Genomic DNA, 52,711 nt, shown 5'->3' with positions numbered 1-52,711 from the left:
TCCGGAGTCTAAATTTATAATGCGTTTGTTAGTAGTGGTTTCCATAAGAAAAAGAGAAAATGTCTTTCTCCCCGGTTTTTTAGAGCAACAAATATGTGAACAAATTATCTGAAAAAAAAACGTTTGCCTACTTGAAATTTAACAAAAATTTTAGCATACTTCGTTCACTGTGAAAGTACAAAACCGAATCAAATAATTCATTAAAAAAATCATGAAAAGCCACTTCACCTATGTTAAAGTTCGATATGCAGAGACAGACCAAATGGGGGTCGTGTACCACGGCAACTATGCACAATATCTTGAAATTGCACGTATTGACTGGCTTGCTGCTCTGGGGATCTCATATCGTAAAATGGAAGAAGGAGGAGTGATGCTGCCTGTTTATGAATTGAACCTGAAATTTAAAAAATCGGCGAAATTCGATGATGATCTTAAGATCATTACACGCCTGAAAAAGAAACCGGGAGTTCGGATAGAATTTGAATACGAGATATTCAATCAAAACGATGAATTATTAACCGAAGCTGAAACCACCTTAATATTTATGGATATGGAAAAGAACAAACCCATCAGGTGTCCGCAGCCCATTCTTGAAAAGCTAGGGTTTTAAACATCCAGCTCTTTAATGCCTACCTTATATGTAGCATCAAATTTTTCGTAGATCCTTTCGGCTTCACTTTTTCTAACTGTAATAATAATTTTACAATCCAATTCTAGTATTTGATCAACTACATTTAAGTTATTTTCCTTGATCACCCGCATCACTTTGTTCATCTCTGGATAATCAAAAGAGATCTCAAATTTAAGGTCGATGGTGCGGGTAACGATGTTAGATTCCTCCAGCGCCATTTGGGCCGCAGTTTTGTAGGCGTTGATCAAACCACCAACCCCCAGTTTTATTCCTCCAAAATAGCGCACCACCACAATGAGAATGTTTGTAACTTCAAACGACTGAATTTGCCCGTAAATAGGCATTCCTGCCGAGTTTGAAGGTTCGCCGTCATCATTGGCCCGGTAGTGAAAATCACTTTTTCCCAATTGCCAGGCATAGCACCAGTGCCGCGCAGAGTGGTGCTTCTTTTTAAGCTCTTCAAGCAGTTCCTTTACTTCTTCTTCGGAAGTTACAGGAAAAGCATATCCGAAAAACTTGCTGTTCTTATCTTTAAAAAGAACTTCAGCCGAAGGTTTCGAAATGGTTTTATAAGTGTCTTTTACATCCATTCTTCAGAAGTTGCGATTAAAATAATACTCGCTACCGCCAGTAATATCCCAATCCAGTTCTTTGGTAACATCCTTTCCTTAAATAACAGAATTCCGAGGAAGGTAGAGATCATTACAATGGCCACATTGTTTATTGGAAAAATTGTAGAACTTTCCATGCCCTCAGTGCGCAGGGCGAGCACCAGGAAATAGATCGAACCAAAGTTAGGGATTCCCAAAGCCACGCCGCCAATGACATTTTTGAAGCTGAAGTTTAAATTCCCCCTCAATTTCTGAAAGAGCAGGATGAAAACTCCTATAGTTCCTGCAATGGCAAAAATAGTGGATGAGAAAAGGGCTACATCGGCTTCGGCCACATATGAAGTTTCCAGAAATTTAAGGGTGGTATCAATAATTCCGCTGCCAAAGAACACCAGGAGCGGAAAGATCAGGTTCCTCTTTTTGATCTTAATGCCCTCTTTCTTTTTAATGGAAGTTAGATACACCGCTACAAGAGCCAGGATGATCCCTGTAACTTTTATCCAACCCGTACTTTCATTATAAAGGATGATCCCGAAAAGTACAGGAATGGCCACCGACATTTTGGTAGCGACAGAGACTACCGATAATCCGCTTTTTTGGGTGGTAAGGGCTGCGAGGTAGAAAACCGAAATAAACATAAACCCAAGAATAAAAGTTCCCAAAAACCAGGCTTCCGAAAGCACTTTTAGCGGATCTAATGGTTGCGCATCAACGAACATTCCCGCCGAAAACGCGAAAAAATAGTTGAAAATAATGGCCTGTAGCGTATTGATCTTAAAGCGCTCAAAAAGTTTGAAGATCACAAAGATCACACTTGAAGAAAGTACACTTAACAGCAGGTAGATCAAAACAATTCGCTTTTAATGGTGAAAAGTTGGGTCACATCCTGGGTAACGGGATCAATATTCCAGGTGTGAATGCCCAGTTTTGCAGCCGCTTCGGTATTTTCCCGGGTGTCATCAATAAAAAGCGTTTCCTCCGGATTTAAATCGTGTTGTTGCAGTACAAAGTGGTAAATTTCAGGATCAGGTTTGCGAAGGTTGATCTCCTGCGAAAGGTAAAATGCATCAAAACAATTTTTAAACTCCTCAAAAAAGGGGATATTCTGCTTCACCCAATCAATATGAATGTGGTTGGTGTTGCTCAGCAAGATGAGTTTGTATTTCCTCTCTTTTTTTAATTGCTGAAGAAATTCCAGCCGGTGCGCCGGAAAATCGATTAAAATGGAATTCCACGAATTTATAAATGCTTCGGAAGTCAACTTCGGAAAAGATTTGCAATACCCTGAAATGAATGCTTCCGAAGAAATCAATCCTTTTTCATAGGCCATATTCTGCTGCAGCATTTCCCCTGAAAAACGGGATATTTCGAACTTCTTTAGTTCCCGTGCAGTGGCCGGTTTATCGAGGTTGAGAAACACATCTCCAAAATCAAAGATGATGGTTTTAATCATTGAAAATAACTTTTAAGTGGTCCTGGTCTACTTTGGTTTCAGAAATAAGCCTGCCGGTAACTTCGGGAGCTTTAATTCCTGCTCTAAAATGAGGTTTTCCGGTGAAAATCCGGGCTTCGTCCCACAAACCTGCATCAATAAAGGTTTGCAGGGTTTGCCGGCCGCCTTCAATGATCACCGACTGAATTTCGTGGTGGAAAAGCACCTCACAAACCTGTTGCGCCAGGTCTCCTTCAAAATCAAGGCTCTCAAAAATGACATTTTTGGAGCTCCTTTCTTCCGAAGCTTTTTCAGTGAGAACAATGGTCTTCACCGATCCGTCAAAAAGATGAGAATCTGCCGGAATTCTCAGAGTTTTGTCCAGCACAAGCCTAACCGGGTCATTTCCCTGCCACAGCCTGGTGTTGAGTTGAGGGTTATCGGCTACGGCAGTGTTCGTGCCCACCATGATCGCCTGTTCTTCGGCGCGCCATTTGTGAACCAGCTGTTTTGAATATTTTCCGGTGATCCAAACCGGCTTTCTTTCGGCATTTTTGGCAGATAAGGGCGCTAAAAATCCGTCGCTGCTCCGGGCCCATTTCAGAATAACATAAGGGCGTTTTTTTGTGTGAAAGGTAAAAAAGCGTTTGTTGAGTTCGCGGCATTCCTGTTCCAGAACGCCCACTCTTACCTCGCAACCGGCATCCATAAGTTTCTTAATTCCCTTGCCGGCAACTTCCGAAAATGGATCTACAGTACCAATAACAACTTTTTTGATTCCGATGTCAATGATCAGGTTGCTGCAGGGAGGGGTTTTTCCGTAGTGGCTGCAGGGCTCCAGGCTCACATATATGGTGGATTTTGGTAGCAGGCTTTTATCCTTTACCGAATTCACGGCATTTACTTCGGCATGGGGTTCCCCGGCTTTTTGGTGCCAGCCTTCGCCAATAATCACCTCATTATGAACAATAACACTGCCCACCACAGGGTTGGGATAGGTCCTTCCAAGCCCGTTTTGCGCCAGCTGAATACAGCGGTTTATGTATTTTTCATGTATCTTCACCGTCACAAAAATAGCATTTAATAGAGAGAATGAGCAGTTATGTAATACGGGAAATTAAACCCGAAGACAATGAGCAGGTTAAAGAGTTAATAAGGAGCGTGCTGGTGGAAATGGGCGTTCCAAAAGTGGGGACAGCTTATGAAGATGCCGCCCTTGATGATATGCATGCCGAATATAATACGCCAAAAAAAGAATATTTTGTTGTTGAAGATAAAGGCAGGATCATTGGAGGCGCGGGGATTGCACCTTTAGCCAACTTTGAAGGAGCTGTTTGTGAGCTTCAGAAAATGTATTTCCTGCCCGAAGTAAGGGGAAAAGGTGTGGGCACCCAAATGATGACTACCTGCCTGGAATTTGCCAAAAAGCAGGGGTTCCAAAAATGCTATATTGAAACCCTGCCTTATATGAAACAGGCGCAGAAGCTTTATATGAGGTCCGGATTTGAGTCTTTGGAAAAACCCTTGGGTGACACGGGACATTACAACTGTACGGTGTGGTTGATAAAGGATCTTTGATCTAAAATTCCAATATTTTAAGCACCAAATTCCAAGTATAAATTCCAAATTCCAAATACCAAGCACCAAGCACCACGTATAAATTCCAAATTCTAAATTCCAAATTCCAAAGATGAGTTGAAGATTTGGGAATTTGAAGATTTGGAAATTAAAGACCTGCGGATATCTGCACAGATCTGCGAAATCTGCGGGAAATACTTTTTTGTAAAATCATTGCGCCCTCTGCGAGAAAACAGACCAGTTAAAAAAGAATGAAAATAACAGCCTTTAAAAATACCTTTTTTGACACCCTGGAAGGAGAGTACCCTAAGGAGGAAATTGGTTCTTTCTTTAATATCCTGCTTCAGGAGTTTACCGGGTTAACCAGGTTGGATCTTGCACTCGATCTGCAGCGGGAACTTCCGGAAGAAGCTGAGGGGAAGCTGAGGGCTGCATTACAAAGGCTTCGGCAGCACGAACCCCTTCAGTATATTACCGGGACAACAGAATTCTTCGGAATAAATTTTCAGGTGAATTCGAACGTGCTGATTCCTAGGCCGGAGACCGAGGAGCTGGTGCAATGGGTGCTCAACGACCTTAATGCTTCCGAAGAAATTAGAATTTTAGACATTGGCACCGGCAGTGGCTGTATTGCGATTTCGCTCGCTAAACATTTACCCAAAGCTGAAATCACAGCCATAGATATTTCTGAAAAAGCCCTTGAAACAGCAAAACGCAATGCCGATTTAAATAAAGTAGCAGTGAACTTCATTCAAAAAGATATTCTTGCGGCTGAAAAGCTGCCTGCAAAGTTTGATGTGATAGTTTCCAATCCGCCTTATGTGCGGGAGCTCGAAAAAAAAGAGATGCAGCGCAATGTGCTCGAGCACGAACCTGAAACAGCACTTTACGTAAAAGACCACGATCCGTTGATCTTCTACCGGAAAATCACAGAGCTGGCAGCCGATAACCTGGAACCGGGCGGAAAACTTTATTTTGAGATCAACCAGTACCTGGGGAAAGAAACGGAAGCACTTTTAGCTGAAAAAAATTTCGCAACCAGCTTAAAAAAGGATATTTTCGGAGTAGACCGCATGCTAAGAGGAATTAAATTATGAGAATCGAATTTCTGAAGCTTTATACTCCGAATGTCAGGGCGCAGTTTCGCTTTTATAGCGAAGTGTTGAGGCTGCCGGTGGAAAAGCTTTCAGAAGAAAAATTTAGGGTGAAAGCAGGTTTTTCGATCCTCGAATTTGAAGAGGACAAAAATGCAACTCCTTATCATATAGCTTTTCACATTCCGGCGAACCAGGAGGGAAAAGCCCTTCAGTGGCTAAAAGAGCGGGTGAAAATCCTGCCCGATGATGGCAAGGAGATCATTGATTTCCCAGCGTGGCAGGCGAGATCGGTTTATTTTTATGACGAAGATTCGAATATCCTCGAATTTATTTCCCGCCGACATATGTATGAATCTGCTTCCGAAGAATTTTCTTCAGCAAACATCAAAGGGATCAGTGAAATTGGCCTTGCCACCTCAAATGTGGAAGAGCAGTTTAATTTTCTGAATTCTGAATTTGGCCTCACAAAGGTCACCGGAGATTACGAGCATTTTTGTGCCACCGGTGACGACGAAGGGCTTTTCATTATCATAAACAAAGAACAAAAAGACTGGATACCCGTTGGGGACAAAGCCTATCCATCTCCTTTTGAAATAAAAATATCACTCCAAAATGCCATTTTTGGAGCCTCATTTAAGCACGAAAGACTAAGTCTTCTATGAAACCTGAAGAAAAAATCCAACAGCTGCGGGAAGAACTTCACCGCCACAACTACCTGTATTACGTACTCGATAAGCCGGAAATTTCCGACTATGATTTTGACCAGAAACTGAAAGAATTACAGGAGCTGGAGCAAAAACATCCGGAATTTTATGATGAGAACTCCCCAACTTTAAGAGTTGGTGGGGCTGTGACAAAGAATTTCGCGACCGTGGTGCATGAGCACAGGATGTATTCTCTCGATAATTCTTATTCAAAGGAAGACCTGGAAAACTGGGAGAAAAGAATAGAGAAACAGGTGGATGGAGAGGTGAATTTTACCTGTGAATTGAAGTATGACGGGGTGTCAATTAGCCTTACCTATGAAAAAGGGGAATTTAAGCAGGCCGTGACCCGGGGCGACGGGATTCAGGGCGATGATGTCACTAAGAACGTGCGTACCATAAGGTCTGTTCCTCTTAGACTGAAAGGCGATTATCCCGAAAAGTTTGAAATTCGGGGGGAAATTGTGCTTCCGTACGAAGGTTTTGCGCAGCTCAATGCTGCCCGCGTGGAGGCAGGAGAAGAGCCTTATGCGAACCCGCGGAACACAGCTTCGGGAAGCCTGAAGCTGCAGGACAGTGCCGAAGTTGCCCGCCGGCCATTAGATTGTCTATTGTTCAGCTTAACGGGGAACCTTCCGGGCATAAAATCGCAGTACGAAGGCCTGCAAAAAGCGAGGGAATGGGGCTTTAAAATTCCTGCGGAAGCTAAACTGGCCAAAAACCTGAAAGAGGTGATGGAGTTTGTAAATTACTGGGATGTGCACCGGCACGATTTGCCTTATGAGACCGATGGCGTGGTGGTGAAGGTAAACAGCCTGCAGCAGCAGGAAGAACTGGGATACACCGCAAAAGCCCCGCGTTGGGCCATGGCATATAAATTCAAGGCCGAGCAGGTTTCCACGAAATTGAACAAGATCAGCTACCAGGTAGGCCGCACGGGGGCGATAACTCCGGTGGCAAACCTGGAACCCGTACAACTTGGAGGTACAACGGTAAAAAGAGCTTCTCTTCACAACGCCGATCAAATTGAAAAACTCGACGTTCGGGAAGGGGACGAGGTTTATGTGGAAAAAGGAGGAGAGATCATTCCGAAGATCGTGGGAGTAGATTTCACTAAAAGAGATCCGGATTCCAATCCTACTCAATATATCACCAATTGCCCAGAGTGTGATACACCATTGGTGAGAAATGAAGGCGAGGCACAGCATTATTGTCCTAACTTCAATGGTTGTCCGCCACAGATCATTGGCAGGATTCAGCATTTTATCTCCCGGAAAGCCATGGATATTGAAGGCCTGGGAGGGGAAACGGTGGCACTTCTGGTAAATGAAGGCCTCATTGGAAACTACGCCGATCTCTATGAATTGAAGAAGGAGCAGATATTACCACTGGAACGTATGGCTGAGAAATCGGCTGAAAACCTGATCAATGGCATAGAAAAGTCAAAGCAAATTCCTTTTGAAAGGGTACTTTTTGCTTTGGGAATCCGCTATGTAGGGGAAACTGTAGCCAAAAAACTGGCGAAGGAGTTTAAAAATATTGATGCTTTGAAAAAAGCCAATCAGCAGGAACTGGAAAAAGTTGACGAAATAGGCCAGAGAATTGCCGAGAGTGTGGTGGAGTTCTTTGCAGATGAAGAGAACGTAAAAAATGTGGAACGGCTGAAGGATTACGGTTTGCAGTTAGAAATTTCTGCCGAGAAACTTGCCGGACAAACCAATAAACTGGAAGGCCAGACCTTTGTGGTTTCTGGAGTATTTGAAATGTCACGCAATGACCTGAAGAAGCTTATTGAAGACAATGGCGGAAAAATTTCAGGATCCATTTCATCCAAAACCAGTTATGTGGTCGCAGGTGAAAATATGGGCCCCAGCAAACTTGCAAAGGCTGAAAGTCTTCAGATCCCAATCATTGAGGAGAAGAAATTCCTCAAGATGATCGAATAGTTAGGCGCTGAAAGAAAGTATGGCGCTTAATATTACCGAAAGAATCACAAAGATGGTGAGCATCGATCTCTCCTGGAAATCGAAGTGGTCATAGCTTTTTTGAATTATTCTTTTAATCATGGCAGTTTTTTTATTACAATGTCATTTTCAACTAAATAAGAGTGGGCAAATTTAAATTTTTATTCAGTTGCAGCTGCTCCAAAAACATATTTTAACCCAAATTTGATGTTACTTTAATTCGGGCTTCCCTATCAGAAATAAAATACCCGGACTTATGTATTTAATTGTCAATAAGTTTGGTTTCTTTTGGCCTGCAAAATTACTGCAATGCCTATGTATATTTTATGATCCTGCTCACCTCATTATTCCAAAAAATTCACTAAAATTAAGTCTGTTTTTACCGGGTAATTTGTCATGGGCGAATGTTTGTCGGGAAGTGATGAGGAGCTGAAGGTGGTGAAAATCAATGTGTAGGATTAAAGTTAAAATTTAAGCCGCTGATAGTCTACTTTTAAAAAAAGTATATTTTCGTTTTGAATTGCAGGTTGCCGATAAAAAATCATTTCATCGATTATGTTTGAAAGGGTCGTGAATAATTTTGTTCTTTTTTCTTCTTCAGAAAGTCTTTCTGCAGAAGTTGCCCGGCTGATAGGAAGGGGGAATATACTGGTGTTTTCAGTAAAAGAAGAGCTTTTAAAGGCTGTTCATTCCCTAAATGAGGGCAGCGCCAGATTAGTCATTGCCGAATACCAGGAGAAGTTTGATGATGTGTACCCAGATCTTATTAAAAATCTGCACATTCCCCTTATTCTCATTATAGGCCCTGAAAATGAAGAAAAAGCGCTGCGCCTTCTTGAAGCCGGGGCATACGAATACATTTTTAATGACAGGCTAAAGAGACTTCCTCTGATTATAGATAAAATTAAGCTGCGGAATCAAAACGCTGCGGATAAATCCAAAATGGCCTATCAGTCAATTTTTGAGAATAGTATAGATGCAGTCCTTTTTACTGTGCCCGGGGGCAGGATTTTAGCAGCAAATCCTTCAGCCTACAGGATGTTTCAAAGAACATCTCAAGAATTATCAGAGCTTGGCCTTAATGGAATTATAGATGATTATGCTGTAATTCCGAAGGGACTTCTGGAGCCCAAAAGCTCTGAAGCGGGTTTTGTGGGGGAGATGATCCTGAAAAGAAAAGACGGCTCCAGCTTTCCTGCAGATGTATTTTCCGCAGTATCATTCCACGAAACAGAGAATGCCAGAACCGCAATAGTCATCATCCGCGATATTTCGAGAAGAAAGACAGCAGAGGAAGAGTTACTGCTGTCAAAGAAGAATTATGAACATTTGTTTGAATTCAATCCGCTTCCAAACTGGATATTTGATCTTGAAACCCTCGAAATCCTGGCAGTTAACCGGGCCGCAGTGAATTATTATGGCTATACAAAAGAAGAGTTTTTAAACTTCTATCTCAGTGATCTCCGGCCTCAGGAAGAAATTCCGGTTCTTACTGCCAATTTGCAGCGTATAAAGGATGAAAAGGGATTGCTTAATATAGGTAATTTCATTCATAGGAAAAAAGATGGCTCTTTAATTACTGTTGAAGTGCACGGGTACAGTATTCTCTTTAAAGGCAGGAGCTGCCGACTGGTAACCGCTATTGATATCACCGAGAGAGAGAGGATCATACAAAAGCTTGAAGATAAGAGCAAAAAACTTCTTTGGGCCGAAGAATTGGCGAAATTCGGGTACTGGCAGATAGGAGTGACAGGTAATGATTTTTTCTGGAGTGATGAGGTTTACAGGATATGGGGGCGAAAAAAAGAGGATTACAACCTAGATTTTGAAGGTTTCCTGCAAACCATACATCCCGATGATCTCGAGACTTTTCTGCAGGAGCGCGGTGCCGCCCTTTCCGGAAGTAAGGACATGGATTTTGAACACCGGATCATCCTGCCCGATGGTAGTATCAAATGGGTGCATGAAAAAGGAAAACTGGTTAAAAATAGCAGGGGGGAACCTGTAAAGCTGGAAGGCTCCATACAGGACGTGACAGATTATAAAGACGCTATGCTGAAGTTAAAGCAGAGTGAAAGCAGGCAGCGTGCCATTCTCAAGTCCCAGACCAACTACCTCACCAGGATAGATCTTAAAGGGAACTATTCTTATGTGAATGATAAATTTATCAGTGATTTTAGCTGGATCTTCCCCGATGGAGTTTTAGAAGGTAAAAATGCTGCTGAAAGCGTGCTGGAATACGACCGGGAAAAATTTACCGGAACTTTGAAAAAATGCCTAGACCACCCCAATCTGGTTCAGCAGATAGAAGTTGATAAATTGCAGAAGAACGGAAAGGCAAAACCTACTTTGTGGGATTTTATATGCCTTACAGATGCCAAAGGAAAGCCGGTGGAGTTCCAGGGCGTGGGAATTGATATTACAGACAGGGTAGAGGCAGTGCGCTCTCTCAAGGAAACCAATGCCCGTTACGAACTGGTTTCCAAAGCTACTTCTGATGCTATTTACGACTGGGATATTCAAAGGGATCGGCTTTTTTGGGGAGACGCCTTTTATGTCTTGTTTGGTTATTCCCCCGAAGAATTTTCTCCGTCACTGGATTCCTGGGTAAATTGCATACATCCCGAAGAAAGGTCGTTGATGCACGAGAGCCTGTCCCGTACCATTAAAGGCACTGAGAATCATTGGGAAGCCGAGTACAGGTTTCAAAATGCCAACGGGAAATACTCTTTTGTGGTAGAAAAAGGTTTTATTCTTAGGGATGAGACTGGAAAAGCCCTTAGAATGGTTGGGGCGATACAGGATGTGACCGAAAGGAAAAAACTGGAGGAGCTGCTTGATGAAGCTTCCAAACTTTCACGCATAGGGAGTTTTGAATTCGATTTTGTTCAGGACACCGTGTACTGGTCTCCGGTTACCAAAGAGATCCATGAAGTGGCGCCAGATTTTAAACCCGATCATGAAAAAGGGATCCTCTTTTGTAAGGAAGGTGAAAACCAGGAGCGAATGAAAACGGCACTTAAAAACGCTGTAGATAATAATGTGCCTTACGATCTTGAGGTGCAGATTCTCACTGCAAAAGGAAATGAATGCTGGGTGAGAAAGATAGGCCGTCCAACCTTTGTAGATGGTAAATGTGTTAGGATAAACGGAAGCGTGCAGGACATTTCGCATATCAAAAACTCGGAGTTAAAGGCTTTAAAAGCTTCCGAAGAAAAGCAGACCATTCTTGAAAGTATTGGCGATGCGTTCTTTACCGTTGATAATGACTGGGTGGTGACCTACTGGAACCAACATGCCGAAAAATTACTCGAAAGCCATAAAGACCGCATTCTTGGAAAGAACTTTTGGGAAGTTTTTCCCGATGCCGTTGGTACTAAATTCCACACCTGCTATTACAAGGCTTCAAAAGAGCAGAACATTGTTGATTTTGAGGAATATTTTGAGAGGGTGAACAAATGGTTCGATGTGACTGCATATCCTTCTAAGGGCGGACTTTCAGTATATTTCAGGGATGTGACCGAAAGAAAAGAATCGGAGTTGAAGATCATCGAGCTCAACAAAAACCTGAAAGCCTATACCGAAGAACTTGTTTCGGCGAACAAAGGCCTGGAGCAGTATTCTTACATCATTTCCCACAACTTGCGGGCTCCTGTAGCAAACATTATGGGGCTGGGCGAACTCCTCAAAGAAGAGTATCCTGTAGAAGTTAAAACCAGGTTTCAGGAAGAGCTGCTTGCTAACGTCAAACGGCTTGATGTCATTATCAAAGACCTGAACAACATCCTGCAGGTGAAGGTAGATATGAGTGAAAAAAAGGAGCCTGTCATGTTACAGGGGCTGGTTGAAAATGTAAAATCGGGGATTGGCCAGGTAATTCAGAAGGAAAATGTTCAGATAATCACCAATTTTTCTGAAGTGCCTTCCGTAAATTCCATAAAAACCTATCTGCACAGCATTTTTTACAACCTTATCTTTAACAGTATAAAATATCGCAGGCCCCATGTTCCTCCCGTAATAGAGATTACTTCCGAAGAAAAAGCGGGTAATGTGATTCTCACTTTTAAAGATAACGGGTTGGGAATTGACCTTTCAAAAAAGGGGGATCAGATCTTTGGTTTGTACAAACGTTTTCATCACCACGTAGAGGGGAAAGGGATGGGGCTTTTTATGGTGAAGACCCAGGTAGAGCTTTTGGGCGGAAAAATTGAGGTGAGCAGTGAAGAAAACCAGGGAACTCGATTTACAATCGAATTTAAACCGGAGAACGGGATAAAGAAACTAGAAGATGAAGAACCCGAAGCAGTATATAATAGTTGATGATGACCGCACCAATAACCTGATATGTGAATATGCGGTTAGGGCTTATGATCCCGGTGCCGTGGTGATGAGTTTTACAGATCCTTACTTGGCCCTAGCACATCTAAAGCGAGAACTGGAGGCTCAAGAGCAGGTGCCAAGGGTATTGTTTGTTGATGTGAACATGCCCGTTATGTCTGGCTGGGAATTTTTGGCAGAACTAGAAAAGCTGGACAAAGGAATCACTGAAAAATTCAGTATCAATATTTTATCTTCTTCTACTGAAGACTTCAATGAAGAGCGGGAACAGTTTCCGTATGTGCATGATTTTCTTTCAAAACCCCTCTCAAAATCGGCCCTGGAAGAGCTGCAGCCATAACCTTCCAAAAATGGCATTTTTGAAAGCTCTTTATACCGACTTCCATACTTCGGAAGGCCAGGCTGTAAAGTGTCAAAAATGGCATTTGGCTCAAGTTTTCTAGACAGGTTCTTTTCTGAAACCTCCTGGAATAGGTTCTTCAGCTAAACAACTATAGCTGCGCCCTCGCCGTTCTTTTTTCCTGAAGCATCCAGGTAAAAATCGATTCTTCCCAGGTTAACACCGGCCCAGCCCACCTGATTGATCAATACTTTTTCTCCAATTGCATTGAGTACCACCGATGGTTTTGGAAGAAAGGTATGTGTATGCCCGCCAATGATCAAATCTATATCTTTAGTGGTAGCGGCAAGTTTCTGGTCACTTATTTTATCGCCCTGGTATTCGTAACCCAGGTGGGAAAGGCAAATTACCAGTTCGCATTTTTCCTCGTCCTTTAACTGCTTCACAATGGTTTTGGTAGTGTCTACCGGGTCGAGATATTCTGTTTCTTTATAATGCTTTTTTGCCACCAGGCCTTTAAGTTCAATGCCCAGTCCAAACACGCCAATCTTTATTCCGTCTTTTAAAAAGATCCTGTAGGGTTTGATCTGCCCTTCCAGTACAGTATTCTCAAAATTGTAATTGGTATTCACAAAAGGGAACCGGGCGTGAGGCAGTTGAGCCAGCAAACCATCAATGCCATTGTCAAAGTCGTGGTTGCCAATGGTGGCGGCATCATAGCCCATTTTGCTCATCAGCTTAAATTCGAGTTCGCCGCCATAGTAGTTGAAATAAGGCGTTCCCTGAAAAATATCTCCCGCATCGAATAACAGCGTATTGGGATTTTCCTGCCTTATTTGCTTTATGAGCGTGTACCGGCGGGCAGCACCACCCATGCCGGGATATTGTGCGTGCGCCCGGGCAAAAGGTTCTATGTGGCTATGCACGTCATTGGTGTGCAAGATGGTGATATGCTTAAGCTTTTTAGGGGGTGTGAAAGATAAAAGGCTTAGGCTGCCCAGGCCTGCCAGGGTTCCGGCAGCGGCTGTGTTCTTTATAAACTTGCGTCTTTCCATTATTCTGCTTTAATAAAACGTTGATCTCTCACCGGCCTCAAAGTATCTTTGGCTTTAAAATAATCTATTAAAAGGTTCCTGATCTTGTAATCAAGGCTGGTCGTTTCCAGGGCTTCTAAAAAGAACGTCATGTTGTCTCCGCCTTCGAGCAAGTAATCGTTGGTGGCTACATAATAAATTGCCGAATCTTCTAAAGGCTTCCCCTGGATCAGGACTTTTTTGATGCTGTTGTCTTTATCGAGCTGTAGTTCGATCCCGGCTACAGGATGGGCAGTTCCCGAATCTATAAGGTATCTTATCATTTCCCTTATAGCCTCTCCTTTTAATGCTGCAACCACCACTTCATTTTCAAAAGGCATCACCTGGAAAGCAGTTCGGGTGGTCACGTTTCCCTTCGCGATTGATGATCTTATTCCGCCGTGGTTCAGCAATACCATATCGATATTCTTTCCGGTACGGGCATTAAAAAGAGGGTTTGAGAGCTCCATCAAGGCATCGGCCAACAGGTTGCCTATTGCCGTGTTGTAGCTTCCGTCAGATTTGCTGAGGTTATAAGGTACATAGGCCAAAACCTCTGCCATCTCTTTGTTGATGTGCTCTTTGTATGGTGTGATGAATTTTTCCAGGGAGTCATTAGCCGGTATGTCGGGCGTTATTTGGATCTGTCTTCCTTCAATGCGGGCTGGGGTGTAGGTGTCGTTAAATTTACATGCCCCGGTTGACAGCAGCAATATGAGTAGGTAGCGTTTCATTTTTAAATTGTAAAAAGACAAAAATATAGGTTTTAGAAAAAGGAAAGCAGAATAAGATGATTTTTTGCAAAAGAAGCAAATATTCTATTTTTTGTAAATTGTTGACAGTCTTAGACAAAATTGTACTATTTTTCTGCTAAATTGATTAAACCTGCTTAAAATTTCTAATCGCAAAGAGTGAAGACAAGTAAACTAGTGCTTTTGCTGTTCCTGGTTCTGGGGGTACTTTTTGTGGTTGGCTATATACTTGGCCTTGAGGTTCTTGTTTACCCTGTAACGGTACTTTTAATTCCGGTGCTTATTTTGTACTACAGGTACAAGGTGAAAGAATGGTTCCTGCCCATGGTTGTCGCCCTGCTTTTATTTTACGTGCGGGATTTGCTGATGCTCGATGGTCTTGCTGAACACCTCATACCAATTTTGTGGTGCCTGGGAGCCGCCCTGTTCATCCTTTACCTGTTTGCGCTGATTGGGTTCAGGATTGCAAAAATTCACCTGGTGGAATTCATCTCCCTCCTTATCATGTATGTTTTTCTGGGATTCCTGTACTACACCATGAGCCAGCTTTTGCCCCAGGTGCTTCCGTCCAGGCAAATGGAAGCTTCTGTCTATATCCTGGTACTTATTGTTTTCCTGGCGGTAACCTTCACCCAGTATATTCTTAAATCTCATTACGCTTCTTTATGGCTTATGCTGGCAGCAGCTTCTTTGGTGCTTTCTGAACTGTCCCTCTTCTTCAAATTGTTCATTATATCAGATATCAGCGTGACCATTTTTTATCCTTTATTCCACGTGCTTGCCTTTTATGCGATGGTGCAGCATGCAGTTCATCGACGAAAAAGCACCTTTCCTCCGGGGTTTTGATAAAATATTCTCTTCTGAAGTGCTTTTTTGATTCGTTTTTCTTAAAATTTATGACAATAAAATTTATTGTTGACAAAATTCCTATATTGCAGACAATTTTCCTGATGAATGAAAAAAAAGGTTATTCTTTCTCTCCTGGCGGTCTCTGCTATGTGCGTTAACCTTACAGGTATTTTTAAAGACGATTTTTTTCTCAGAAAGTTAGGAGAAATCCTTTTCTTTTTCCCGCTAATCCTTTACTACCTGCGGAAGATCCCTTTTAAGAACTTCAATTTTCTGATGTTTCTTAGCATGGCAATGGGCGCAACCCTTTTTTCGTGGGGTGGCAGCATGTGGTATTTTGAACATATTAAGTTGGGAATGTGGCTGATTGGTTATATCTTTTTGGCCAGGGAGGCCATTAAACACACTGAATATGAAAGGGGCAACCGCTTTACCACCCTATATTTTATTGGCGTAATAGCCATTTATGTATATCTGTTATGGGTGCATATCATTGAGATTGAACGCAACCTTGGGCATGAGCTCGCCTTCTGGATCTATGTGCTCTACTACCTCAATATTCTCTTTGTTGCCATTACCGCACTTGTATATTATTTAAATTCTTTTTCAAAAAAGTCCGTTTTCTATATCTGTTTTGCTCTTTCCTTTATTTTTTCAGACATTTTGCGCGATATGGAGGTTTTCTACTTTAGAGATCTGAGTGTAGAGATCGTGGCGTCGCTTATAAAATTTGCCGCGATCAAACTCGTTTTTCTCTTTTTTGTGACCCCCGAAAAAAAACTCAGGCTTTTGCACCTGGTATAGCCTAAAATAGGCAGGTGCGCTTGCATTTGGTAATAAGAATATCGCTAATTTTGCCCGGTGAAAATTCAGGAAATAAGGTTCGCTTTAGCGCGTAAAAAATGGCAGTCTCAGGCAGGTAATTTTGCTGGAAAAAACAGGTTTCAACTCGGCCTTATTCTTGATGCCGAAGATGAGCATGCAGTTTTGCCATTTTTGAAGCTACAGGATGATCTTTCCCTTCAAAAGCAGCAGGTCTCTTTTGTTTTTTGCCGAGAAAAAGCTCTTAAAAATGACATTTTTGAGTACCCCGTGATCTCCAATGCCGATTTTGGATGGAATGGCAGGATTTCTGAAGCTGCTTCAGCATTTTTAAACGCTCAATATGATGTGCTGATTTCTTTTACCGCCCCGGAAAATAAACTGGCCCACTTTCTCGTTTCGGTTTCCCGGGCAGGCTTGAAAGTGGGAAGAAAAATGGATGGCCAAAATGCCATTTTTGACCTGAATATTTCCGTAGAAATTGATGAAGCTGAAGTTTTTATAAGTGAACTAAAAAAATATCTCAAAATATTAAATACAACAACTAATGAATAAATTTATTGGTACGGGGGTCGCCCTTATCACCCCGTTTAAAGATGATCTTTCTGTTGACGAGGAAGCACTTAGGAAACTGGTGAATTTCCAGATTGACAATGGCATAGATTATATGGTGGTTCTGGGAACTACCGGCGAGAGTGCAACGCTTACCGCCGATGAAAAACAACTTGTTATTGATACTGTGGTTTCAGAAAATAACGGCCGCATTCCCCTGGTGCTCGGCATTGGCGGGAATAATACGGCTAAGGTTTGCGAAGAGGTTTCAGGTACAAGCCTGGCCGGTTTTGACGCTGTACTTTCGGTTTCTCCATATTACAACAAACCTTCGCAGGAAGGGATTTTTCAGCATTATAAGGCAGTGGCGGCCGCTTCGCCAAAACCTGTGATTATGTATAATGTGCCCGGGAGAACGGGATCAAACATGCTGCCCGAAACCGTAAAAAGGCTTTCCCAGGTAGAAAATATCATAGGGATCAAGGAAGCTGCAGGGGATATTGTGCAGGCAATGAGGATTATTGATGCGGTTCCTGACAGTTTTTTGGTGATTTCGGGAGATGATATGGTGACATTGCCTATGGTGCTTGCCGGTGGTCATGGTGTAATATCGGTAATTGGGCAGGGCTTTCCGTCCGAATTTTCCAAAATGCTGCGCCTGGGGCTCGAAAAAAAAGTGGATGAAGCTTACCAGTTACACTATAAGGTAGCACCGGCTATAGATCTTATTTTTGCTGAAGGTAATCCCGTGGGGATAAAGTCCCTGCTTAAGATGCGGGGTATTGGAGAGAATAAGCTGAGGTTGCCGCTGGTTCCTTCCACCGAAAACCTGGACCGGAAACTTGAAAGCTTTCTGAAAAATTTCTAATTCATAAATCGGCAGAAATCCTTCGGTTTAAGCCGAATTTCTGCTGAAACTAAAGTTTTTATAATAAAGCAGAAAAGAGTATTTTTGCCAGATGTTAAAATTCAGGATGAAAAAAGTAATCTTATTATTAGGGGTAATTTTTCTCTTTACCTCTTGTGGTGAATATCAAAAGGTTTTGAAGAGTGAAGATACAGGGCTTAAATATTCAACTGCAGAGAACCTGTACAACGAAGCCAAGGCAGGCGAGGGGAACAGCCGAAGAAAATTCAGGAAAGCACTCAGGCTTTTTGAGCAGCTGGTGCCCGAATTCAGAGGGAAGCCCCAGGGGCAGAAACTGACCTTTATGTTCGCAGATACCTATTATGAGTTGAACGATTACTTTCTTGCAGGCTACCAGTTTGAGCGTTTTGTAGAGAGTTATCCTGATAGTGAAAAGCTGGAAGAGGCTGCATTTAAAGGAGCCAAGAGTTATTACTTTCTTTCGCCGCCCTACTACCTAGATCAAACTGAAACCATTAAAGGAATTGGAAAACTTCAGGAGTTCATCAACCGTTTCCCCGAAAATGAGCAAATGGACGAGGCGAACCAGCTGGTTACAGAGCTTAGGGTGAAACTGGAGCGAAAAGCTTACGAAATTGCCAAGCAGTACCACCACACCGAAAGTTACATTGCAGCCATGGCGGCATTCGACAATTTTATAGCCGAGTATCCTGGTTCCCCTTTCAGGGAAAAGGCATTGTACTACAGGTTTGAATCGGCTTATCTTTACGCCATCAACAGCTACGCTTACGCAATGCCCGAAAGGCTGGCGAAGGCAAGGGAATATTATGAAGATTATGAGCGCTATTACCCCAACGGGGAATTTATCGCCCTGGCAAATACTGCTTTAAAAGACATTGAAAACAAAGAACAACAATTAAAAATCTGAGACTGGAAAATGATAGATCTAAAGAGAACAGATGCTCCGCTAAACACTACGACGCTTGATAAGAACAAGATCGACGCTTCTACAAATAACATTTATGAAGCGATCTCTATTATCTCAAAGAGGGCAACGCAAATAAATTCTGAGATCAAGAAAGAACTTCTTGAGAAACTGGATGAATTTGCCACTTACAACGATAGTCTTGACGAGATCTTTGAGAACAAAGAGCAGATAGAGGTTTCTAAATTCTACGAGAAATTGCCTAAGCCACATGCGCTTGCAGTTCAGGAATGGCTTGAAGAAAAAATCTACTATCGCAATACCAAGAGCGAAGAATAATACGCTATGTCTGTAATAAGCGGCAAAAAAGTACTTCTCGGCGTTACCGCGGGTATAGCCGCTTATAAAACAGCATTTTTGGTGCGGCTGTTTATAAAAGCCGGGGCGCAGGTGAAGGTGATCATGACCCCTGCAGCCAAAGAATTCGTTACCCCGCTTACCTTATCCACGCTTTCCAAGAACGAGGTGATCTCTTCTTTTACCAAAGAAGAAGATGATAACGATCAATGGAACAATCACGTGGAACTTGGCCTTTGGGCCGATCTTATGCTTATCGCACCTGCTACTGCCAATACCCTTTCAAAAATGGCACAGGGGCACAGCGATAACTTCTTACTTGCTACCTATCTTTCAGCCAGGTGCCCTGTGTATTTTGCGCCGGCAATGGACCTTGATATGTACAAGCACCCCTCTACATTAAAGAATTTTGAAAGTCTCAGGTCGTTTGGCGATATTATGATCCCTGCAGCATCTGGAGAACTGGCCAGCGGGTTATCTGGGGAAGGCCGTATGGCCGAGCCCGAAGATATTGTGCAATTCATAGAAGATCAGCTCGCTGAAAACCTTCCGCTTCGGAATAAAAAAGTACTCATAACCGCAGGGCCTACATACGAAGCTATAGATCCCGTTCGTTTTATAGGAAACCATTCCAGCGGAAAAATGGGGTTTGAACTCGCCGCAGCAGCTCATGCTGCCGGGGCCGAAGTTACTTTGATTTCGGGGCCTACCCATCTGGAGAAGCCTGCTGAAGGTATTAAACTGGTTAGGGTGCAAAGCGCTGTGGAAATGTTTGAAGCCGCGACTGCAAGTTTTCCTGAAGTTGATGTTGCCATCGCATCGGCTGCAGTATCTGATTATCGTCCGAAGATCTCTGCCACCCAGAAGATTAAGAAATCGGCAGAGACTATGGAGCTCCAGCTGGTAAAGAACCCCGATATTTTGGCTTCGCTGGGAGAATCGAAACAGCATCAAATCCTCATTGGTTTTGCATTGGAAACCGAAAATGAAGAAGAGAACGCTCTTGGGAAATTGAGAAGGAAAAACCTCGATTTTATCGTACTCAATTCCCTGAATGATGCCGGTGCCGGATTTAAAGCGGAAACCAATAAAGTCAAACTGCTGTTTAAGGATGAGAAAGTAAAAGCTTTTTCGCTGAAGTCAAAAAAAGAAGTAGCTCAGGATATCCTGAACGAAATAATCCTGTTGATCAATGAATAGAGCAATTCTTTTCCTGTTTGCCTTTTGCTTTAGCCTGGCCCTGGGGGCGCAGGAGTTAAACTGCCAGGTAGTGGTGAATTCTGAACAGACAGGGCAGGCCAATGCGGCGGTTTTTAAAACCCTGCAAAACGCTCTGGGTGAATTTGTGAACCAAACCCGCTGGACCGACAAGGAGTTTCTTCCTCAGGAGCGTATCAATTGCAGCATGTTCATCAATATTACGAGCTATGACGGCAATAATTTTTCCGGGAGCATTCAAATTCAGTCTTCCCGTCCGGTCTTTGGCTCCACTATGGTTACGCCTGTTTTTAATTTTAACGATGAGCAGCTGGCTTTTGAATATTCGGAATACGAGCCGCTAGAGTTTAGTCCAAATCAGTTTAATTCAAACCTGGTTTCGGTAATTGGGTTTTATGTTTACACGATCCTGGGGCTTGATGCCGATACTTTTAATGAGGAGGGTGGAACGCCTTACTTCCAGGTTGCCAACCAGGTAGTGGGTACCGCCCAGCAGAGCTCTTACAGTGGCTGGAAAGGTACAGACGGCAACAGGTCTCGTTTTCAGCTTAACGCCAACCTGCTTTCCAACTATTCGGGTTATAGGCAGGCGATGTACAACTATCACCGCCACGGGCTTGATGTGATGCACATGGCGCCACAGGAAGGCAAGGAAGCTGTGGCCGAAGCAATAATGAATTTGCGGCAAATGAACAGCCGGCGCCCCAATTCCCTTTTGCTCCGTACCTTTTTTGATGCCAAGGCCGACGAAGTGGAACAGATCTTTAGCGGCGGACCATCCGTAAACACCCGCGAAGTAGTGGAAGCCCTCAACAATCTCGCCCCTACTTTTTCTGAAAAATGGTCTAATATTGTGTATTAGTAGTTTCGGCACAGATTGTAAATCTGCACCAAGAGAAGTTGTATTTGATAATTAAAATCAGCGACAACAATGGCTGTTCAAAAATGCCATTTTTGAAAGGGACCAGGTTTTTCAGCAGTAACATTTCAAAAGTTTCAGGTACGAGTTTCTTCTGCGGAAATTAGTCGGCGGAATTTTGGTGCCGGCCATTAGATTCTTTTAAATTTGCGCCCTGTTAATTGCTTACTGCCCATAAAATTTTGCCTTATCTTTAACCAAAATTTTTATTCTCTTGCTTACAAGCCTTTCTATAAAAAATTACGCGCTTATTGAAGATATCCAGATGGACCTTCAAAGCGGTTTTACGATTATTACAGGAGAAACCGGTGCGGGAAAATCTATTATGCTGGGCGCTCTTTCGCTGCTCTTGGGAAAGCGTGCCGATTACAGCGCCATAAGGGATAAAGAAAAGAAATGTGTTATTGAAGGCAGCTTCAATATTTCTTCATACCACCTGCAGGATCTTTTTGCCGAAGAAGACCTTGATTTTGAGGCGCAAACCATTATAAGGAGGGAGATCCTGCCTTCGGGGAAGAGCAGGGCGTTCATAAATGATACTCCGGCAAACCTTTCTTCCCTTCAGGTACTGGGGGAAAGGCTACTGGATATCCACAGTCAGCATGAAACGTTAAGCCTGGGCGATAACGATTACCAGTTCCTGGTTATCGATTCCCTTGCGGCAAATGCTTCCAGGCTCAAGCAGTACCAGGCAGAGATGCAGCAGCTAAAAGGGCTGCAGAAACAACTGCAGCAGTTGAGGGAAGAGCAGGCGCAGGCCACCAAAGAATACGATTACAACCTTTTTCTGCTCACCGAGCTGCAGCAGGCAAAGCTGGTAACCGGCATGCAGGAAGAACTTGAAGAACGCTACGAAGAGCTGAGCAATGTAGAGCAGCTTACAGATCAACTGGGGAGTGCCGTGAACCACATTCAGCAGGAAGAGATAGGGGCTGCGGCCGCTTTGAGGGAAGCAAAGAACAATTTACAGCGCATTTCGGGCATTTCAGGTAATTATCAGCAACTTTTTGAGCGGCTGCAGAGCGTGAATATTGAGCTGGATGATATTGCCCTGGAACTCGAATCGGCTCTAGATAAGGTAGAAGCCAACCCGGCAGAGCTGGAGCAGGTGAACGCCAGGCTTCAGGTGTTGTACAACCTTCAGAAGAAGCACGCTGTGGCTACCGTAGAAGAGCTAATACAAATCGAGGAAGAGCTGGTAAAAAAAGTAGCGGTTTCAGAAAATGCCGAAGAAGAAATAACACGTTCAGAAAAAGCCATTTCAGAAAAGAAAGAAGCGCTGCGTAAGATAGCAACCAATCTTCATGCCGCCCGAAAAAGTGTGATCCCTAAGTTTGTAAAAGAGATAGAGAGTATACTTGCCGATCTTGGGATGCCAAACGCTACTCTAAAAATTGAGCTGGAGCAGCAAAAAGACTTTTTTCACAACGGGCATGATAAGCTCAACTGGTTGCTTGCCGCCAATAAAGGCGGAAGCTATAACGACATCAAAAAAGCTGCTTCGGGTGGTGAATTGTCGAGAATAATGCTGGCGGTAAAAAGTATCCTGGCCACTTACAGCAAGCTGCCCACCATTATTTTTGACGAGATAGACACGGGGGTATCGGGCGATATTGCTCAAAAAATGGCCGGTATCCTTCAAAAAATGGGTAAAAACATGCAGGTTCTTGCCATTACCCACCTTCCGCAAATTGCCGGAAAAGGGGACAGGCACTTCAAAATTTATAAAGAAGATGCCGTGCACAGCACCATCACAAATATTAAGGAACTTAAAGGAGAAGAGCGGGTTGAGGAGCTGGCCATGATGCTGGGGGGCAAAAACATTAGCGATTCTGCCGTCGCCCATGCGAAAGCGCTTCTGAATTAAAAGATGTTTATTATATTTACCCGCTTAATAAAAACTATAAAACCAAGCCATGTCATATAATCTACTTAAAGGAAAAAAAGGGGTCATCTTTGGAGCCTTAGACGAAAATTCTATTGCCTGGAAAACCGCTATGCGTGTGCATGAAGAAGGAGGGGAGTTTGTACTTACCAACGCGCCTATTGCCATGCGAATGGGAAATATTAAAGACCTTGCCGAAAAGACCAACTCCCAAATTATCCCTGCAGATGCTACCAGTGTAGAAGACCTGGACAATCTTGTAGATAAAGCCATGGAGGTTCTTGGTGGGAAACTCGATTTTGTTCTCCACTCTATAGGAATGTCGGTCAATGTTCGAAAAGGGAATCATTACACCGATATGAATTACGATTTCACCACCAAAGGCTGGGATGTATCGGCTGTATCTTTCCATAAAACCATGCAGAGCCTTTATAAAAAGGACGCCATGAACGAGTGGGGGAGCATTATGGCCCTTTCTTACATCGCTGCCCAAAAAGTATTCCCAGATTATAACGATATGGCCGATAACAAGGCATATCTTGAATCTATTGCCCGCAGTTTCGGGTATTTCTTCGGAAAAGAGAAAAAAGTAAGGGTGAACACCATTTCCCAGTCGCCAACGCCTACCACCGCTGGTACCGGTGTAAAAGGTTTTGACGGATTTATCGCATATGCCGATGAAATGTCGCCGCTTGGAAACGCAACAGGAATGGATTGTGCCAACTACATCGTGGCGATGTTCTCAGACCTTACAAAAAGAGTGACCCTTCAAAACCTTTTCAACGACGGTGGTTTCTCCAACATGGGAGTAAGCCAGCAGGTGATGGAAGCTTTTATAAAGGGCAAAGGAGAGTAAGCTAGTTCAAATATCGATAGTAAGAGGTCTCAAAAATGTCATTTTTTGAGGCCTCTTATTTTTAGGGTCTGTCCCACTTTCTTTAATACATTTGTGCCATGGAGCTTTCTTTTTCGTTCATTATCCCCGTTTACAACCGCCCGGCCGAGATCAGGGAACTGCTGCAAAGCATGTGTGAACTCGACTACGGCAAAGCCTTTGAAGTGGTGATCGTTGAAGACGGTTCTACAGTTTCTTCGGAAGAAGTGGTGAGCCAATTTAATGAATTGCTGAACATCAGCTACTTCAAAAAACCGAATTCCGGTCCCGGGGATTCCCGGAATTACGGAATGGCCAGGGCTGCCGGTAATTATTTCCTGATCCTTGATTCTGATGTGATTTTGCCAGCCCATTATTTAACCGAAGTTGAAAAAGGGCTGCAGCAGGATTTTGTTCATTGTTTTGGTGGCCCCGATGCCGCCCACCAGGAATTTAGCGATCTCCAAAAAGCCATTAATTACACCATGACCTCTTTTTTGACTACCGGCGGAATTAGAGGTGGAAAGAAAATGCTTGGAAAATTTGAACCCCGCAGCTTTAATATGGGATTGTCAAAAGAAGCCTTTCTTGCCAGTGGTGGCTTCGGAAGGATCCATCCCGGTGAAGATCCTGATTTGGCACTGCGGCTCCAAAAAAGGCATTTTGAGACAAGCTTATTTCCGGAAGCTTTTGTTTATCACAAGCGCCGTATAGACTGGGAGAAATTTTACCGGCAGGTAAACAAATTTGGGATGGTAAGGCCTATATTAAACAAATGGCACCCAGAATCGGCCAGGATCACGTACTGGTTTCCCGCCTTGTTTAGTCTCGGCTTAATGGCAACGGTTGTTTTTGCCATTTTTGGATGGTATTTGCCCTTGTGGCTATATATCGCATACTTTGTAACGCTGTTTTTTCATTCCCTTTTCCTAACCGGCAGTGTAAAGATCGCAGCCTACGCTCTTGTAGCTACTCTCGTACAATTTTTGGGCTACGGGTTTGGTTTCTGCAAGTCAACCTGCTATCTTAGGTTATTCAACATGGACCCGGAAGAGAGGTTTCCAAAGCTATTTTTTAAACATGCTCAATAGATTTAAAACGGTTACCAGGGCGCGGTTTAAAAAAACCGACTTTAATTCATTTTTGTTTTTCCTGTTCTTCGCCATAGTAATCTGGATCTTTGTGCAATTTTCCAAGCAGTACAGCGAAGTGATTGAAATTCCGGTGGAATACGTGAATGTGCCACCAGATAAATTGCTGCTGAACAATCCTGAAAACCTTCAGCTAAGGGTAGAGGAGAACGGGTTTACCGTGGCCTGGTTTTCACTTTTTGCGCCAAGCCTTCATATAGACCTCTCTAAAGCCGAAATGAACAACGGGAACCTGGTGTATGATCTTGTCGAAAACCGGGCAGAACTTCAGTCCCAGCTGGAACTTGATCTCGATGAAAACCAGTTCTTAAAAGAAGCACTTGTCGTAAAGTACGAACAAAAACAGGAAAAAAGGCTGCCGGTGATCTTCCGAAGTAATATAGCGTATGCAGCAGGCTACTCGGCTGTGAACAATCTTAGTTTCACACCCGACTCCATAAGGGTAAGCGGCCCCGATAACATTTTAGACACCCTGTCAAGCCTTGTTACCAAGCCGCTCTCGCTTTCAAGAGTGAAAAACGATCAGGAAGGCACTGTGTATCTCGATACCACCGCACTTCCAAATGTGACTTTTTACCAGAACCGGGTGCGCTACAGCCTGGATGTGGAAAAGTTTACCGAGGGAAAGGTGCAGGTGCCTATTGAGGTCATCAATGTGCCGCGGGGACTAAATGTGGTGATATTTCCGAAGGAAGTGGTGTTGTTCTTCCAGGTTAACCTGAAAGATTTCAATAAAGTGACCGCTTCAGATTTCAGGGTGGTGGTCGATTTTAATAATGTGCGGGGCGAGCAGGATTTTCTTATTCCTGAAGTGATCAAGAAACCAGATTTCACATCAAACCTTCGGCTTAATGAAAAGAGGATTCAATTTATTATCAAGAAATGAGGGTTGTAGGGCTTACAGGAGGAATTGGAAGTGGAAAAACTACGGTTGCAGGCTTTTTTAAAGAACTGGGAATCCCGGTTTACATAGCCGATGTGGAGGCGAAAGCACTCATGAATACCGATATGGAAGTGAAAGCTGCCGTAAAAGCCCTTTTTGGGGAGGAAAGTTATAAAGATGGGCAGGCAGACAGGAAGTACATTGCATCACAAGTGTTTGGAGACCGCGATAAACTAAGCCGGCTAAACGGAATTATACACCCGGCTGTGGCGCGACATTTTGAGGCCTGGAAACACAGGCAGGAGGCGCCTTATGTGATCTACGAGGCTGCAATTCTTTTTGAGACGGGAGGCTATAAAAAATGCACTTATAATATACTTGTAACGGCTCCTTTTAATATAAGGATAGAGCGGCTGAAACAGCGTGACAATTCTACACTTGAAGAAATAGAGGCCAGAATGAACCACCAGTGGAGCGATGAAGCAAAGGCAAAATTAGCCGATTTTACCATCGAAAATATTGCGCTTTCCGAGACCCGGGAGCAAGTGCGCCAACTACACGAAACCCTCCTTAAGAGCGCGTAAATACTGGATTTCTTTTGTTAACTTTTGGTTAAAGGCCTATTTGGCTAAATGTTAAAATCATACTTTTGAAAATATGAACAAAAAAATATTTTTTCTTTTGGTGGTTCTCATGAGCCTCTCTCTTATAGGAATTATATTTGTTCAGGGATTTTGGATAAAGAATACAGTTGAGAGCAAAGAAGAGCAATTCTCTTTTAATGCGAAACAGATACTGCGAAGAGTAGCCAATGAAGTAGAGAACAACGAGCTGGAGAACTATTATTTCGCGATGCAGGAATTGGTAGATAGTCTGGGTGCACAGGCAGACAGTTCTATCATCAACGAAATTTTTGAAGAACAGCGGGAATTCTCAGATGATGTTTACCAATCTTACCAGGGTGGCCTGGAAGAAGATTTTAAGCTTTCTACCGCATTTCTGGATGCCTCTGTTGATACCGTTCAGTTTAAAAAGCTGATCAACCGCAAGGTGTCAAAACTGGTGGAGAATGACAGTGTGAACGAGGATATGCTTTCTACCACCGGCAGGATCAACCGCATCTTCAGGATGAAAGATGTCGAGAAGGAATTTATCCGTTCTACTGTGAGCGAATATACGAGCAGGAAACCCCTGCACGAGCGGGTTTCTAAATCATATCTGGAAGAATTGATCCAGACTGAGCTAAGGAACAGGGGAATGAACACCTCCTTTGAGTACGGTATTTACGGTAATGGCCTGGCTACCAAGGTGCAGTCAGATAATTTTGAGCTTGATGCCAGGACCACTTACAGGGTGCCGCTTTTTATTTCGGGGAATAGTAGTAACAATTACCAATTGTTCGTAAATTTCACTGAAAAGAAACAGGTTGTATTGTCTTCCATTACTTTAATGGCGGCTCTATCGATCATTTTTACCCTTATTATTGTGATAGCCTATTCCAGTGCGCTCTCTCAGTTAATAAGGCAAAGGCAGATATCCGAGATAAAAACGGATTTTATAAACAACATGACGCACGAGTTCAAGACCCCCATTGCGACAATAAACCTGGCACTTGATGCCATTAAGAACCCAAAGGTCATGAACAACCCCGAAAAAGTGGCACATTATCACCGCATGATTAGGGATGAAAATAAACGCATGCATGCGCAGGTTGAGAACGTGTTGCGAATATCCAGGCTGGAAAAGAATGAGCTGGACCTTAAAAAGGAAAGGCTCGATTTACATGAATTGATTGAAGAAGCCATCACGCATATAGAATTGATCGTGGAAGATAAGCAGGGGTATGTGCAAACACATTTTGGAGCTTTAAGGGCTTCGATCCTGGCCAACCAGACCCATTTCACAAACGTGATCGTGAACCTGCTTGACAATGCGGTGAAATATTCCCCCGATGCGCCTAAGATTGATATTTACACCGAGAATGTAAAGAACTATATTGTGATGAAAGTACGTGACCAGGGAAGCGGAATGAGCAAACCTGTTCAGAAAAAAATATTTGAAAAATTTTATCGCGAGCATACGGGAGATATCCACAACGTGAAAGGTCACGGGCTGGGGCTTGCCTATGCAAAGCGAATCCTTGATGATCACCACGGACAAATTAGCGTGGAAAGTGAAAAAGGAAAAGGAAGTACATTTATAATTAAACTACCACTAATATCTTAATTTATGGAAACTGAAAATAAGAAGATTTTACTAGTTGAAGACGATCCAAATTTTGGAACGGTATTAAAAGATTACCTGGCCATGAACGACTATGAAGTCACTCATGCCAAGAACGGAATGGAAGGATTTGAGAAGTTCAAAAAAGACGATTTTGACCTTTGTATCCTCGACGTTATGATGCCTTACAAAGACGGTTTTACCCTGGCTAAAGAAATTAGGGAGAAGAACGAAGAAATTCCCATCATCTTTTTGACTGCGAAAGCCATGAAAGAAGATGTGCTGAAAGGCTACAAAGTAGGGGCCGATGATTACCTTAACAAGCCTTTTGACAGTGAGGTATTGCTTATGAAGATCAAGGCTATTATGCAGCGCAAAGCTACAGACAGTGTTGCCGATAGCAAACAGTTTGAATTCCAGATTGGAGATTTCCATCTTAATTCCAAGCTCCGTTTCCTTACCTTTAGAGATGAAGAGCCATCAAAGCTGTCGCCAAAAGAAAATGAGTTGCTTAGGCTACTGGCTTTACATGAGAACGATCTTATGCCAAGAGAACTTGCACTCACCAAGATATGGAGGGATGACAACTATTTCACCTCCCGAAGTATGGATGTTTATATCGCCAAGCTGCGTAAATACCTTAAAAAGGATGAGAATGTAGAGATCCTGAACATACATGGGGAAGGATTCAGGCTGGTGATAAGAAATAAAGAAGAAGCACAGAGTTAACCTCTTAGATTTCAGTTTCTAAGTATTGGGTCTTGCTGCAGTTTTGCTGCAGCAATGTCCCGATATTTACATGTTAACACATTCTTGCCCGGGGGTCTTCGTTTACTTACTTATATTTGCGTGTAACCTGCACTAAATGAGGAGACTTCATGCCATCCAGAAATGTCATTTTACTGCCGTACTCCTGCGGCATTTTTTTGGTTGTGGCCGAAATTCAAAAGGGCTCAAAAATGGCATTTTTAACAGGTTACTTTTTCTTTTTTTTCTTCTGAATGTTGGGGGAAGCCTATATGCTCAGAATGGAGTAGATATTTCCAGTTCAGAAAATAGTCCTACTCAACAAAATCCTGTACCAATCAACTTTGAATTTGATCAACCTATAAATGGGTTTGATCTAGGGGATGTAACTCGCGCTGGAGGTTCATTGGATAATTTTTTTATTGAAACTCCTGATTTTAGTCATTTAGCTGCATCGTCTAAGCTGCTCAAAGAGTTTTCAATCGGATTAGAGGATGTTTTTACTGGGAATTATCAGACAAAGTTAAATCAAATACCGATTTCAATTGATGTAAATTCCTTAGGTGAGGTATTCATATTGACTTTTGGGAATGGGATTAGAAAATTTAATTCTTCGGGTATTGAGGTTGCTTTTCCTGTTAATGGGCAGTATTTTGATTCTCCTTTAGATTTAGCCATAAATAGTAATGATGAAATCTTTGTTGCAGATAATGGGAAGAGGCAAATATTTGTATTTTCTAGTAACGGTACACCTCTCACCAGCCAAACCCTAGGGTCTGGTTATTCAGGACAAAATAGAACAGAATTTTATGGTCCAATGGGACTTGAATTTGACAGCAATGATAATTTATATGTTGCTGATTATTATAATGGTACTGATCCGGCCGTAACAGAGCCCAGTAGAGTGAAAATTTATTATACCAATGGAGATTTTTACGAATTTTTTGGACGATCTCCTTCCAATAAATTTAACTCTCCTTATCGATTATTTATCGATGAAAATTTTCAACTTATAGTGGCAGATTTAGGTAGTGTAAATGGAAGGGTACAAATATTCGATGTTCAAACTCCTAAAACTCCAGTTTTTCTACCAGAAGGTGATGTTATTAATAATTCAGTTGATTCGCCGGGAAGTATCACAGTGGATAATAACGGATTCATATATATAGGTGATTTTGGACCTAATGTTAATATAACTGAAATACTAAATTTAGAGGGTGGTAGTGTGCAGGAGATTGCCGCTACATTTTCAGATGTAAGTAATGGTATTCAATATGAAGAATTTAGTATTAAAGTTTTTGATTCTTCATTAAATTTTAGAACCCGAATTATTTCAGAAATCGACCTTCCTGTTGATTTGTCATTAAAACAGTGTGGTTCATTATTAGTAAACAATGCGACTTTATCAGGAAGTTTACCATTTGATTTTAAATTTGATCTAGAATATTACAACCGACTTCCGGATACTTTCACGGCCGATCTTACTATAGCTGCAGAATGTACACCTGCCACAGTTTCTGTAGAGGCAGGAATTGGTATTGATTTAGAATGTCAACCTATACCTGCTCAGGTTTCCAATACTCTTTCTATGATATGGGATCAAACTGTACCTGAAATAGATTGCACTCCGGCCGAAGTTGTTCTTCCCAGGAACGGACAAGGAAAATACATACTTCCAGATTACAGTAACCGAGTAAGTGACAACTGTGATCCCAATATTGCTGTAACACAAATTCCTTTACCGGGAGAGATTACTCAGGGTGGACCAGTAACAATATCTGCTGAAGATGCTGCGGGTAATACTTCTTCCTGTTCTTTTACGGTCAAACTTGAAGCGGGTCCTGCCCCCACATTTTCATGTCCCGATCTTAATGAAATTCCTGAACTCGAACTGGATGCTAATTGTACTTATCAAGAAACAGATTTCGGTTATTTACTATCAAATTTTCAAAACTTCACTAGCGATGAATTCCTGGTGCAAACTGTAACCAGACAGGAAAATGTTCTGGAAGTAAAAATTAAAGTCTATGATGGCGAAAATGGAAACTATGTAGATGAATGTAATTTTGATGTTTCCCTTGTAGATAACACAGCACCATCTATTTCATGTCCTTCTCAAAATATTGTGGAGACTGTTCCTTTTGGAGAAACCGGGAAAAAAATTGATTATACCGTAACTTATGGAGATAACTGTTCCGGAGCTACCATTAAACAAACAAGTGGTCTTGCATCAGGAGAGGTGTTTCCTGTTGGACTAACTATCACCAATACATTTGTTGTTACAGATGCTTCTGGGTTAACGGCGACATGCAGCTTCACTGTTACCGTATCAGAAAGTAATGACCTGGAAGACCCAAAGATCATATGTCCCACAGATATTGAAGTATTGGCCGATCCCGAAGAATGCGGGGCAGTGGTAGAATATGACTGGCCTACGGCAATAGATAATGCGGGAGAACCCATTATTTCCATAATTAATGGAGCGCCTGTTTCGGGAAGTATTTTTCCGGTGGGCCCAACGGAAATTGTATTTGAGGCAAGGGATGCAGCCGGTAATATTGACACCTGTACTTTGACAATTACAGTAATAGATGAAGAAGCCCCTGTCTTCACCACCTGCCCATCAGGTACTGAGAGAACTATTACCGCTGTCAATGGTCAATTCATAGTTCCTGATCTTCTTGGAGAAGTAAAAGCTGAAGATAATTGTACAAGTGATGCAGCCATTACTTACTCCCAGGAGCCCGGTGCGGGTGAGGAAATATTTTCTAATACAACATTAAAAATTTATGCATTTGATGAAAATGGAAAAGAGTCTGCTCCCTGTGAAATTCAATTGATTGTAGATAATGATGAGGATGAACTGGAAATCATCTGTCCTGCAAACAGCACTCCGTCTTTTGGAGACAACTGTGCCTTTGAGCTGCCAGATTACACCAGGTCAGCGACTGTGAATTCAGCTACAGCCCTTGTCACTCAAAATCCGCCTGCAGGCAGCCTGATTTACGGCAGAACAGAGATTACACTTACTGCAACTGAAGGTGGCGAGACTGCCGGGTGTACTTTTGTTATCGATCCGGTTGATGATGTAAAACCGGTGATTACCTGCCGCAACGACCTGGAAATCCACCTGAACAAAGATGGCTTCGGAATCATTCCGCCAGAAATATTGTTGTCCACTTTGGAGGATAACTGCGGAATAGATAATGTAAGCCTGAGTATAAGCCGCTTTGAGACTTCAGATGCTGGTGAAAATGACATTCTGGTGACTGTAGTAGATATCAATGGAAATGTGGAGACCTGTGAGGCCACTGTAAACGTGCTGCCTTATGATCCTCTTAAAGATGTGGGTTGTGTTGATTCGGTTGAATTACCGCTCGGTCCCGGTGGTTATGCAGAGCTCAGCCTCCACTATACCGGAGAAGAAGAAGATATTCAACTCGAATTGAGTAAAAAGGATTTTACCTGTGATGACATTGGCCTGCCTCAAACAATCACCGCCACCTATTTTGGAGAGTATACCGGCAGCTGTGAGGTGGAAGTGAATGTGGTTGATAACCTGGCTCCGCTTGTAAACTGCATTTCTGAAATTGACCTCATTCTCGATGAGAATGGCCAGGGCCAATTATCTGTTGAGGATATAGATCTCAATTCTACCGATAATTGTAAGATTGAAGATATGTTTTTGAGCAAAGGCAATTTTACCACCGAAGATGTGGGCACTCAGACTGTCCGGTTTACCGTGACCGATGCTTCAGGAAATTCCGATTTTTGTGAGGTCAATGTGAATGTGAGGCCTTTTATGGGCACCAATGGCGAACTTAATTGTGTGGAGGAGATCACACTTCAGCTAAACAACGACGGAAATGCCATTTTAAAGGCTGAAGATTTGTTTGACGGAGATCCTGCGGGGCTTGAATTCTATGGGGAAACCACTTACACCTGTGAAGACCTGGGTGAGAATTATATCACTTTTTCCAAAAAAGGTGATCCCGCCCAAAACTGTGAGATCAAAGTGGTGGTAGAAGATAACATCGCGCCTGTGGCTGGTTGTGTGGCCGATTTCGTGTTGATGCTCGGTGAAAATGGTACTGCCAGCCTCTCTCCCCAAGATCTTGAAGCTGGTTCTACAGATAACTGCGAAATTGCTTCCATGAGCCTTGACCGTACTTCTTTTACTACCGCCGATATCGGTACCCAACAGCTGGTGCTAACGGTCACCGATAGTTCCGGGAACAGTGGTAGCTGTGAAACAAGTATTGAGGTGCAGGCTTATAAAGAAAACCCCTCGGGAGTGGAATGTAAAGACCTTTTTGTTCTTCCCCTCGACACTAACGGAACGGCAGAATTACAGCCCCAGGATCTTTTTACAGGAAACATGAGTGGCACCTATGACGTGAGCCAGTCCCTTTTTACCTGCCAAAACCTTGGGGAGAACGAAGTGACATTTACGTATTCCACGGCCAACGGAAAAGGCACCTGCACAGTAAAAGTGATGGTTGAAGATCCTCAGAATGTTTGTGAGAACCCTCCGGCACCAGAATCCGATTATCTGATCATGTACCCCAACCCGGGAGATGGTTTGGTGAGCTTTGAACTATCGCCTGGGCTTAAGATCGAGAGGATAGAGGTATTCGATTTTAGGGGACGGTTCCTTCGCGAGCAGCAGTATGACAACAGCCAGCCCATTCCGGAGTACCAGCTTGATTTAAGTGCTTACCAGGCCGGGGTTTATCCGCTTATGATCTACACCAACGGACGGGAGTATCTAAAAAGGGCAATTATCAGGTAATTTTTTTCTGAAGTGTGGAGATGACTTCAGCCGGGGGAGTTTCGGCATCAAACCAGTTGATCTCATCATTTTTCCTGAACCATGTAAGCTGCCTTTTGGCAAACCTCCGGGTATTCTTTTTGATCTCGCTCACCGCTGTTTCAAGGTCCCACTCATGTTCCAGGTATCTAAAGAGCTCTTTGTACCCCACGGTATTCAGGGCATTGAGTTCCCGCTTTGGGAAAAGGGCTTTAACTTCCTCCAAAAGGCCTTCCTGCATCATCATGTCAACGCGCCGGTTAATGCGCTTATAAATGACCTCCCTTTCCGCAGAAATCCCCACGTATAAGGTGTCAAAAAAGCGGTTTTTGGAACTCTTTTTTCTGAAGCTGGAATAAGGTTTTCCGGTGCCCCTGCAAATTTCAAGCGCCCTTATCACCCTGTGCGGATTTTGCAGGTCAACTTCGGAATAATACTCGGGGTCCAGGGTCTTTAGCTCCTGCTGAAGGTGTTCCAGGCCTTTGTTTTCAAGTTCCTCTTTTAAACTGGGCCTGATTTTCCGGTCTACTTCAGGAAAATTGTCAAGTCCCTTTACTACCGCATCAATATAAAGTCCGCTGCCACCAACCATCACCACTACATCCTGTTTTAAGAATAGCTCCTGAAGCCTTTGCAGGGCATCGCGCTCAAAATCTCCCACCGAATAGTCATTTTCAACAGGAATATGCTGGATAAAATGGTGTTTAGCGGCTTTTAGCTCTGCTTTAGAAGGCACGGCGGTACCTATTTGCATTTCCCGATAAAATTGCCGGGAATCGGCCGAAATGATTTCAGTATTAAAATGTCTGGCAAGTTCAATTGCCAGTGCTGTTTTTCCAATGGCGGTTGGGCCTACAACGGCAATTAGGTATTTGTTATTCATTTAAGGGATTTCCGCAGTTATGGCAATATTCTGCCTTATCCAGGTGTTTGGTCTCATTACAATAGGGGCAAGCCTGCGTGTTTACGGGGATTTCACTGGCCGAGGCCCGGTTAAATTCCGAAGTAACTATTCCCGTGGGCACAGCAATGATCCCATAGCCCGTGATCATGATCACAGAAGCGATGAACTGCCCCAGGGGCGTTACCGGGTGAATATCGCCGAAACCTACCGTGGTGAGTGTGACTATGCACCAGTAAATGCCGGTGGGAATACTGGTGTAGCCATTTTCGGGCCCCTCAACCAGGTACATGATGGTACCCATGATGACGCATAAAATGACCACGGCGTAAAGAAAAACAAGGATCTTTGCCCGGCTGTTGCGCAGGGCGGTGAGCAGCCGGTTAGACTCTCCAATATAGCGGGTGATCTTCAGGATCCTGAAAATTCTTAACAGCCTTAAAGCCCTCACAGCAAACAAAAGGTTATGGCCACCACCTAAAATGGCCAGGTAGGTAGGCAGGGTTGAAAGCAGGTCTACTATGCCGTAAAAGCTGAAAATATAGCGGCTGGGCCGGTTGATCACCACGATGCGAAGAATGTATTCTATGGTAAAAATGATGGTGATGATCCATTCGGCGGTGTAGAATTCCCAGTAATACCGGTCGCTCATTCCCGGGATGCTCTCGAGCATCACCAAAATAATGCTCAGTACAATGACCAGGAGTAAGCCTATGTCAAAAGTTTTTCCCGCAGGAGTATCGGCTTCATAAATGATCTCATGAAGTTTACTTTTCCAGGATGGGATGTTTGTTTGGGCCACGCAAATTGAATTACAGCCTAAAAATAGGATTTTTCAGGAGAACCTTTTTATCTGAAAGGAACTTGTTTTAGAATAAAGCTTTGCGACTATGAAAACTTAAGTTTTTTTCTTTTCCCTTACCAGAATTATTGACTGTTCCTGTATATTAAGTAGCTCCGAAAAAAACTTCTGGAAATAGGGATAGAAGCCAGCGCTGTAAACAGAGTGAGGAAATGATACTCTGCAGTGTATCATTGCAGAATGATCATTTACCTTTTGAGTCAGGAATTGTAGGGAACCCCCTTTTTCCGGAAGAATTATTCTCCTGTTCTCGGGAAATTCAACGAATTCGTATGTCTCGGGTATAACAAGGCTTATATTGTAGGTGTAAATATCTTTATAGCCGAAATCAATTGGGTAGGTTCTCTCCTTTAGCTTAAAGGGGTTTTCTTTGAAAAACTTAAAACTGAAAGGATTAACATAGATGAGGTCGTTGATCTTCTGACTGGAGTTATGAAGGTTAAAAGTGATGTTTACCTGGTTCTCTACATTTTCAGGAACTGCTATAAGACTTCTGGTATGGGAATTAGCATTTGTAAGGGACTGAAAGATTTCTTCGGGTTGGATCTCATCCAGTTTATTCCTGACTGCAAGTGCGTGGTAGCCCGAAAAATTATGAATTGAATTTCCTGTAGTGGTTCCGTTGCTGTTTAGCTTTATAGAATCCTGAATAGTGATAGTGGAGTAGACTTCCGGTTCTATATCTATCCAGCTGCTACCGTTCTCAAAGTCCAGTAGCCTTCCATACTTGTTTAGAGTGCGAAAAGGAATAACACCAAATTCAGTATTTTTTTCGGTAGCATCGAGCAGGAACGTCTTTCCGTCAATCTCAAGCTGCACCATGAGGTAATTAAATTCGGAAAGTACCGGATATAACTGGGTGGGCATGCCATTTTGCCGGGTAGAGCTTAATACGGGAAGAACATTAAAACCTTCTTCGATATAAAGGTTGTGGAGCAGGATGTTAATAGCCGAAACATTGCCGGTCTTCTCCTCAAGGAGTTCCTTAATACTCACATTTCTGTAGATTTGGTAGTCACCGTTCCATTTGTAATTACTTTTTACAAACTCGAAGATCTCCTGCGCTTTTTCAAGGTTGTTAGCTTTACTGCTTATACTTTCCGGAAGGACCTCGCGTACCCATTTAGTCTTTCTAAGTTGTTTCCCCAGGTCATTATCATTTTTGAGTTCGCGATCAACATCTTTCCAGGATTTAGTGAATTTTTTCACCCGGCCGTCAGGGTAAAGTACCTCCTCAAGCTCATATTCAATACGCGAAATAAAATTGAACTTAGAAGTAAGGTATTCCTCTTCTTTAAAGGCAGGAATATTTTTCATCACATACTCAGACCGGCTACAGTCGGCCTGCCCTGCAACTCCCTGAATAGAAAAACAGTCTCTTTGAATCTCATTGTTCTCCACATCAAGCGGCTGTTCTCCTATTTTTTTTATGTGATACCTGTAATTCCCCGGAATATCGGCAAGGTAGCGACTATATATTTTAGGAATGCTTTCCTGAAACCACCAGGTTTCGAAATTGAAATAATAAGGAGATTCCTTTTGATATGAATATACCAGGACTGCTCCCGGTTGCACCGAGGGAAAAGTAAATTTTACAATATTGTATTCAGGATTTTCTTCAGTATAAATGAGAGCAGGATCGAGGTTGCGAACCTGTTGTTTCCCATTTTCCAGGTAATAGGTGGTAGCTTTAAGCTTGTGGATCTTTTCCTCTCCATTTTTCCCCTTAAAAAGTTTTATCTGCACACTGGCATGAGGAAAACCTTCTTTGTTCAGGATCTTGATCTTTGCTTTATAGTCGGTAAGAAGGTTGTAATCTCCTGAAGACTCGAAGCGGCTGTAGCCATCTTCATAGATGTAAAAGGCATTTGCGGTAGAGTCTTTACTGTAGGCTGTCGCCTTAAGTTCGTTAAAAGATACATTCAGGTTCTGAGTGTTGAAAAGATCCTGGGCAGAAAGTGCTGCTGAAAATAAAAGAATTGGGAGCAGTAGATATTTATTCATGCGGATGAAGATGTATGATTTTTAAACGATGGTTCTTCCTCAAATAATTCTGAATGATTTGCTGGGCATCGCGATCATTTTTCATGGGGGTAATGATCGATTTAATAATTTCCATATTGTTCAACTGATGGTTGAGGTTGAAGTATCCAATTCCTTTAAATTCACCTTCTTCTACCAGCAATGCACTCTTTTCATCCAAATCTCTTCCGCGGTCAATAACCAGCATATTTTGGTTCTCATAGCTGTAGGTTTCCAGCACCTTTTTTACGCGCTCATTGTATTCTGAAGCATTTTCTTCTCCCGCACAGGCGCCGCGGCATTCTTTCATGCTGTAGTTAAAGCAGCTGCCCTTCCCGTCGTAAAGACCGGTAAATCTCTGGCACAACTCGTATTCCTGAAGGATCTTTTCTAAAGCCGATTTTGCCTGCTGCAGGTTGGTAAAAGCAGTGATATATTTTTTCCTGCCGTCAATTTTGCCCACGCGCAAATGGATAAAACCCTCTTTATCTGTAGCCTGATAAAGGGCGTGGGAAAATAAAGTACGCTTCGCAGACCTGTTGAATTTGGGCTTGTTGCGCTTTACTTCTTCATTTTCCTTAAGCAATGCATTGAGTTCATTTCCTGTGGCTTCATAGCTCACCGATGCGACTTCTTTCTGAATTTCCCGCGATTTCTTGTTGTCGCTCGTAAAATGCTGGTTTACCCTTTTCTTGATGTTTTTGCTTTTCCCAATAAAGATGATGTCGCCATCTTCATTGTGAAGATAATAAACCCCGGTGATAGACGGCAGTTCATCGAGCAGCTGTACCAGTTTGGTGCTCATCTTCAGCTTTGGTGCATTGCGAACCGAACTCTTTAAAATCTCTTTTTCTGAATCTTTGGCCAGCAGCATCTTAAAGAGCTTTACCGTGGCCTGGGCATCGCCGGTAGCCCGGTGCCTGTCACTCAAAGGAATGCCAAGTGACCTCACCAGCTTGCCAAGGCTGTAGGAGGGCAGGCCGGGAATCAATTTTTGGGAAAGTTCTACGGTGCACAGGCTTTGCCTTTCATAGTCAAAGCCCAGCCTGCGGAACTCTGTTCGAAGGATTCGGTAATCAAATTTGGCATTGTGCGCTACCAAAATAGCACCTTCTGTAATTTCCACTATACGCCGGGCCACCTCGAAAAATTTTGGGGCACTCTTGAGCATATCGTTGTTAATGCCGGTAAGGCCAACAACAAAAGGCTGAATGGGTATTTCGGGATTTATCAGGCTAATGAATTGATCAACGACCTTGTGGCCGTCAAATTTATAGACAGCGATTTCTGTTATTCCCTCTTCATTGTATTTCCCTCCGGTAGTCTCTATGTCTAAAACTGCGTACAACTGCTATGTGCTCTTAATTGTAATTTCTTTCGCCAAAAATGGCGCTTCCCACTCTTATCATCGTGCTCCCACAGTCAATAGCGATCTTGTAGTCGCCGCTCATGCCCATTGATAAAGTATTTAGGAAATTATATCTGGATTTCAAATTATCAAAAGTAGTCTTTAAATAACTAAATTCCTTTTTAATCTTCTCTTCTTTTTCGGTAAGGGTTGCCATTCCCATTAACCCAACCACCTTAACGTGAGTCATCTCGCGAAAAGCTTGTGACTGTAGTATGCTCTCTGCTTCATCAACATCTATTCCATATTTAGTGTCTTCTTCGGCAATCTTTATTTGCAGAAGACACTCTATGGTTCGGTCGTACTTTTTGGCCTGCTTCTCAATTTCCTTCAGCAATTTCAGGGAATCTACGGCATGAATAAGGTCTACGTATTCTGCCATATATTTCACCTTGTTGCGCTGCACGTGGCCCAGCATGTGCCATTTGATATCTTTAGGCAGGTTTTCCCATTTTTCGGTCATTTCCTGGATCTTATTTTCACCAAAGACCCTTTGTCCGGCGTTGTAGGCCTCTAAAATGTCACTTTCGGGTTTGGTTTTGGAAACCGCAACCAAAGTCACTTCTTCAGGAATTTCTGCTTTAAATGATTTGATGTTCTCTGCAATGTTCATAGCTCTAAAATTCATAAACGGTAAGGCCGCTCCTTAGTTTTGGCTCAATACAGGTGCTTTTTGGCGGCATGGTCAACCCGGCATCTGCAATTTGCTTTATTTCTTCAATGGTTAAAGGCAACATCCCGAAACCAACGGCAAATTCGCCTTCATCTACAGCCTTTTTTACGTCAAAAGTTTCATTTCTTCCGGGAAGATAAGAGATTCTGTGATCGTTTTTAAGGTCTGTGATGTTTAAAATAGGCCTTAGCACCTTAATAAACAAAATGTAAGGATCAAGGGCACTCAGCGAATCGGTAAATTCATAATTGGTACGGCGCAGGTACAGCGAGTAGTATTCCCCATCCAGGTACATCGAAAAATGGTGTTTTTTAGAGGGCTTGTAAAACTGCGTGCCCCTATTCTCAATGCGGAACCATTCGTCTAGCTGAATTAAGAATTCCTCTTTTCCAAGTCCGTTAAGGTCCCGCACCAGCCTGTTGAATTCGTACAATTTCAGGTTGCTTTCGGCGATCATATAACTCAGGAAGAAGTTGTAAGGTTCTTCCCCCGTGTGGTTCGGGTTCTTTTCACGGGATTCTTTTGCCAGAAGCCAGGAGGAAGCACTGCGGTGATGGCCATCGGCGATATAAACTGCCGCCATACGGTCAAATTCTCTTCTTATCAGCTCTGTTTTTTCAGGATCATCTACTATCCACATGTAATGTATATCGCGGTTCAGAGAAGAGAATTCATACTCTGGCCGCTCCTGCATTACTGTAGTAGTGATTTCGTTGATCACAGGGCTGTCGGGATAGGTGAGCAGCACAGGCTCGGTGTTGAAACCAACCGTTTTCAGGTAGTCTTTAAAAAGTTGTTCCCGGTGGGAAATGGTGTCCTCGTGCTTTTTGATCACATTGTTCTCGTAATCGAGCGCACTGGTGGCCGCAATAATTCCGCAGTAGGCCTGGTGCCGGGAAATGGTTTTATAGATGTAATATGCCGGTTTTTCATCCTGAATAAAGACTTCCTCTTCTTTAAATTCGAGGTACCTGTTCTTTACAAGCTGAAACCGCTCACTGCCCGAAATTTCCTTCTGAAATTTATAACCGGGGTTGATGATATGCAGAAAAGAAAAAGGATTGTGCTCCAGCTGAAACCTCACTTCTTCCACCGAATATTCCTGGTAAGGCCTCGAAGCTACAAGGCCCACCTTATCCCGCGAAGGCCGCACAGCCCTGAAAGGAATTATTTTTGCCAAATGCTGCTGATTAAATAGGTTTTAAAAATGCCATTTTTAAGAGGAAAACTGGCTGGAAACTTTTTCGGCTTTCCTGCTTCCGGAATAGTCATAAAATCCTTCCCCCGATTTCACGCCAAGCTTCCCGGCCTGTACCATGTTCACCAGGAGGGGACAGGGCGCATATTTCGGATTTTTAAAGCCGCTGTACATCACCTCAAGAATAGAGAGGCAAACATCAAGCCCTATAAAATCGGCAAGCTGTAGCGGCCCCATAGGATGCGCCATGCCCAGCTTCATTACCGTATCAATTTCCTGAACCCCTGCAACGCCATTGTAAAGGGTTTCAATAGATTCATTGATCATGGGCATAAGAATGCGGTTGGCCACAAAACCCGGATAATCGTTTACTTCAACAGGTTCTTTTTTAAACTTTTTTGACAGCTCCATGATGTTGGAGGTCACTTCGTCACTAGTGTTATAACCTCGAATGATCTCCACCAGCTTCATCACCGGCACCGGGTTCATAAAGTGCATCCCAATCACCCTTTCAGGATTTGAAACTACTGAAGCAATCTTGGTAATGGAAATGGAAGAAGTGTTTGATGCAAGTACAGTTTCCGAAGAGCAAAATTCATCCAGCTGCTTAAAAATTTTCAGTTTAAGATCAACATTTTCTGTTGCGGCCTCAACTACAAGATCAACGTTTTTTACTCCTTCTTCAAGCTGGGTAAAAGTGGTGATGTTGTTGAGGGTATTTGTTTTATCGTCTTCAGAGATCTTTTCTTTGGAAAGCATGCGGTCAAGATTGCCCGAGATGGTTTTCATCCCTTTCTTCAGGCTTTCTTCTGAAATATCTATAAGGTTTGTTTTATAACCGAACTGGGCAAAAGTATGGGCAATTCCGTTTCCCATGGTTCCTGCACCAATAACTGCAATATTTTTCATAAATGATATTAGTTAAATGAGTTAATAATCTGTTTTGCCACACGCAGTGCCTGGGTGCCCTGTTCAAGGCTCACAATTGGCGTGGTGTTGTTCTCAATGGCGGCGGCAAAAGAATTTAGTTCGTCTAAAATGGCATTATTCGGGTTCACTTCCGGATTGTCAAAATAGATCTGTTTTTTAAGACCTTCGGCATTCTGAAGAATCATATCAAAATCCCCGGGAACTTCAGGGGCATCTTTCATCTTTACGACCTCGCATTTCTTTTCGAGAAAATCGACCGAGATGTAAGCGTCACGTTGAAAGAAGCGGGATTTGCGCATGTTTTTAAGGGAGATCCTGCTGGCTGTTAGGTTGGCAACACAGCCGTTTTCAAAAAGAATCCGCGCATTGGCTATATCGGGAGTGTCACTAATAACCGAAACTCCACTGGCCTGTATCTCCTTAACTTCAGATTTTACCACGCTTAAAATGGCATCTATGTCATGGATCATAAGGTCGAGCACCACCGGCACATCTGTTCCGCGCGGATTAAATTCCGCAAGGCGATGGGCTTCAATGAACATAGGGTTCTCAAACTTATCTGCAACCGCCTGGAAAGCGGGATTAAATCGTTCTACATGGCCTACCTGGCCTTTTACATTGTATTCTTTTGCCAGTTTAACCAGCTGTTCGGCCTCTTCTACGGTGTTGGTAATAGGCTTTTCTATGAATAAATGTTTTCCTGCTTTTATGGTCTTTTGGCCCACTTCAAAGTGAGAAAGGGTAGGGGTCACCACATCAACCACATCTACGGCAGCTATGAGATCGTCTAAATTGTTGAAATATTTGTATCCAAACTCTTCCTGAACCTTGCGGCCACTGTTCTCATCTATGTCATAAAAGCCCACAAGTTCATATTTTTCAGATTCCTGGAGCAAACGCAGATGGATTTTTCCTAAGTGTCCTGCACCCAGGACGCCGGCTTTGAGCATAATAAATGGTTTTCAACAAAAATAACATTTCTTGCACTAAAGCCAATGCCAATTGCGGGCGAATAAAAGCGGCTAAACCCAAATTTTCTTTAACCTGAGGTAATCTTTATGTAATTTTGGCCACCAAAAGTTAAAAGGTGCGAAAGGATACGCTTAAACATCAGGGAAAGAGGTTGCAACTGGCAAAGGTCGTGGAAGGCAAAGGCATTAAGGATGAAAAGGTGCTTGATGCCATCAAAAAAATTCCGAGGCATTTGTTTATGGACAGCAGCTTTGAAGATCATGCGTACCAGGACAAGGCTTTTCCCATTGCTGCCGATCAGACTATTTCCCAGCCCTACACCGTGGCGTTTCAAACAGAAGTATTACAGGTCAAAAAAGGGGATATGGTACTGGAAATTGGTACCGGCAGTGGCTATCAAACTGCCGTTCTCTGTGAGCTGGGTGCAAAAGTTTACAGTATTGAGCGCCAATTGGAATTGTTCAAGCGCACCAAGCTCTTCCTTTCAAAAATAGGATATCGCCCAAGATACCTGGCCTTTGGTGACGGTTACAAAGGGCTGCCCGATTATGCCCCTTTTGACAGGATCATTGTCACTGCCGGAGCCCCTTTTGTTCCGAAGCCATTGTTGAGTCAGTTAAAAGTGGGGGGGCGAATGGTTATTCCCGTGGGAAAAGACACGCAGATAATGACACTTTTGGAAAGAAAATCTGAAACTGAATTCGAAAAAACTGAATTCGGGAACTTCAGGTTTGTACCCTTGCTGGAAGACCGGAATTAGTGCTCAGTATTCAGTAGGCAGTGCTCAGTATTCAGTAGGCAGTTTAGAAGAATCAAGAACCAGGAACCAAGAACCAAGACTTTTAGATCTGCGAATATCTGCTTGATCTGCGGGAAACAACAATTTAGTAGGCAGTGCTCAGTGATCGGTTCACAATGGGCAAGTAGAAGAATCAAGAACCAGGAATCAAGAATCAAGAATCAGGACTTTTGGATCTGCGAATATCTGCTTGATCTGCGGGAAACAACAATTTAGTAGGCAGTGCTCAGTATTCAGTAGGCAGTAGCTTGAGAAAATAACTTGAACCTTAAATCTATTTGGATTTTGGTGCTTGGAATTTGGTGCTTGGAATTTGGTGCTTGGGATTTGGTGCTTGGAATTTGGTGCTTGGGATTTGGTGCTTGGAATTTGGTGCTTGGATTTTGAATTTTGATTTTTAAACTCCTAACCCTGCACTCTAAACTCATAACTTTTATTTGTACTCCTTCTGAATTCTATCCAATCTGCGTTTGCTTTCCCTGTCTTTGATGGTTTCGCGCTTATCGTAGAGCTTTTTACCCTTGGCAAGGGCGATCTGCATTTTTGCGAGTCCGCGGTCATTGATAAAGAGGCGCAGGGGAACAATGGTCAACCCTGAATTTTTCACTTCTTTCTCGAGCTTTTTCAATTCCCGTCGGTTAAGCAGGAGTTTTCGGGCATGTTTGGGGTCGTGATTAAAGTAGGTAGCGTGAGAGTATTCCTGCACCGTCATATTGATCACGAATAATTCTTGGTTGGAGAACTCACAAAAACTTTCGGCTATAGAGGCTTTTCCTTCCCTTATCGCTTTGATCTCGGTACCGGCAAGTTTAATTCCCGCAATATACTTGTCGAGAATTTCGTATTCGAACTTTGCTTTCCGGTTCTTAATGTTGATATTGTTCTTCATGTGAACAAAAATAGCAAGCTTTAGCGAATTTCCGGTGCTTTTAGGGAAATCTTAAAAGCCGGAGTTTAATTTCAGTTTGAGCAGTAGATTAGGTATTTTTGTTTTTTTACAATGCCCCACCATGAAAAAATATTTTTTACTGCTTTTTGTTTTGGTCCTGGTTTCCTGTAATGAAAAGGCTCACCAATCTGAAGCCGATAAGATCATAGCCCAGGCTATAGAAAAGGCCGGAGGAGAAAAGTATAAAAAAGCAAAGATTGAATTCCGCTTCCGAAAGAACCTGTACTCGAGCAGCCTTAATAACGGGCAATTTGAACTCACCCGCGAAATTACCGACTCCACCAATACCACTTATTACGACGTGCTGAACAATGAAGGCTTTACCCGATTTCAGGAAGAAGAACAAGTACGTTTATCCGATTCTCTTGCTGAAGCTTACGCCGAAAGTGTGAATGCAGTACATTATTTTGTGCAGCTGCCTTTTCGGCTGAATGATGATGCGGTGATCAAAGAACTGGTGGGGCAGGATACCATCAACGGTAAAATATACCATGAGGTGAAAGTGACTTTTGAGCAGCAGGGCGGGGGAGCAGATCATGAAGATGTGTACATGTACTGGGTTGAAAAAGACGATTTTACCATAGATTACCTGGCGTATCGGTTTTTTGTGAACGACGGCGGAATAAGGTTTAGAAAGGCGGTAAACCCCAGGATGGTCAACGGGATAAGGTTTGTAGATTATGAAAATTACAAGACCGATGATCTTTCTGCCCCGCTCGAAGAGCTCGATGCCATGTTCCAAAAAGGCCAATTGACGAAGGTCTCCCAGATTGAAAATGAAATTCTGAAGGTTGAAATTCAGGAGTGATTTTCAGAAATTACAGCGAAGGTGCTCACATTTTTTCAGCAGTCTTTTAAAGCGGTAAATATTCCATTTTCCTCAAAATACTGCAAAATTAAAGTAAGCTGAAGTATACTTCCATTTAAAAATAGCTTCCTTCAGGAGCAAATTGAACCTTTAGGCAAAGGCAAAACCCGTAAAACCGAGCAGGCTGTAAAATAACAGAAACCTGCTGCAGGCGCAGTAGCTAAAAAGACTTTAATGGCGTATAGTATTCAGAAAGAGCTTTTAAAATGGCATTTTTGACGCCTTAGTTGATGTAAAGCAGCTCGGAAGTCTTCCCGCCCCCGGGGAGATGGTCACAAGGAACAAGCTGCCGTATTCTTTTTCATCAAGGTCCCGATATTTATTTTCTCCAAGCAGCAGGTTTACAAATGCCGGGTTGGTATTGCTGTGGCCCACCACAAGCACTGTTTTTCCTTTTGTTTTCTTCTGAAATTCGGGATCATTCAGTTTTTTAGGATCATAGATTTCAATTTTTTTCTGCTGTGTATCGGCCACGGCCCTGGCAGTATTCATGGTGCGATGGTAATTGCTTGAAAAAATGACATCAAACTCCACTTCCGAAAAAATTTTGGCCCACCTGCCTGCCCTTTTCACCCCGGCTTCAGAAAGTTGTGGATCTCTGTCTTGCGTATTGCTTGCATCCTTTTCGGCGTGCCGAATAAAATAGTACTGGGTAATTGCTTCCTGCACGGCTGGTTCTTTGGGATTAACAGAAGTACCTCCTAAAGATAACACCGAAATTATAAGAATGAAAAAGCTGCGCATATCTTACTTTTTTGGCACAAATTCCATGAGGATGACCTGGTTGAGTTGCGGCCCCATGGAGTTGAAGTTATTATCGGAAATAAGGATAAGGCTTTGATTGCCATTTGGGAGTGTAGGGCCAAACGTGATGCCTTCAATATTGTCAATAATTTCCTGGCTCAGGAACTTCTTTGCCCATTTGAAATCGTACAGCAGGGTCTTTTTTGCCGGATTATTGAAAGAAACCCTTAGGTTATTGATGTCTAAAGTATTTGTGGCCAGGCTGGCATCTACATCAAAGATCCTCACGGTATTGCCTTTTTGACCATGACCGGCTGCAAACCCGCGTTCCAGGATAAGGAATTTATCTGGTGCGTACTCCAAAAGATCGGTTACCCCGTTTACTGCGAAATACAACCACGGAATTTTGGCAATGCCTTCTAATCTATAAGGAAACTGCTTTACGGGTTCTCCGGTTTTTTTGTCAAAATAGGTAATTCGTACGGGTGATTTTGTAGCGTAGAGCTTGGGTTTTGGCCCATCGGTCACCAAAGGCAGTTCCATGGCAGCCCATATCCCTTTTTGATCATAAGAAGTGGCAAGGCCCTCAAGAGTTCCGTTATTTCTCGGTTTTTTGACACTTTCAGCTAAAAGATTTTCAGGTACTGCAAAAGAGTCGATATAATCCCCCTTTTTTGACACCCTAAACAACATAGGGTCTTTTTTCTTTTTAATATTCCCTTCGCTGGAGAGCACAAAATTTCCTTCTTCAGCCTCAAAGAGGATGCTTTCCAGGTCTAAGTGTTGGCCTTTAAGGCTTACATGCTCTTTATCTATCAGGATTACGTCAGAAAAAACTATGGTATCGATCTTTTCTTCGGAAAGGCTCAGGTTGGCAATATAGATGCGTGGTGCAGAAGGCTGGTCACTCACCATATAGAAATTCCCTTCCTGGTAATCTATGCCCGAAAGGCCTCCCACCTCGGTGCCTTTCACGCTAAGCTCGTTGGCTATATTGTAATCGTCTAAAAACCTGACCTGTACATTTGAGGTACTTCCTGTTCGGGAACTTTTACAGCTAAGGAATGCTGCGGCAGTAAAAACTAAGAGAAATGCTTTTTTCATGCCGATAAAAATAACAAATTCTTAAGAGCAAAATAGGACTTTTTTAATGGCAGGCGAGCCGTAGTTTAGCTACTTTCGAAGGGAACAACTAAAATTAAGGTTATGAATGAGGATCAAATTGAAGGAAAATGGAAACAGATCAAAGGTGAATTTAAACAAAAATACGGTGACCTTACCGATGATGATGTGACCTACCGCGAAGGAAGATTTGATGAAATGCTGGGAAGGCTACAGGAAAAAACGGGCCGCAGCAAGGAAGATTTGAAGCGGGAAATTGACAGGTGGTAAGATCTTTCCGAAAAATAAGAAAGGCCACGAATTTTTGGGGCCTTTCTTGTTATTGGAGGGACTATCTCAAAAAATGTGTAAGTAGAAAATATGGGGGTTTGCGAACGCCCATATTTTTTTAACCTTGCCTGCAAATTCCAGGCACTAATATTTACACAGTAATGAAAAAAGAAGATCTATTCGATGATGAGTTTTTAAAACAGTTTAAATCAGGAGAAGAACTTAGTAGTTTTCTCAAGCAACTTCAAAAACGTGGATTGGAGAAAATGCTTGAAGGTGAACTGGATGGCCATTTGGATTATGATAAGCACCAGAAGTCTGGATCTGGAAATACCAGGAATGGCTATACTAAAAAGAAGGTTCGGAGTTCTTTTGGTGAAGACACTGTAAAGGTTCCCCGGGACCGGGATGGATCCTTTAATCCTATGATCGTTCCCAAGCGGCAGAACATGATTGATGGCATCGAAAATGTCATTGTATCGCTGTATGCCAAGGGAATGAGCAATAGTGATATTGAAGAACAAATCTCTGAGGTGTATGGCTTTGATGTCTCTACTTCTACTATCTCCCGAATTACAGACCGAATCAGCAATGATATCGTTGCCTGGCAAAATCGTCCTTTAGAGCCCGTTTATTTGATTGTCTGGATGGACGGAATCGTCTTTAAAGTACGAGAGAACTCCAAAGTAGTCAACAAGACGATTTATATAGCTGTAGGTCTCAAAAGAGATGGTAAAAAGGAAGTTCTTGGTCTTTGGCTTGGAAAGAATGAATCTGCAGCCTTCTGGATGAGCGTATTGACAGATATGAAAGCTCGGGGAGTTGAGGACATTTTAATCACTGCTACCGATAACCTCAATGGATTTACCGATACCATCAAAAATGTTTTTCCACAGTCTAAAACCCAAATTTGTGTAGTGCACCAGATCAGAAATGCCTGTAGATATGTAGTTTGGAAAGATAAAAAAGCCTTTACCAAAGACATGAAGCTCATTTATGATGCACCTACTAAACAAGCCGCAGAAGCTGCTCTAGAGGATTTTGCTAACAAATGGAACTCCAAATATTCTTATGCAATAAAAAGCTGGAGAGACAACTGGGAAGACCTTACCGTCTTTTATGAATTCCCGCTGGAGATCAGACGAATTATTTATACCACCAATCTTATTGAGAATCTGAACGGGAAGATCAGAAAGTACACTAAAAACAAATTATCCTTCCCAACCGATGATGCTGTAATGAAATCTGTATATTTGGCTCTGAGGGAAGCAACCAAAAAATGGTCAGTGCCTATTAGAAACTGGGGAATCGTCCTCAATCAGTTCTTGACTATATACGAAGAAAGGGTTCAACTTTAGATAAAAAGTCAAACCCCTTTATTTAAACTTACACACTTTACGGGATAGTGTCTTATTGGGCAATTTCTTCCTGGTTTCTGAACACCAGTTCTTCGTCAAAAGCATCGAGTAGCACAATACTGTCGGTATGGATCTTTCCACTCAAAATTTCTTTTGAAAGCTTGTTAAGCACTTCTTTTTGCAGCGTTCTCTTAACCGGCCTTGCCCCGTACTGAGGATCAAAGCCTCTGGTGGCCAGGTGTGAAATGGCTTCTTCTGTTGCATCAAGGGTAATGCCCTGTTTCGCAAGCATTTTGGTTACACCTTTCATTTGGAGGCCCACTATTTGTTTGATATCCTTCCGGGTAAGCGGTGTGAACATCACGATATCATCTATCCTGTTGATGAATTCTGGCCGCACGCTTTGTTTTAGCAGTGCCAGCACTTCAACTTTTGCGCTTTCCATGGCGGTGTCTATATCCTTCACAGTGTCAAATTTCTCCTGAATGATATGCGAACCCATGTTTGAGGTCATGATGATAATGCTGTTCTTGAAATCGGCCAGGCGCCCTTTGTTATCGGTGAGCCGGCCTTCATCAAGTACCTGTAGCAGAATGTTGAAGGTGTCGGGATGGGCTTTTTCTATCTCATCGAGAAGGATCACAGAATAAGGTTTTCTCCTAACAGCCTCGGTAAGCTGCCCGCCTTCATCGTAGCCCACATATCCCGGAGGCGCACCAACAAGCCTGCTCACCGCATGGCGCTCCTGGTATTCGCTCATATCAATACGGGTCATTGCACTTTCATCGTTAAAAAGGTAATCGGCAAGGGCTTTGGCTAGTTCGGTTTTACCAACTCCGGTAGTTCCCAGGAACAGGAAAGACCCTATAGGCTTTTTCTGGTCTTGTAAACCTGCACGGCTTCTGCGCACGGCGTCACTTACGGCCTGTAGGGCCTCATCCTGGCCTACCACCCTTCTATGGAGTTCATCTTCCAGTTTCAGGAGTTTTTCGCGCTCGGTCTGCAGCATTTTTGTCACGGGAATTCCGGTCCATTTGGCTACAACTTCAGCAATATCTTCATTGGTGACTTCTTCTTTTATCAAAGATTTTCCCTGCTGATTTTCTTCCAGTTGCTTCTGAAGCTCTGCCAGCTTTTCCTGTTCTTCCTTGATCTTACCGTAGCGTAGTTCGGCTACTTTTCCGTAGTTGCCTTCTCTTTCGGCACGTTCGGCCTCAAGTTTGTAATTTTCAATATTAGATTTAGCCGTCTGGATATTGTCTACAACTTCTTTTTCGTTCTTCCACTGGGCGTGCAGTTCATTGCGCTCATCTTTATAATTGGCAAGATCGGCTCTCAAAGCTTTCAGCTTGTTCTCGTCATTTTCGCGTTTAATAGCCTCCATCTCGATCTCAAGCTGCATGATTTTTCTGTCGAGCACATCGAGTTCTTCGGGTTTTGAATTGATCTCCATTCTTAGCCTTGAGGCTGCTTCATCCATGAGGTCTATGGCTTTATCGGGCAGAAAACGGTTCGTGATATAGCGTTGAGATAATTCTACTGCCGAGATGATCGCCTCATCTTTGATGCGCACCTTGTGGTGGGTTTCGTACTTTTCCTTGATCCCGCGTAAAATTGAGATCGCACTTTCGGTATCGGGTTCGTCTACCATCACTTTTTGAAAACGTCGCTCCAGGGCCTTGTCTTTCTCAAAATATTTCTGGTATTCATCAAGTGTGGTGGCGCCAATTGCACGTAATTCACCGCGGGCCAGGGCAGGTTTTAAAATATTGGCAGCATCCATGGCGCCCTGGCCGCCACCGGCACCCACAAGCGTGTGGATCTCGTCAATAAAGAGTACAATGTTTCCTTCGCTTGAAGTCACTTCCTTAATCACTGCTTTCAGCCTTTCTTCAAATTCTCCTTTATACTTTGCTCCGGCTATGAGTGCTCCCATATCAAGGGAGTAGATTTGCTTTTCCTTGAGGTTTTCGGGCACGTCACCTGCAATGATTCGGTGGGCCAGGCCTTCGGCAATGGCGGTTTTACCAACTCCGGGTTCTCCCACCAGCATTGGGTTGTTCTTGGTTCTTCGGGAAAGGATCTGCAGCACCCTGCGAATCTCTTCGTCACGCCCAATTACAGGGTCAAGTTTACCTTCCTCGGCCAGCTTATTGAGATGGTTTGCGTATTTATTTAAAGAATTATAGGTCTCTTCGGCACTTTGGGAAGTGACTTTTTCTCCTTTTCTAAGTTCCTGAATAGCCGCTTTCAACCCTTTTTCGGTCGCGCCCTGGTCTTTCATGATCTGGGCTACTTTACTGGAGGATCCAAAAATGGCTAAAATCAAATGCTCTACAGAAACGTACTCATCTCCCATTTTTTTCGCTACGGAAGATGCATCGTTCAGGGTTTTAGAGGCTTCACGCGAGAGCATGATGTCTCCGCCGCTTACCTTCGGAAAATTCTGAAGGCTCTTGTCGAGGATCTGCTGAAAGAGGCCTACATTAATATTGAGCTTCTTCAGAAGAAAAGGAGTTACATTCTCGTCTACCGTGGTAATGGCTTTAAATATATGCTCGTTCTCTATTTGCTGATGTCCTAATTCCTGAGCCAGCTGCTGGGCCTGCTGAATGGCCTCCTGACTTTTAATTGTAAAATTATTCAAGTTCATAACTGTTCTTTTTACTGAGGTTTAGCAAAGCATGTACCAGTAGCCTGCTGCCGACAAAATGACTGGTTTATGGCTAAACAGGATGACGTTTTGTCTCTTATAAATATACTAAACTTTGAGTTTTTTGCCGAAAAGACCAATGCTTTTTGTTATTTTACAGGGTGTAAGAAGTGAAATTAAAATTGTAGAGAATGGGCTTATTTGATAAAGTATTTAAGAGTGAAAGAGATATAGTGAAGAAGGAAATTGAGGAGGTGCCATGGCATGCACTTACTGAAAAGGCACAACTCACTGAGCTTGAAAAAGAATCTGAATCTAAAACGGTGGTGATTTTTAAACATTCTACCCGTTGCGGGATAAGCAGGATGGTGCTGAACAATTTTGAACGCAATTATGACCTGAAGAAAGATGACGGGCTAAAGTTGTATTTTCTCGATCTTCTGGCGAATCGCGATATTTCGAATGAAGTGGCAAATAGGTTTAACGTGAGGCATGAAAGTCCGCAAATGATCATTTTGAAAGACAGGAAAGTGGTGCAGCATGCTTCCCATCATTCCATAGAAGTGCAGCAGGTAAAAGATCAGCTTTAGGTTAAATATTTCTCAATTATGAGGAATCGATAAAATCGAGTTAAAGGTTTTGTAATCAGTTTGTTATATAGTTTTGTTGTGGCTATATTTAAACTGTATCAATAACCTAAAAAAACTGTATTATGGAAGAGAGAAGAGAAGATCGCAACAGGGATCACAATGAAGAGCAAAGGCGCCATCAGGAAGAAAGATGGAATCCGGCGCAACAGGCTGCAGGTGATCGCGATAAGCAAAGGCAGGAAGATGCCGAAAGAGAAAGAGACATGAACCGCGACCGAAACAGGGAAGATCGCAGCAGTAGGGAAGAGCGCAGGTAAAGCCAAAGCTTTTTCTGAAAAAATAAGAGCCGCAAAAGTCATTTTTGCGGCTCTATTTATATGAAGGAATTATCGGAAATTATTTCTTCTTAGGTTCAAAAACCGGAAGTAATTTTGTGCTTACCTCTCCAAAACCTATTCTGTAATTATCAGCTTTACAAAATCCGCGCATAATTACCGTGTCGTTGTCTTCAATAAAGGTGCGGGTGCTGCCGTTAGATAATTTTACGGGTTTTTCGCCTTTCCAGGAAAGCTCCAGCATAGATCCGTAAGAATCTGGCGTGGGTCCCGAAATGGTTCCCGATCCCATCATGTCTCCCGATAATACGGGGCAGCCGTTCACGGTGTGGTGGGCGAGCTGCTGGCTCATATTCCAGTACATGTATTTAAAATTAGACTGGGAAACCTGGGTCTCTTCAGCGTTTTCAGGCTGAATGAAAACTTCCAGTTCAATGTCAAAGCTCTTTTTTCC

At 42.9% G+C, this 52,711-nt stretch carries 48 protein-coding genes (1 of these 48 running past the window's edge); 29 read left to right on the top strand and 19 right to left on the bottom strand.

Features of this window, described 5'->3' with window-relative positions:
- Positions 1–211 precede the first annotated feature (211 nt).
- Positions 212–610, top strand: a complete 399-nt coding sequence (locus JRG66_RS15565) for an acyl-CoA thioesterase (protein ID WP_265163679.1) — start codon at positions 212–214, stop codon at positions 608–610.
- Here JRG66_RS15565 and JRG66_RS15560 read toward each other — a convergent pair.
- From JRG66_RS15560 to ribD, 4 genes are read right to left on the bottom strand one after another with little or no spacing between them, the layout of a single operon-like run.
- On the bottom strand, positions 607–1,221 hold the full coding sequence (locus JRG66_RS15560; protein ID WP_265163678.1) for an IMPACT family protein: 615 nt from the start codon (positions 1,219–1,221) through the stop codon (positions 607–609). The two genes, JRG66_RS15565 and JRG66_RS15560, sit on opposite strands and share 4 nt — an antisense overlap.
- On the bottom strand, positions 1,212–2,090 hold the full coding sequence (locus JRG66_RS15555) for an EamA family transporter (protein ID WP_265163677.1): 879 nt from the start codon (positions 2,088–2,090) through the stop codon (positions 1,212–1,214). The genes JRG66_RS15560 and JRG66_RS15555 overlap by 10 nt, the downstream gene beginning before the upstream one ends.
- Positions 2,087–2,695 carry an HAD family hydrolase gene (locus JRG66_RS15550; RefSeq protein WP_265163676.1) on the bottom strand — a complete coding sequence of 203 codons (609 nt, stop codon included), beginning with the start codon at positions 2,693–2,695 and terminating at the stop codon, positions 2,087–2,089. Before JRG66_RS15550 ends, JRG66_RS15555 begins: the two co-directional genes overlap by 4 nt.
- Positions 2,688–3,737, bottom strand: a complete 1,050-nt coding sequence (gene ribD / locus JRG66_RS15545) for a bifunctional diaminohydroxyphosphoribosylaminopyrimidine deaminase/5-amino-6-(5-phosphoribosylamino)uracil reductase RibD (RefSeq protein ID WP_265165471.1) — start codon at positions 3,735–3,737, stop codon at positions 2,688–2,690. The genes JRG66_RS15550 and ribD overlap by 8 nt, the downstream gene beginning before the upstream one ends.
- A gap of 29 nt (positions 3,738–3,766) precedes the next feature.
- Here ribD and JRG66_RS15540 point away from each other — a divergent pair, with 29 nt between their 5' ends.
- From JRG66_RS15540 to JRG66_RS15515, 6 genes are all read left to right on the top strand, one after another.
- Positions 3,767–4,252 (top strand): GNAT family N-acetyltransferase, encoded by a 486-nt coding sequence (locus JRG66_RS15540; protein ID WP_265163675.1) that lies wholly within the window; start codon positions 3,767–3,769, stop codon positions 4,250–4,252.
- Positions 4,253–4,503: 251 nt separating this feature from the next.
- Positions 4,504–5,349 carry a peptide chain release factor N(5)-glutamine methyltransferase gene (gene prmC, locus JRG66_RS15535; protein ID WP_265163674.1) on the top strand — a complete coding sequence of 282 codons (846 nt, stop codon included), beginning with the start codon at positions 4,504–4,506 and terminating at the stop codon, positions 5,347–5,349.
- Entirely contained in the window at positions 5,346–6,011 is a 666-nt protein-coding gene (locus JRG66_RS15530) for a VOC family protein (protein WP_265163673.1), read from the top strand. Before prmC ends, JRG66_RS15530 begins: the two co-directional genes overlap by 4 nt.
- Complete coding sequence (gene ligA / locus JRG66_RS15525) at positions 6,008–7,999, top strand: NAD-dependent DNA ligase LigA (protein ID WP_265163672.1); 1,992 nt, start codon at positions 6,008–6,010, stop codon at positions 7,997–7,999. Before JRG66_RS15530 ends, ligA begins: the two co-directional genes overlap by 4 nt.
- 573 nt (positions 8,000–8,572) lie before the next feature.
- Complete coding sequence (locus JRG66_RS15520; protein ID WP_265163671.1) at positions 8,573–12,337, top strand: PAS domain S-box protein; 3,765 nt, start codon at positions 8,573–8,575, stop codon at positions 12,335–12,337.
- On the top strand, positions 12,306–12,695 hold the full coding sequence (locus JRG66_RS15515; RefSeq protein ID WP_265163670.1) for a response regulator: 390 nt from the start codon (positions 12,306–12,308) through the stop codon (positions 12,693–12,695). The genes JRG66_RS15520 and JRG66_RS15515 overlap by 32 nt, the downstream gene beginning before the upstream one ends.
- A gap of 143 nt (positions 12,696–12,838) precedes the next feature.
- Here the strand turns inward: JRG66_RS15515 and JRG66_RS15510 are convergent, their stop codons facing one another.
- Both JRG66_RS15510 and JRG66_RS15505 read right to left on the bottom strand, forming a co-directional pair.
- Positions 12,839–13,750, bottom strand: coding sequence for a bifunctional metallophosphatase/5'-nucleotidase (locus tag JRG66_RS15510; protein WP_265163669.1), 912 nt, complete (start codon positions 13,748–13,750; stop codon positions 12,839–12,841).
- Positions 13,750–14,502: a 5'-nucleotidase C-terminal domain-containing protein gene (locus tag JRG66_RS15505; protein WP_265163668.1), complete on the bottom strand. Its 753-nt coding sequence runs from the start codon at positions 14,500–14,502 to the stop codon at positions 13,750–13,752. The genes JRG66_RS15510 and JRG66_RS15505 overlap by 1 nt, the downstream gene beginning before the upstream one ends.
- Before the next feature lie 177 nt (positions 14,503–14,679).
- Here JRG66_RS15505 and JRG66_RS15500 point away from each other — a divergent pair, with 177 nt between their 5' ends.
- From JRG66_RS15500 to JRG66_RS15425, 16 genes are all read left to right on the top strand, one after another.
- Positions 14,680–15,366, top strand: a complete 687-nt coding sequence (locus JRG66_RS15500) for a hypothetical protein (protein ID WP_265163667.1) — start codon at positions 14,680–14,682, stop codon at positions 15,364–15,366.
- 108 nt (positions 15,367–15,474) lie between these two features.
- Entirely contained in the window at positions 15,475–16,173 is a 699-nt protein-coding gene (locus tag JRG66_RS15495; RefSeq protein WP_265163666.1) for a hypothetical protein, read from the top strand.
- Between the two features lie 57 nt (positions 16,174–16,230).
- A complete protein-coding gene (locus tag JRG66_RS15490) occupies positions 16,231–16,746 on the top strand; it encodes a DUF6913 domain-containing protein (protein WP_265163665.1) in 516 nt (171 codons plus the stop codon).
- Positions 16,739–17,611 (top strand): 4-hydroxy-tetrahydrodipicolinate synthase, encoded by an 873-nt coding sequence (dapA, locus tag JRG66_RS15485; RefSeq protein ID WP_265163664.1) that lies wholly within the window; start codon positions 16,739–16,741, stop codon positions 17,609–17,611. Before JRG66_RS15490 ends, dapA begins: the two co-directional genes overlap by 8 nt.
- Positions 17,612–17,717: 106 nt before the next feature.
- Positions 17,718–18,539, top strand: a complete 822-nt coding sequence (locus tag JRG66_RS15480) for an outer membrane protein assembly factor BamD (protein WP_265163663.1) — start codon at positions 17,718–17,720, stop codon at positions 18,537–18,539.
- 9 nt (positions 18,540–18,548) lie between these two features.
- Positions 18,549–18,875 (top strand): DNA-directed RNA polymerase subunit omega, encoded by a 327-nt coding sequence (locus JRG66_RS15475; protein ID WP_371875317.1) that lies wholly within the window; start codon positions 18,549–18,551, stop codon positions 18,873–18,875.
- A gap of 6 nt (positions 18,876–18,881) precedes the next feature.
- A complete protein-coding gene (coaBC, locus tag JRG66_RS15470) occupies positions 18,882–20,093 on the top strand; it encodes a bifunctional phosphopantothenoylcysteine decarboxylase/phosphopantothenate--cysteine ligase CoaBC (protein ID WP_265163662.1) in 1,212 nt (403 codons plus the stop codon).
- On the top strand, positions 20,086–20,973 hold the full coding sequence (gene porD / locus JRG66_RS15465; RefSeq protein ID WP_265163660.1) for a type IX secretion system protein PorD: 888 nt from the start codon (positions 20,086–20,088) through the stop codon (positions 20,971–20,973). The genes coaBC and porD overlap by 8 nt, the downstream gene beginning before the upstream one ends.
- A gap of 271 nt (positions 20,974–21,244) precedes the next feature.
- The gene (gene recN, locus JRG66_RS15460) at positions 21,245–22,897 is read left to right on the top strand and encodes a DNA repair protein RecN (protein WP_265163659.1); all 1,653 of its coding nucleotides are present in this window, start codon (positions 21,245–21,247) and stop codon (positions 22,895–22,897) included.
- A 49-nt stretch (positions 22,898–22,946) separates the two neighbouring features.
- Complete coding sequence (locus JRG66_RS15455; RefSeq protein WP_265163658.1) at positions 22,947–23,771, top strand: enoyl-ACP reductase FabI; 825 nt, start codon at positions 22,947–22,949, stop codon at positions 23,769–23,771.
- 98 nt (positions 23,772–23,869) lie between these two features.
- Positions 23,870–24,880, top strand: a complete 1,011-nt coding sequence (locus JRG66_RS15450) for a glycosyltransferase family 2 protein (protein ID WP_265163657.1) — start codon at positions 23,870–23,872, stop codon at positions 24,878–24,880.
- On the top strand, positions 24,870–25,826 hold the full coding sequence (locus tag JRG66_RS15445) for a YbbR-like domain-containing protein (RefSeq protein ID WP_265163656.1): 957 nt from the start codon (positions 24,870–24,872) through the stop codon (positions 25,824–25,826). The genes JRG66_RS15450 and JRG66_RS15445 overlap by 11 nt, the downstream gene beginning before the upstream one ends.
- Positions 25,823–26,407, top strand: a complete 585-nt coding sequence (gene coaE, locus JRG66_RS15440) for a dephospho-CoA kinase (RefSeq protein WP_265163655.1) — start codon at positions 25,823–25,825, stop codon at positions 26,405–26,407. Before JRG66_RS15445 ends, coaE begins: the two co-directional genes overlap by 4 nt.
- A 73-nt stretch (positions 26,408–26,480) precedes the next feature.
- Positions 26,481–28,049 (top strand): sensor histidine kinase, encoded by a 1,569-nt coding sequence (locus JRG66_RS15435; protein ID WP_265163653.1) that lies wholly within the window; start codon positions 26,481–26,483, stop codon positions 28,047–28,049.
- A gap of 3 nt (positions 28,050–28,052) precedes the next feature.
- The gene (locus tag JRG66_RS15430; RefSeq protein ID WP_029037458.1) at positions 28,053–28,775 is read left to right on the top strand and encodes a response regulator transcription factor; all 723 of its coding nucleotides are present in this window, start codon (positions 28,053–28,055) and stop codon (positions 28,773–28,775) included.
- 835 nt (positions 28,776–29,610) lie between these two features.
- Positions 29,611–33,585 carry an HYR domain-containing protein gene (locus tag JRG66_RS15425; RefSeq protein ID WP_265163651.1) on the top strand — a complete coding sequence of 1,325 codons (3,975 nt, stop codon included), beginning with the start codon at positions 29,611–29,613 and terminating at the stop codon, positions 33,583–33,585.
- On the opposite strand, the gene miaA is transcribed toward JRG66_RS15425, so the two are convergent.
- The 8 genes from miaA to JRG66_RS15385 form a co-directional block, all read right to left on the bottom strand.
- The gene (gene miaA, locus JRG66_RS15420; RefSeq protein ID WP_265163650.1) at positions 33,578–34,486 is read right to left on the bottom strand and encodes a tRNA (adenosine(37)-N6)-dimethylallyltransferase MiaA; all 909 of its coding nucleotides are present in this window, start codon (positions 34,484–34,486) and stop codon (positions 33,578–33,580) included. The two genes, JRG66_RS15425 and miaA, sit on opposite strands and share 8 nt — an antisense overlap.
- Positions 34,479–35,306, bottom strand: a complete 828-nt coding sequence (locus tag JRG66_RS15415; protein ID WP_265163649.1) for an ion transporter — start codon at positions 35,304–35,306, stop codon at positions 34,479–34,481. The genes miaA and JRG66_RS15415 overlap by 8 nt, the downstream gene beginning before the upstream one ends.
- A 96-nt stretch (positions 35,307–35,402) precedes the next feature.
- Positions 35,403–37,370, bottom strand: coding sequence for a DUF3858 domain-containing protein (locus tag JRG66_RS15410; protein WP_265163648.1), 1,968 nt, complete (start codon positions 37,368–37,370; stop codon positions 35,403–35,405).
- Entirely contained in the window at positions 37,363–38,736 is a 1,374-nt protein-coding gene (locus JRG66_RS15405; protein WP_265163647.1) for an exonuclease domain-containing protein, read from the bottom strand. The genes JRG66_RS15410 and JRG66_RS15405 overlap by 8 nt, the downstream gene beginning before the upstream one ends.
- 13 nt (positions 38,737–38,749) lie before the next feature.
- Entirely contained in the window at positions 38,750–39,409 is a 660-nt protein-coding gene (locus JRG66_RS15400) for a YggS family pyridoxal phosphate-dependent enzyme (RefSeq protein ID WP_265163646.1), read from the bottom strand.
- A gap of 4 nt (positions 39,410–39,413) precedes the next feature.
- On the bottom strand, positions 39,414–40,649 hold the full coding sequence (locus tag JRG66_RS15395) for a DUF1015 domain-containing protein (protein ID WP_265163645.1): 1,236 nt from the start codon (positions 40,647–40,649) through the stop codon (positions 39,414–39,416).
- A gap of 36 nt (positions 40,650–40,685) precedes the next feature.
- A complete protein-coding gene (locus JRG66_RS15390; RefSeq protein ID WP_265163644.1) occupies positions 40,686–41,576 on the bottom strand; it encodes a 3-hydroxybutyryl-CoA dehydrogenase in 891 nt (296 codons plus the stop codon).
- Positions 41,577–41,584: 8 nt separating this feature from the next.
- The gene (locus tag JRG66_RS15385) at positions 41,585–42,547 is read right to left on the bottom strand and encodes a Gfo/Idh/MocA family protein (RefSeq protein WP_265163643.1); all 963 of its coding nucleotides are present in this window, start codon (positions 42,545–42,547) and stop codon (positions 41,585–41,587) included.
- A 137-nt stretch (positions 42,548–42,684) separates the two neighbouring features.
- On the opposite strand from JRG66_RS15385, the gene JRG66_RS15380 reads away from it, so the two are divergent.
- On the top strand, positions 42,685–43,329 hold the full coding sequence (locus JRG66_RS15380) for a protein-L-isoaspartate(D-aspartate) O-methyltransferase (protein WP_265163642.1): 645 nt from the start codon (positions 42,685–42,687) through the stop codon (positions 43,327–43,329).
- A gap of 472 nt (positions 43,330–43,801) precedes the next feature.
- Here JRG66_RS15380 and smpB read toward each other — a convergent pair whose 3' ends face one another.
- Positions 43,802–44,257: an SsrA-binding protein SmpB gene (gene smpB, locus JRG66_RS15375; protein ID WP_265163641.1), complete on the bottom strand. Its 456-nt coding sequence runs from the start codon at positions 44,255–44,257 to the stop codon at positions 43,802–43,804.
- Positions 44,258–44,378: 121 nt separating this feature from the next.
- Here smpB and JRG66_RS15370 point away from each other — a divergent pair, with 121 nt between their 5' ends.
- A complete protein-coding gene (locus JRG66_RS15370) occupies positions 44,379–45,125 on the top strand; it encodes a DUF6503 family protein (protein ID WP_265163640.1) in 747 nt (248 codons plus the stop codon).
- Between the two features lie 261 nt (positions 45,126–45,386).
- Here the strand turns inward: JRG66_RS15370 and JRG66_RS15365 are convergent, their stop codons facing one another.
- Positions 45,387–45,929: a SixA phosphatase family protein gene (locus tag JRG66_RS15365; protein ID WP_265163639.1), complete on the bottom strand. Its 543-nt coding sequence runs from the start codon at positions 45,927–45,929 to the stop codon at positions 45,387–45,389.
- Between the two features lie 3 nt (positions 45,930–45,932).
- Positions 45,933–47,033: an esterase-like activity of phytase family protein gene (locus JRG66_RS15360; RefSeq protein ID WP_265163638.1), complete on the bottom strand. Its 1,101-nt coding sequence runs from the start codon at positions 47,031–47,033 to the stop codon at positions 45,933–45,935.
- A 102-nt stretch (positions 47,034–47,135) separates the two neighbouring features.
- Between JRG66_RS15360 and JRG66_RS15355 the strand changes: the two genes are divergently transcribed.
- The gene (locus JRG66_RS15355; protein ID WP_265163637.1) at positions 47,136–47,321 is read left to right on the top strand and encodes a CsbD family protein; all 186 of its coding nucleotides are present in this window, start codon (positions 47,136–47,138) and stop codon (positions 47,319–47,321) included.
- Positions 47,322–47,482: 161 nt separating this feature from the next.
- Entirely contained in the window at positions 47,483–48,679 is a 1,197-nt protein-coding gene (locus JRG66_RS15350) for an IS256 family transposase (protein WP_265163636.1), read from the top strand.
- Between the two features lie 52 nt (positions 48,680–48,731).
- On the opposite strand, the gene clpB is transcribed toward JRG66_RS15350, so the two are convergent.
- On the bottom strand, positions 48,732–51,332 hold the full coding sequence (clpB, locus tag JRG66_RS15345; protein ID WP_265163635.1) for an ATP-dependent chaperone ClpB: 2,601 nt from the start codon (positions 51,330–51,332) through the stop codon (positions 48,732–48,734).
- A 191-nt stretch (positions 51,333–51,523) separates the two neighbouring features.
- Between clpB and ytxJ the strand changes: the two genes are divergently transcribed.
- Entirely contained in the window at positions 51,524–51,922 is a 399-nt protein-coding gene (gene ytxJ, locus JRG66_RS15340) for a bacillithiol system redox-active protein YtxJ (protein ID WP_265163634.1), read from the top strand.
- Positions 51,923–52,044: 122 nt separating this feature from the next.
- A complete protein-coding gene (locus JRG66_RS15335; protein ID WP_265163633.1) occupies positions 52,045–52,239 on the top strand; it encodes a hypothetical protein in 195 nt (64 codons plus the stop codon).
- Between the two features lie 79 nt (positions 52,240–52,318).
- Here the strand turns inward: JRG66_RS15335 and fahA are convergent, their stop codons facing one another.
- On the bottom strand, positions 52,319–52,711 hold the 3' end of the coding sequence (fahA, locus tag JRG66_RS15330; RefSeq protein WP_265163632.1) for a fumarylacetoacetase. The gene runs 897 nt beyond the window's last position; 393 of the gene's 1,290 nt are visible here — the last part of the coding sequence; the start codon falls outside the window, past its right edge; its stop codon occupies positions 52,319–52,321.

It is taken from the genome of Salinimicrobium tongyeongense (genome assembly GCF_026109735.1).
In the GTDB taxonomy this organism is placed as follows: Bacteria; Bacteroidota; Bacteroidia; order Flavobacteriales; family Flavobacteriaceae; genus Salinimicrobium; species Salinimicrobium tongyeongense.
Note: the sequence above shows the minus strand (reverse complement) of the source record. Positions and strands in the feature narration are given on the sequence as shown.

Coding starts and splice junctions, on each gene's coding strand:
- JRG66_RS15565 (WP_265163679.1), top strand. CDS start 212: ATGAAAAGCCACTTCACCTATGTTAAAGTTCGATATGCAGAGACAGAC.
- JRG66_RS15560 (WP_265163678.1), bottom strand. CDS start 1,221: ATGGATGTAAAAGACACTTATAAAACCATTTCGAAACCTTCGGCTGAA.
- JRG66_RS15550 (WP_265163676.1), bottom strand. CDS start 2,695: ATGATTAAAACCATCATCTTTGATTTTGGAGATGTGTTTCTCAACCTC.
- JRG66_RS15540 (WP_265163675.1), top strand. CDS start 3,767: ATGAGCAGTTATGTAATACGGGAAATTAAACCCGAAGACAATGAGCAG.
- prmC (WP_265163674.1), top strand. CDS start 4,504: ATGAAAATAACAGCCTTTAAAAATACCTTTTTTGACACCCTGGAAGGA.
- JRG66_RS15530 (WP_265163673.1), top strand. CDS start 5,346: ATGAGAATCGAATTTCTGAAGCTTTATACTCCGAATGTCAGGGCGCAG.
- ligA (WP_265163672.1), top strand. CDS start 6,008: ATGAAACCTGAAGAAAAAATCCAACAGCTGCGGGAAGAACTTCACCGC.
- JRG66_RS15520 (WP_265163671.1), top strand. CDS start 8,573: ATGTTTGAAAGGGTCGTGAATAATTTTGTTCTTTTTTCTTCTTCAGAA.
- JRG66_RS15515 (WP_265163670.1), top strand. CDS start 12,306: ATGAAGAACCCGAAGCAGTATATAATAGTTGATGATGACCGCACCAAT.
- JRG66_RS15510 (WP_265163669.1), bottom strand. CDS start 13,750: ATGGAAAGACGCAAGTTTATAAAGAACACAGCCGCTGCCGGAACCCTG.
- JRG66_RS15505 (WP_265163668.1), bottom strand. CDS start 14,502: ATGAAACGCTACCTACTCATATTGCTGCTGTCAACCGGGGCATGTAAA.
- JRG66_RS15495 (WP_265163666.1), top strand. CDS start 15,475: ATGAAAAAAAAGGTTATTCTTTCTCTCCTGGCGGTCTCTGCTATGTGC.
- dapA (WP_265163664.1), top strand. CDS start 16,739: ATGAATAAATTTATTGGTACGGGGGTCGCCCTTATCACCCCGTTTAAA.
- JRG66_RS15480 (WP_265163663.1), top strand. CDS start 17,718: ATGAAAAAAGTAATCTTATTATTAGGGGTAATTTTTCTCTTTACCTCT.
- JRG66_RS15475 (WP_371875317.1), top strand. CDS start 18,549: ATGATAGATCTAAAGAGAACAGATGCTCCGCTAAACACTACGACGCTT.
- coaBC (WP_265163662.1), top strand. CDS start 18,882: ATGTCTGTAATAAGCGGCAAAAAAGTACTTCTCGGCGTTACCGCGGGT.
- porD (WP_265163660.1), top strand. CDS start 20,086: ATGAATAGAGCAATTCTTTTCCTGTTTGCCTTTTGCTTTAGCCTGGCC.
- JRG66_RS15455 (WP_265163658.1), top strand. CDS start 22,947: ATGTCATATAATCTACTTAAAGGAAAAAAAGGGGTCATCTTTGGAGCC.
- JRG66_RS15450 (WP_265163657.1), top strand. CDS start 23,870: ATGGAGCTTTCTTTTTCGTTCATTATCCCCGTTTACAACCGCCCGGCC.
- JRG66_RS15445 (WP_265163656.1), top strand. CDS start 24,870: ATGCTCAATAGATTTAAAACGGTTACCAGGGCGCGGTTTAAAAAAACC.
- coaE (WP_265163655.1), top strand. CDS start 25,823: ATGAGGGTTGTAGGGCTTACAGGAGGAATTGGAAGTGGAAAAACTACG.
- JRG66_RS15435 (WP_265163653.1), top strand. CDS start 26,481: ATGAACAAAAAAATATTTTTTCTTTTGGTGGTTCTCATGAGCCTCTCT.
- JRG66_RS15430 (WP_029037458.1), top strand. CDS start 28,053: ATGGAAACTGAAAATAAGAAGATTTTACTAGTTGAAGACGATCCAAAT.
- JRG66_RS15425 (WP_265163651.1), top strand. CDS start 29,611: ATGGGACTTGAATTTGACAGCAATGATAATTTATATGTTGCTGATTAT.
- miaA (WP_265163650.1), bottom strand. CDS start 34,486: ATGAATAACAAATACCTAATTGCCGTTGTAGGCCCAACCGCCATTGGA.
- JRG66_RS15410 (WP_265163648.1), bottom strand. CDS start 37,370: ATGAATAAATATCTACTGCTCCCAATTCTTTTATTTTCAGCAGCACTT.
- JRG66_RS15400 (WP_265163646.1), bottom strand. CDS start 39,409: ATGAACATTGCAGAGAACATCAAATCATTTAAAGCAGAAATTCCTGAA.
- JRG66_RS15390 (WP_265163644.1), bottom strand. CDS start 41,576: ATGAAAAATATTGCAGTTATTGGTGCAGGAACCATGGGAAACGGAATT.
- JRG66_RS15385 (WP_265163643.1), bottom strand. CDS start 42,547: ATGCTCAAAGCCGGCGTCCTGGGTGCAGGACACTTAGGAAAAATCCAT.
- smpB (WP_265163641.1), bottom strand. CDS start 44,257: ATGAAGAACAATATCAACATTAAGAACCGGAAAGCAAAGTTCGAATAC.
- JRG66_RS15370 (WP_265163640.1), top strand. CDS start 44,379: ATGAAAAAATATTTTTTACTGCTTTTTGTTTTGGTCCTGGTTTCCTGT.
- JRG66_RS15365 (WP_265163639.1), bottom strand. CDS start 45,929: ATGCGCAGCTTTTTCATTCTTATAATTTCGGTGTTATCTTTAGGAGGT.
- JRG66_RS15360 (WP_265163638.1), bottom strand. CDS start 47,033: ATGAAAAAAGCATTTCTCTTAGTTTTTACTGCCGCAGCATTCCTTAGC.
- JRG66_RS15355 (WP_265163637.1), top strand. CDS start 47,136: ATGAATGAGGATCAAATTGAAGGAAAATGGAAACAGATCAAAGGTGAA.
- JRG66_RS15350 (WP_265163636.1), top strand. CDS start 47,483: ATGAAAAAAGAAGATCTATTCGATGATGAGTTTTTAAAACAGTTTAAA.
- clpB (WP_265163635.1), bottom strand. CDS start 51,332: ATGAACTTGAATAATTTTACAATTAAAAGTCAGGAGGCCATTCAGCAG.
- ytxJ (WP_265163634.1), top strand. CDS start 51,524: ATGGGCTTATTTGATAAAGTATTTAAGAGTGAAAGAGATATAGTGAAG.
- JRG66_RS15335 (WP_265163633.1), top strand. CDS start 52,045: ATGGAAGAGAGAAGAGAAGATCGCAACAGGGATCACAATGAAGAGCAA.